General features: G+C 75.4%; 50 protein-coding genes and 3 pseudogenes (2 of these 53 cut by a window edge). 30 read left to right on the top strand and 23 right to left on the bottom strand.

The window, feature by feature from the left end; genetic code table 11:
• Both ACFY61_RS27140 and ACFY61_RS27145 read left to right on the top strand, forming a co-directional pair.
• Window positions 1-211, top strand: the end of a protein-coding gene (locus tag ACFY61_RS27140; RefSeq protein WP_389476056.1) for a hypothetical protein. It extends 782 nt beyond the left edge of the window; 211 of the gene's 993 nt are visible here — the last part of the coding sequence; the start codon falls outside the window, past its left edge; the stop codon is at window positions 209-211.
• Between the two features lie 116 nt (window positions 212-327).
• Window positions 328-726 carry a peptidase inhibitor family I36 protein gene (locus ACFY61_RS27145; protein ID WP_389476058.1) on the top strand — a complete coding sequence of 133 codons (399 nt, stop codon included), beginning with the start codon at window positions 328-330 and terminating at the stop codon, window positions 724-726.
• Between the two features lie 46 nt (window positions 727-772).
• Here ACFY61_RS27145 and ACFY61_RS27150 read toward each other — a convergent pair whose 3' ends face one another.
• Together ACFY61_RS27150 and ACFY61_RS27155 are read right to left on the bottom strand one after the other, a co-directional pair.
• Window positions 773-1,180 (bottom strand): hypothetical protein, encoded by a 408-nt coding sequence (locus ACFY61_RS27150; protein WP_389476060.1) that lies wholly within the window; start codon window positions 1,178-1,180, stop codon window positions 773-775.
• 479 nt (window positions 1,181-1,659) lie between these two features.
• A pseudogene (locus tag ACFY61_RS27155) lies at window positions 1,660-1,821 on the bottom strand (MerR family DNA-binding transcriptional regulator); the annotation flags it as partial.
• 160 nt (window positions 1,822-1,981) lie between these two features.
• On the opposite strand from ACFY61_RS27155, the gene ACFY61_RS27160 reads away from it, so the two are divergent.
• A complete protein-coding gene (locus ACFY61_RS27160) occupies window positions 1,982-2,767 on the top strand; it encodes an alpha/beta fold hydrolase (protein WP_389476062.1) in 786 nt (261 codons plus the stop codon).
• 164 nt (window positions 2,768-2,931) lie between these two features.
• Window positions 2,932-4,788 carry a glycoside hydrolase family 15 protein gene (locus ACFY61_RS27165; RefSeq protein WP_389476064.1) on the top strand — a complete coding sequence of 619 codons (1,857 nt, stop codon included), beginning with the start codon at window positions 2,932-2,934 and terminating at the stop codon, window positions 4,786-4,788.
• 10 nt (window positions 4,789-4,798) lie between these two features.
• Here the strand turns inward: ACFY61_RS27165 and ACFY61_RS27170 are convergent, their stop codons facing one another.
• On the bottom strand, window positions 4,799-5,809 hold the full coding sequence (locus ACFY61_RS27170; RefSeq protein ID WP_389476066.1) for a glutathione S-transferase family protein: 1,011 nt from the start codon (window positions 5,807-5,809) through the stop codon (window positions 4,799-4,801).
• Window positions 5,810-5,921: 112 nt separating this feature from the next.
• Between ACFY61_RS27170 and ACFY61_RS27175 the strand changes: the two genes are divergently transcribed.
• Complete coding sequence (locus ACFY61_RS27175; protein WP_389476068.1) at window positions 5,922-6,830, top strand: S41 family peptidase; 909 nt, start codon at window positions 5,922-5,924, stop codon at window positions 6,828-6,830.
• Between the two features lie 94 nt (window positions 6,831-6,924).
• Window positions 6,925-7,197 (top strand): hypothetical protein, encoded by a 273-nt coding sequence (locus ACFY61_RS27180; protein WP_389476070.1) that lies wholly within the window; start codon window positions 6,925-6,927, stop codon window positions 7,195-7,197.
• A 114-nt stretch (window positions 7,198-7,311) separates the two neighbouring features.
• Here ACFY61_RS27180 and ACFY61_RS27185 read toward each other — a convergent pair whose 3' ends face one another.
• From ACFY61_RS27185 to ACFY61_RS27195, 3 genes are all read right to left on the bottom strand, one after another.
• Window positions 7,312-8,379 carry a hypothetical protein gene (locus tag ACFY61_RS27185; RefSeq protein WP_389476072.1) on the bottom strand — a complete coding sequence of 356 codons (1,068 nt, stop codon included), beginning with the start codon at window positions 8,377-8,379 and terminating at the stop codon, window positions 7,312-7,314.
• 152 nt (window positions 8,380-8,531) lie between these two features.
• Window positions 8,532-9,227: a beta-glucanase gene (locus ACFY61_RS27190; RefSeq protein ID WP_389476074.1), complete on the bottom strand. Its 696-nt coding sequence runs from the start codon at window positions 9,225-9,227 to the stop codon at window positions 8,532-8,534.
• A gap of 80 nt (window positions 9,228-9,307) precedes the next feature.
• Window positions 9,308-10,405: an ArsR/SmtB family transcription factor gene (locus tag ACFY61_RS27195; protein ID WP_389476076.1), complete on the bottom strand. Its 1,098-nt coding sequence runs from the start codon at window positions 10,403-10,405 to the stop codon at window positions 9,308-9,310.
• A gap of 103 nt (window positions 10,406-10,508) precedes the next feature.
• Between ACFY61_RS27195 and ACFY61_RS27200 the strand changes: the two genes are divergently transcribed.
• The 3 genes from ACFY61_RS27200 (at window position 10,509) to ACFY61_RS27210 (ending at window position 14,234) form a co-directional block, all read left to right on the top strand.
• The gene (locus tag ACFY61_RS27200; protein ID WP_389476078.1) at window positions 10,509-11,798 is read left to right on the top strand and encodes an MFS transporter; all 1,290 of its coding nucleotides are present in this window, start codon (window positions 10,509-10,511) and stop codon (window positions 11,796-11,798) included.
• Between the two features lie 40 nt (window positions 11,799-11,838).
• Window positions 11,839-12,321: a hypothetical protein gene (locus ACFY61_RS27205; protein WP_389476080.1), complete on the top strand. Its 483-nt coding sequence runs from the start codon at window positions 11,839-11,841 to the stop codon at window positions 12,319-12,321.
• 257 nt (window positions 12,322-12,578) lie between these two features.
• A complete protein-coding gene (locus ACFY61_RS27210) occupies window positions 12,579-14,234 on the top strand; it encodes an ABC-F family ATP-binding cassette domain-containing protein (RefSeq protein ID WP_389476082.1) in 1,656 nt (551 codons plus the stop codon).
• Window positions 14,235-14,288: 54 nt separating this feature from the next.
• Here the strand turns inward: ACFY61_RS27210 and ACFY61_RS27215 are convergent, their stop codons facing one another.
• Complete coding sequence (locus tag ACFY61_RS27215; protein ID WP_389476084.1) at window positions 14,289-15,254, bottom strand: GlxA family transcriptional regulator; 966 nt, start codon at window positions 15,252-15,254, stop codon at window positions 14,289-14,291.
• Window positions 15,255-15,387: 133 nt separating this feature from the next.
• Between ACFY61_RS27215 and ACFY61_RS27220 the strand changes: the two genes are divergently transcribed.
• The 4 genes from ACFY61_RS27220 to ACFY61_RS27235 all read left to right on the top strand — a co-directional run bounded on the left by ACFY61_RS27220 (window position 15,388) and on the right by ACFY61_RS27235 (window position 21,370).
• Entirely contained in the window at window positions 15,388-15,843 is a 456-nt protein-coding gene (locus tag ACFY61_RS27220) for a hypothetical protein (protein WP_389476086.1), read from the top strand.
• A 162-nt stretch (window positions 15,844-16,005) separates the two neighbouring features.
• The gene (locus tag ACFY61_RS27225) at window positions 16,006-17,808 is read left to right on the top strand and encodes a VanW family protein (protein WP_389476088.1); all 1,803 of its coding nucleotides are present in this window, start codon (window positions 16,006-16,008) and stop codon (window positions 17,806-17,808) included.
• A 103-nt stretch (window positions 17,809-17,911) separates the two neighbouring features.
• Window positions 17,912-20,638 (top strand): SpoIIE family protein phosphatase, encoded by a 2,727-nt coding sequence (locus ACFY61_RS27230; RefSeq protein WP_389476090.1) that lies wholly within the window; start codon window positions 17,912-17,914, stop codon window positions 20,636-20,638.
• Between the two features lie 60 nt (window positions 20,639-20,698).
• Entirely contained in the window at window positions 20,699-21,370 is a 672-nt protein-coding gene (locus ACFY61_RS27235; protein ID WP_389476091.1) for a M15 family metallopeptidase, read from the top strand.
• A gap of 15 nt (window positions 21,371-21,385) precedes the next feature.
• Here ACFY61_RS27235 and ACFY61_RS27240 read toward each other — a convergent pair.
• Window positions 21,386-22,531: pseudogene (locus tag ACFY61_RS27240) on the bottom strand (MFS transporter); the annotation flags it as partial.
• Window positions 22,532-22,707: 176 nt separating this feature from the next.
• Between ACFY61_RS27240 and ACFY61_RS27245 the strand changes: the two are divergent.
• Complete coding sequence (locus ACFY61_RS27245) at window positions 22,708-23,118, top strand: YciI family protein (protein ID WP_389476093.1); 411 nt, start codon at window positions 22,708-22,710, stop codon at window positions 23,116-23,118.
• A 15-nt stretch (window positions 23,119-23,133) separates the two neighbouring features.
• Here ACFY61_RS27245 and ACFY61_RS27250 read toward each other — a convergent pair whose 3' ends face one another.
• Together ACFY61_RS27250 and ACFY61_RS27255 are read right to left on the bottom strand one after the other, a co-directional pair.
• Complete coding sequence (locus ACFY61_RS27250) at window positions 23,134-23,946, bottom strand: ABC transporter permease (RefSeq protein WP_389476095.1); 813 nt, start codon at window positions 23,944-23,946, stop codon at window positions 23,134-23,136.
• Complete coding sequence (locus ACFY61_RS27255) at window positions 23,943-25,013, bottom strand: ATP-binding cassette domain-containing protein (RefSeq protein ID WP_389476097.1); 1,071 nt, start codon at window positions 25,011-25,013, stop codon at window positions 23,943-23,945. Before ACFY61_RS27255 ends, ACFY61_RS27250 begins: the two co-directional genes overlap by 4 nt.
• A 164-nt stretch (window positions 25,014-25,177) precedes the next feature.
• On the opposite strand from ACFY61_RS27255, the gene ACFY61_RS27260 reads away from it, so the two are divergent.
• The 6 genes from ACFY61_RS27260 (at window position 25,178) to ACFY61_RS27285 (ending at window position 31,104) form a co-directional block, all read left to right on the top strand.
• Window positions 25,178-25,597, top strand: a complete 420-nt coding sequence (locus tag ACFY61_RS27260) for a GntR family transcriptional regulator (RefSeq protein WP_389476319.1) — start codon at window positions 25,178-25,180, stop codon at window positions 25,595-25,597.
• Window positions 25,594-26,505, top strand: a complete 912-nt coding sequence (locus tag ACFY61_RS27265; protein WP_389476099.1) for an ATP-binding cassette domain-containing protein — start codon at window positions 25,594-25,596, stop codon at window positions 26,503-26,505. Before ACFY61_RS27260 ends, ACFY61_RS27265 begins: the two co-directional genes overlap by 4 nt.
• On the top strand, window positions 26,502-27,458 hold the full coding sequence (locus tag ACFY61_RS27270; protein ID WP_389476101.1) for a transporter: 957 nt from the start codon (window positions 26,502-26,504) through the stop codon (window positions 27,456-27,458). Before ACFY61_RS27265 ends, ACFY61_RS27270 begins: the two co-directional genes overlap by 4 nt.
• Before the next feature lie 87 nt (window positions 27,459-27,545).
• Window positions 27,546-28,355: a class I SAM-dependent methyltransferase gene (locus tag ACFY61_RS27275; protein ID WP_389476103.1), complete on the top strand. Its 810-nt coding sequence runs from the start codon at window positions 27,546-27,548 to the stop codon at window positions 28,353-28,355.
• Window positions 28,356-28,456: 101 nt separating this feature from the next.
• Complete coding sequence (locus tag ACFY61_RS27280) at window positions 28,457-29,863, top strand: MFS transporter (RefSeq protein ID WP_389476105.1); 1,407 nt, start codon at window positions 28,457-28,459, stop codon at window positions 29,861-29,863.
• On the top strand, window positions 29,860-31,104 hold the full coding sequence (locus ACFY61_RS27285) for an anhydro-N-acetylmuramic acid kinase (protein WP_389476106.1): 1,245 nt from the start codon (window positions 29,860-29,862) through the stop codon (window positions 31,102-31,104). The genes ACFY61_RS27280 and ACFY61_RS27285 overlap by 4 nt, the downstream gene beginning before the upstream one ends.
• A 7-nt stretch (window positions 31,105-31,111) precedes the next feature.
• Here the strand turns inward: ACFY61_RS27285 and ACFY61_RS27290 are convergent, their stop codons facing one another.
• On the bottom strand, window positions 31,112-31,645 hold the full coding sequence (locus ACFY61_RS27290; protein WP_389476107.1) for a tetratricopeptide repeat protein: 534 nt from the start codon (window positions 31,643-31,645) through the stop codon (window positions 31,112-31,114).
• 238 nt (window positions 31,646-31,883) lie between these two features.
• Between ACFY61_RS27290 and ACFY61_RS27295 the strand changes: the two genes are divergently transcribed.
• The gene (locus ACFY61_RS27295) at window positions 31,884-32,657 is read left to right on the top strand and encodes an endonuclease I family protein (protein WP_389476109.1); all 774 of its coding nucleotides are present in this window, start codon (window positions 31,884-31,886) and stop codon (window positions 32,655-32,657) included.
• A 24-nt stretch (window positions 32,658-32,681) separates the two neighbouring features.
• Here the strand turns inward: ACFY61_RS27295 and ACFY61_RS27300 are convergent, their stop codons facing one another.
• The 5 genes from ACFY61_RS27300 to thpR form a co-directional block, all read right to left on the bottom strand.
• On the bottom strand, window positions 32,682-33,410 hold the full coding sequence (locus ACFY61_RS27300; RefSeq protein ID WP_389476111.1) for a DUF4232 domain-containing protein: 729 nt from the start codon (window positions 33,408-33,410) through the stop codon (window positions 32,682-32,684).
• Between the two features lie 223 nt (window positions 33,411-33,633).
• Window positions 33,634-34,095, bottom strand: a complete 462-nt coding sequence (locus ACFY61_RS27305; RefSeq protein ID WP_389476113.1) for a VOC family protein — start codon at window positions 34,093-34,095, stop codon at window positions 33,634-33,636.
• Entirely contained in the window at window positions 34,092-34,676 is a 585-nt protein-coding gene (locus ACFY61_RS27310) for a DinB family protein (RefSeq protein WP_389476115.1), read from the bottom strand. The genes ACFY61_RS27305 and ACFY61_RS27310 overlap by 4 nt, the downstream gene beginning before the upstream one ends.
• Before the next feature lie 231 nt (window positions 34,677-34,907).
• The gene (locus tag ACFY61_RS27315) at window positions 34,908-35,594 is read right to left on the bottom strand and encodes an alpha/beta fold hydrolase (RefSeq protein ID WP_389476117.1); all 687 of its coding nucleotides are present in this window, start codon (window positions 35,592-35,594) and stop codon (window positions 34,908-34,910) included.
• Between the two features lie 122 nt (window positions 35,595-35,716).
• Window positions 35,717-36,304: an RNA 2',3'-cyclic phosphodiesterase gene (gene thpR, locus ACFY61_RS27320; protein WP_389476119.1), complete on the bottom strand. Its 588-nt coding sequence runs from the start codon at window positions 36,302-36,304 to the stop codon at window positions 35,717-35,719.
• A gap of 77 nt (window positions 36,305-36,381) precedes the next feature.
• Here thpR and ACFY61_RS27325 point away from each other — a divergent pair, with 77 nt between their 5' ends.
• A complete protein-coding gene (locus ACFY61_RS27325) occupies window positions 36,382-37,179 on the top strand; it encodes an alpha/beta fold hydrolase (RefSeq protein WP_389476121.1) in 798 nt (265 codons plus the stop codon).
• Window positions 37,180-37,231: 52 nt separating this feature from the next.
• Here ACFY61_RS27325 and ACFY61_RS27330 read toward each other — a convergent pair.
• Window positions 37,232-37,909, bottom strand: a pseudogene (locus ACFY61_RS27330) (DUF817 domain-containing protein); the annotation flags it as partial.
• A 764-nt stretch (window positions 37,910-38,673) separates the two neighbouring features.
• Between ACFY61_RS27330 and ACFY61_RS27335 the strand changes: the two are divergent.
• The gene (locus ACFY61_RS27335) at window positions 38,674-40,827 is read left to right on the top strand and encodes a PIG-L family deacetylase (RefSeq protein WP_389476123.1); all 2,154 of its coding nucleotides are present in this window, start codon (window positions 38,674-38,676) and stop codon (window positions 40,825-40,827) included.
• A gap of 123 nt (window positions 40,828-40,950) precedes the next feature.
• Window positions 40,951-41,439, top strand: a complete 489-nt coding sequence (locus ACFY61_RS27340; protein ID WP_389476125.1) for a hypothetical protein — start codon at window positions 40,951-40,953, stop codon at window positions 41,437-41,439.
• A gap of 62 nt (window positions 41,440-41,501) precedes the next feature.
• Here ACFY61_RS27340 and ACFY61_RS27345 read toward each other — a convergent pair whose 3' ends face one another.
• On the bottom strand, window positions 41,502-42,986 hold the full coding sequence (locus tag ACFY61_RS27345) for a hypothetical protein (protein WP_389476127.1): 1,485 nt from the start codon (window positions 42,984-42,986) through the stop codon (window positions 41,502-41,504).
• Between the two features lie 277 nt (window positions 42,987-43,263).
• Here ACFY61_RS27345 and ACFY61_RS27350 point away from each other — a divergent pair, with 277 nt between their 5' ends.
• Window positions 43,264-44,754: a hypothetical protein gene (locus tag ACFY61_RS27350; RefSeq protein WP_389476129.1), complete on the top strand. Its 1,491-nt coding sequence runs from the start codon at window positions 43,264-43,266 to the stop codon at window positions 44,752-44,754.
• A 56-nt stretch (window positions 44,755-44,810) separates the two neighbouring features.
• Here the strand turns inward: ACFY61_RS27350 and ACFY61_RS27355 are convergent, their stop codons facing one another.
• Window positions 44,811-45,374 carry a TetR/AcrR family transcriptional regulator gene (locus ACFY61_RS27355; RefSeq protein ID WP_389476131.1) on the bottom strand — a complete coding sequence of 188 codons (564 nt, stop codon included), beginning with the start codon at window positions 45,372-45,374 and terminating at the stop codon, window positions 44,811-44,813.
• A 124-nt stretch (window positions 45,375-45,498) separates the two neighbouring features.
• On the opposite strand from ACFY61_RS27355, the gene ACFY61_RS27360 reads away from it, so the two are divergent.
• A complete protein-coding gene (locus ACFY61_RS27360; protein ID WP_389476133.1) occupies window positions 45,499-46,293 on the top strand; it encodes an SDR family NAD(P)-dependent oxidoreductase in 795 nt (264 codons plus the stop codon).
• A gap of 18 nt (window positions 46,294-46,311) precedes the next feature.
• On the opposite strand, the gene ACFY61_RS27365 is transcribed toward ACFY61_RS27360, so the two are convergent.
• Both ACFY61_RS27365 and ACFY61_RS27370 read right to left on the bottom strand, forming a co-directional pair.
• Window positions 46,312-49,683 (bottom strand): CehA/McbA family metallohydrolase, encoded by a 3,372-nt coding sequence (locus tag ACFY61_RS27365; protein ID WP_389476135.1) that lies wholly within the window; start codon window positions 49,681-49,683, stop codon window positions 46,312-46,314.
• Window positions 49,684-49,824: 141 nt separating this feature from the next.
• Entirely contained in the window at window positions 49,825-50,457 is a 633-nt protein-coding gene (locus tag ACFY61_RS27370) for a TetR/AcrR family transcriptional regulator (RefSeq protein ID WP_389476137.1), read from the bottom strand.
• 72 nt (window positions 50,458-50,529) lie between these two features.
• On the opposite strand from ACFY61_RS27370, the gene ACFY61_RS27375 reads away from it, so the two are divergent.
• Entirely contained in the window at window positions 50,530-50,937 is a 408-nt protein-coding gene (locus ACFY61_RS27375) for a RidA family protein (RefSeq protein ID WP_389476138.1), read from the top strand.
• 449 nt (window positions 50,938-51,386) lie between these two features.
• On the opposite strand, the gene ACFY61_RS27380 is transcribed toward ACFY61_RS27375, so the two are convergent.
• Both ACFY61_RS27380 and ACFY61_RS27385 read right to left on the bottom strand, forming a co-directional pair.
• Window positions 51,387-52,097 carry a TOPRIM nucleotidyl transferase/hydrolase domain-containing protein gene (locus ACFY61_RS27380; protein WP_389476140.1) on the bottom strand — a complete coding sequence of 237 codons (711 nt, stop codon included), beginning with the start codon at window positions 52,095-52,097 and terminating at the stop codon, window positions 51,387-51,389.
• Between the two features lie 109 nt (window positions 52,098-52,206).
• Window positions 52,207-52,968, bottom strand: coding sequence for a TioE family transcriptional regulator (locus ACFY61_RS27385; RefSeq protein ID WP_389476321.1), 762 nt, complete (start codon window positions 52,966-52,968; stop codon window positions 52,207-52,209).
• A gap of 70 nt (window positions 52,969-53,038) precedes the next feature.
• On the opposite strand from ACFY61_RS27385, the gene ACFY61_RS27390 reads away from it, so the two are divergent.
• From ACFY61_RS27390 to ACFY61_RS27400, 3 genes are all read left to right on the top strand, one after another.
• Window positions 53,039-54,274, top strand: a complete 1,236-nt coding sequence (locus ACFY61_RS27390) for an erythromycin esterase family protein (protein WP_389476142.1) — start codon at window positions 53,039-53,041, stop codon at window positions 54,272-54,274.
• 41 nt (window positions 54,275-54,315) lie between these two features.
• Window positions 54,316-54,900: a GNAT family N-acetyltransferase gene (locus ACFY61_RS27395; RefSeq protein ID WP_389476143.1), complete on the top strand. Its 585-nt coding sequence runs from the start codon at window positions 54,316-54,318 to the stop codon at window positions 54,898-54,900.
• Window positions 54,901-55,217: 317 nt separating this feature from the next.
• Window positions 55,218-55,873, top strand: partial view of a SigB/SigF/SigG family RNA polymerase sigma factor gene (locus tag ACFY61_RS27400; protein WP_389476145.1) — the 5' portion only. Its footprint extends 277 nt past the window's final position; only the first 656 of its 933 coding nucleotides appear in the window; its start codon is at window positions 55,218-55,220; its stop codon lies beyond the right edge, outside the window.

Below are 55,873 nucleotides of genomic sequence, written 5' to 3' on the forward strand. Positions count from 1 at the left end.
CGGCCCCGCCCGCGCCGAGGAGACCCGCCTCGCGGTCGCCGAGGCGGACTGCGCCCGGAGCAGCGGCCTGGGCGCCACCGCCACCGCCCTCGACCGGGAGTACGGCGCCGGGGTCCGCCACCGCTACCGCGCCGCCATCGTCACCGAGCTGCGGCTGCAACGCGCCGCGCTCCCCACGGCCCGCCGGATCCTTTCCGGCGAACCGGCCTGACCGGCCGGCCACGGCCGCCGAACAGGACCGAACAGGAACCGACGCCGGGCAGTCCTGCCTCCGGCGTCCTCTGCCGCCGCCCGGAGCGGCGTACCACGAAGGGAAAACGACACACCGTGCACAAGCTGAAGACGGCCCTCGCGGCCTCCGCCCTCGCCCTGACCGCGGCCCTCGGGGCCACCGTGCCCGCCACCGCCACCCCCGCCGCCGCCCCCGCCGCCATGGCGGACGGACACGTGTACGTCTGGGAGCACACCGGCGCCGGCGGCGCGAGCTGCAAGTGGTCCGGCGACGACAGCGACTACCGCTACAACACCGGCTGCGGGAACATGAACGACCGGGTCTCCTCCGCCAGCAACAGCGGTTACGCGGGTGCCTACGAGGACGTGCTCTTCTACGAGAACATCGACCGGCGGGGATCCTTCGTCTGCCTTCCCAACGGCGTCTACTGGCAGAGCATGCCGGGCGGCTGGAACGACCGGGTCTCCTCCCACAGCTGGGGCAGCGCCTGCTGAGGGCCGCTGCCGACCCCGCCGGACCGGCCCCCGGTCCGGCGGCCGTTCAGCCCGCGCCGCCACCCCGCGGTGCCGGGCCCGAGGACGCGGCGAGGGCGGCCAGCAGCCAGGCGTGGGAGGCACCGAGCGTCGGGCCGGAGCCGGGACCCGGGCCGGAGCCGGACCCCGAGCCGGACCCCGAGACGGAGCCGGAGCCCGAGTGCGATCCGGGGGTGAACGGTGTGCCGCCGAGCTCGGCCGCCCAGGTCCAGTAGTCGCCCATCCGGGGGTCGCTCGCCGCCGCCAGCCGCCGGTGCAGGGCCTGCCGGAAGCCCGGCGAGTCGTCCAGGCGGTGCGACCGCGCGTACGCCGCCACGAACGTGTCCAGCGCGGCGCCCGGCCCGGGCCGCTTCCGCTCCGCGAGCTCCCCGGCGGCCATCCCGTACGCCTCGCCCAGCGTCTCGTACAGGGCCACGGGTCCGGACAGTCCGAGTCGATTCCCGCCGCCCGCGCCGCCCTCCGTTCACGGCCGCGCACCTCGGCCGCGAACGCCCGGCCGGACACCAGCGCGTGCAGCCGGGCGTGCAGCAGCACCTGGCGGGGCGTCGGGTCGGCGGGCGGGACCGGGGTCGCGGCCAGCGCGACGGCCCCGGCCACCCGGGCCGGCAGCCGAGGCGGCAGCACCCGCCGCCAGAACGCCACGATCCCCTCCGACTGGCCCGGGGGCTCGGGCACCGCCGCCAGCAGCCGCAACGCGGCGTCGTCGTGCCCGCTCCCGCGCAGCGCGAGCAGCGCCGCCCGCCGCCACCGCAGTCGCTCCAGCTCCGACTCCAGCACCCCCAGCCGCCCCTCCACCGCGTCGGCCAGCGGCAGCGCCCCGGCGGCCGCCTCGCCCGCCACCGGCAGCGGCAGACCCAGCGCGCGCAGCGCCCGCAGGGTCCGCAGCCGCTCCAGGGCGGGCTCGCCGTAACGCCGGTGGCCGCCCGCGCTGCGGGTGACCCCGGGCAGCAGCCCCCGTTCGGTGTAGTACCGCACGGTGCGGACCGTCAGTCCCGTGCGGGCGGCCGCCTCCCCGATGCCCCAGGGGCCCCGCGCGCGTCCGGCGTGTTCGTCCATGTCCGCCCCCCGCCGTCGAATCTCCCCCTGCGTCAGTTCCTAAGGTACGTCCGCCGCGAGCAACGCCCTCCGGTCCTCCGCTCCTCCGGTCCTCCGGCACGGACGGTGCCCGAGGCGCGCGCGGCCCACGACGTATCAGGCGCACGGAAGGGAAACCGGCATGGCGGACTTCGTACTGGTGGCGGGCGGTTGGCTGGGCGGCTGGGCCTGGCGGGAGGTCGCGGCGGAGCTGACCGCGCGGGGCCACCGCGCCGTCCCGGTCACCCTCACGGGTCTGGGGGACCGGCGCCACCTCGCCACCCCCGCGACGGGCCTGGCGACGCACGTGGAGGACCTGGTGCAGGTGCTGGACCACGAGGGCTGCACGGACGCGGTCCTCGTCGGGCACAGTTACGCGATCTTCCCCGTGGTGGGCGCCGCGGACCGGCGGCCGGGCGCCGTCGGCCGGATCGTCTACCTCGACACGGGCGTGCCGCAGGACGGGGACACCGTCGAGGGCGCGTTCATGGACGACGCGCGCCGCACCGCCGTCCGCGAGCTGGTCGACGGTGAGGGAGGCGGCCACTCCTTCCCGCTGCCGCCGGCCGACCGGCTGGCGGAGTGGGGGAGCCTGTCGGGTCTTGACGGGCCGGCCCTGGACCGGATGCGCCGGCTGGCCGCGCCGCACCCCTACGCCTGCTTCACCGAACCGCTGCGGCTGACCGGCGCGGTGTGGTCGCTGCCCGGCACCGGCGTCTTCTGCACCGACAACGGCGTCACCCTGGCGACGGTCGAGGCGCTGTACCGGTCCGGGGACCCCCGCCTGGCGGGGATGGCCGACGCCCGCGTCACCTTCTTCGAGCTGGCGACCGGCCACTACCCGATGCTGTCCGAGCCCGGGCGGCTGGCCGGCGTCCTCGCCGAAGCGGCCGCCGGCGGCGGCCGTCGCCTCGCCACCGGCGGCTGAACGAGGGCGGGCCGGGCGTCCGGCGCCGGCGGGCCCGTCGGAGGACGCCCGTACGGAGCAACGCCGATGGACGGCGCGGCCGGCCGGGACGAAGGTACACAGGACGGGCCTCCACCGTCCGGCCGGGCCGGCCGCCGGCCGCCGCACCCCGCCGAGGAGGACCCATGCGCCGCAGCTACCCGCCGATCGCCGAGCACGGTCTGATCGGCGACCTGCAGACCTGCGCGCTGGTCTCCTCCGACGGGGTCCTCGACTGGTTCTGCGCGCCCCGCTTCGACTCGCCCAGCGTCTTCGCCGCCCTCCTGGACGACGAACGGGGCGGCCACTTCTCGGTCACCGCCGACGCCCCCGACGTCACCACCCGCCAGCTCTACCTGGCCGACACCGCCGTCCTCATCACCCGGTTCCTCACCCCCGGCGGCGTGGGGGAGGTCGTCGACTTCATGCCCGTCGACGCCCCCCGCACCCCCACCACCCGGCACCGCATCGTCCGTTTCCTGCGGACCGTGCGCGGCACCGTCCGCTTCACCGCCGAGTGCCGGCCGCGTTTCGACTACGGCCGCGCCGCGCACCGGCTCACCCTCGACGGCGCCACCGCCCGCTTCGACGCACCCGGGACCGGCGCGCACCTGCACGCGCTGGGTCCGCTGCCGCTGGAGGCCGACGGGGAGGACGTACGCGCCACCGTCACCCTGAACGCCGGGGAACACGCCGGCCTGGTCCTGACGTTCGGCGGTATCGGCCCGGACGCCGGGGAAGCGCCGCCGACCATGGCCGGTGCCTGGCAGGAGTTCACCGCCGTGTGCCGGTTCTGGCACGGCTGGCTCGCCCGCTGCACCTACCGCGGTCGCTGGCAGCAGACCGTCAACCGCTCCGCGATCACCCTGAAGCTGCTCACCTACGCGCCCACCGGCGCGCCGATCGCCGCCGCCACCATGGCGCTGCCCGAGCAGGAGGGCGGCGAACGGAACTGGGACTACCGTTACACCTGGGTCCGCGACGCCTCCCTGTCGGTGCGGGCCATGCGCGACATCGGTTTCACCGAGGAGGCGGAGGCCTTCCGCGAGTGGCTCGGGCACCGGGTCCACGCCGGCCGCGCCCCCAACGGGGAGCCCCTGCAGATCATGTACCGCGTCGACGGGGACCCGTACCTCACCGAGGAGGTCCTCGGGCACCTGCGCGGCTGGCGCGGCTCGGCCCCGGTCCGGGCCGGCAACGGCGCCGCGGACCAGCTCCAGCTGGACATCTACGGGGAGGCCGTCCACGGCCTCGCCCAGACGGGCCGGGCCGGCCGGGTCATCGGCCACGACGCGTGGCAGGGCTTCGCCGCGCTGGTGGACTGGCTCTGCGAGAACTGGGACCGTCCCGACGAGGGCATCTGGGAGACCCGCGGCGGACGCCAGGACTTCACCTACAGCCGCCTGATGTGCTGGGTCGCCCTCGACCGCGCCATCCGCCAGGCCACCGCCCTCGGCCGCCCCGCCGACCTCGCCCGCTGGACCGCCGCCCGAGACGCCGTCTACCGGCAGGTCATGGAGCGGGGCTGGAGCCACGACCGCCGCGCGTTCGTCCAGCACTACGGCAGCACCGTCCTCGACGCCTCGCTGCTGCTGATGCCCCTGGTCGGCTTCGTCACGCCCGAGGACCCGCGCTGGCTCGCCACCCTGGACGCCATCGACGCCGAACTCGTCGCCGACAGCCTGGTCCACCGCTACGACCCCGCGGCCTCCCCGGACGGACTGCGCGGTCGTGAAGGCACGTTCTCGTTCTGCAGCTTCCTCTACGTGCACGCCCTCGCCGGGGCCGGACGCGTCGAACAGGCCCGCTACGCCTTCGACAAGATGCTCACCTACGCCAACCACGTCGGCCTGTTCGCCGAGGAGATCGGCCCCACCGGTGAGCAGCTCGGCAACTTCCCGCAGGCCTTCACCCACCTCGCCCTGATCACCGCGGCCCTGGCGCTGGACGAGGCCCTGGACGCGGCGCGCGCCCGCCGGATCCGGGAGGACGGCCCGGCCTGAGCACCGGCGCTCACCCGCCCAGCGGGGTGTGCGCGGCGGGCACGGTCTCGTCCGCCGCCACCGGCCCCGGCGGGGTCCCGTCACCGAACGGCCGCCCGCCCAGCTCCGCGCGGTCGTGCGGTTCGAGCCAGCCCGAGAGGTCCGGGCCGGCCGGGACGATCCCGGTCGGGTTGATGTCGTCGTGGACCGTGTAGTAGTGCCGTTTGATGTGGTCGAAGTCGACGGTGTCGCCGAAGCCGGGCGTCTGGAACAGGTCCCGCGCGTACGCCCACAGCACCGGCGTCTCCGCCAGTTTGCGCCGGTTGCACTTGAAGTGGCCGTGGTAGACGGCGTCGAACCGGACGAGCGTGGTGAACAGCCGCACGTCCGCCTCCGTGATGGTGTCGCCGACGAGGTACCGGGACCGCTCCAGGTGCCGTGCCAGTGCGTCGAGGCGGGCGAAGAGGCTCTCGTAGGCGCGGGCGTACGCCTCCTGGGACCCGGCGAAACCGGCACGGTAGACACCGTTGTTGACGTCCCGGTAGACCTCGGCGTTCACCTCGTCGATGCGGGACCTCAGCGCGGGCGGGTAGAGCTCGGGCGCCCCCTCGCGGTGGTGCGCCCTCCACTCCACGGACAGGTCCAGCGTGATCTGCGCGAAGTCGTTCGTCACGACCCGCCCCGTCGGCACGTCCACCACCGCCGGCACCGTGATGCCCCGGTCGTAGGCGGGGTCCCGGGCCAGGTACGCCTCGCGCAGCCGCTCGATGCCCAGTACCGGGTCGCGCCCGCCCGGGTCGAGGTCGAAGGTCCAGCTGCGGTCGTCGTGCACCGGCCCGGCCACCGCCATCGGCAGCACCCGCTCCAGCCCCAGGAGCCGCCGTACGATCACCGCCCGGCTCGCCCACGGGCAGGCCCGGCTCACCACGAGCCGGTAGCGGCCCGGCTCCACGGGGAAGCCGTCCCGTCCGTCCGCGGTGATCCGGGTGGTCAGGTACCGGTCGTCGCGCGCGTACTCCCGGCCGGCGGAGACATAACTCATGCCGCGCGCCTACCCGGCACCGGCCGACGGCGAACGCCGTACCGGACCGCAGGCCCGTGCCGCCGGAAAACCCCTCGTGAACGGGGGTGGATCCGGCCTACTATCCCGCTTCGTGCTCACCAACGAACAGATCATCGGACAGGCCCTGGACCGCATCCGGGCAGGGTACGTCTTCCCCGAGAAGGCCATGGAGCTCGACGCCGCGATCCGGCGCCGGGCCGCGGCGGGGGAGTACGACGCACTCGACGGCCCGGCCCTCTGCGAGACGGTCACCGCGCACTTCCAGGAGGTGTGCCCGGACAAGCACCTGCGGCTGCTGTGGTCCGACCGGCCGCAGTCACTGGAGCCGCAGGACCAGGACGAGGGCCGCGCCGCCTTCGCCGCGCTCCTCAGGACCGAGAACCAGGGCGTCCGCCGCGTCGAGCGGCTGGACGGCGGCATCGGCCTGATCGACCTGACGCGCATCGCCACCGCCGACGGCGGCGCCGCGGCGATCGGCGCGGCCATGCAGCTGGTCGCCCACAGCCCCGCCCTCGTCCTCGACCTGCGCGATTGCCTCGGCGGATCGCCCGAGGGGGCCGCGATGTGGTGCAGCTACTTCTTCACGGACGACCAGGTCCACCTCAACGACATGCACGAGCGGGCCAACGGCGAGACCCGCCAGTTCTGGACCCTCCCGTACCTCCCCGGCCCGCGCTACCCGGACCGGCCCGTGTACGTGCTCACCAGCGCGACCACCTTCTCCGGCGGCGAGGACGTGGCGTACACCCTCCAGGCCCACGGCCGGGCCGTCGTCGTCGGGGAGACCACGCGCGGCGGGGCGCACCCGACGGCCCGCCACCCGGTCACCGAGCACGTCCTGGTGACCGTGCCGGCCGCCCGGGCCGTCAACGCGGTCACCGGCACCAACTGGGAAGGCGTCGGCGTGCAGCCCGACGTGGCCGTGCCCGGGGACCGGGCGCTGGAGGTGGCGCTCAAGGCGGCGCTGGAGCACCTCGGCGCCGACGCGCGGCCGGCGTAGGGAGGCGGGCGGGGAAGCGGGCGCCCGTTCGGGTGCGGTGCTCCGTGGGGGTGTCGCACCGTCACGCGGCCCGACGTTGATCGTTTGCCCCTGCATGACGGATCTCATGGTGCAGGTACCGGCCGACTGGCTCGCCCGCGTGTTCCTCTCGCTCCGGCGCGGCGGCTCCGACGACGCCCAGGCGCTGGCCGGCGAACTCCGGCCGTTCACGGAGCAGCCCGGCCAGCGCGTGCCGGTGCCCAGAGCGACGCTCCTGCGCACCGGACTCGCGCTGCGGGACGAGTCGGAGCGCGCCGCGGAACAGGAACGCCGCCGCAGGCTGTCCGAGGACGCCGACTACCTGGCGAAGGTGGGCCTGGCGCAGTAGCCGGCGGGCGGTGAGGGCGCGCGAGGACCCCGGGCCGTCGTTGACGGCCCGGGGTCCCGGGTGTCGCGCGCCGTGCACGGGGTCAGCCGGGCAGGGCCCGCCGCCGTGCCCGGCTCACTCGGCGGCGGCCCGCCGCCTCACCGCGAGCCGCGGCGGGGCCGCGGCGAGCACGGCCGCGGCCGCGGCGCACAGCACCACCGTCACGTCCGCTCCGGGGACGGTCTCCCCGAGGCAGCCGGTGAGGGCGTCGAACCGGGCCGCACGCGCCAGCAGGTGGAGCACCACGACCACGGCGGCGCCGAGGGCGGCCTGCCGCCACACCACCGCGGAGTCGCGCACCGCCACCAGCAGGCCGAGCAGCAGGCACACGGCCCCGCCGAGCACCACGACCAGGTGGCCGGGTGCGGCCGAGGCCAGGGCCTGCGGTTCCGCGGGCAGCTGCAGGCCGGCTACGGCGAGCAGCGCCAGGACCAGCGGCCACCGCAACGCCCGCCGCCAGACCGCCGGCGTACGCGCGGCGTCCCGGGGCGCGTCGGTGCGACGCCCCCAATCGGGGGCACCGGCCTCGGCGGCAGCGGCGCGGCCGCCCCGGACCGCCGTACGCGGGTCAGGCCGTCCGGCCCGGTCGGGCGGGGCCGCGGCCGGCGGCTGCGGAGCCCGCACCGCCCAGCCCGGGCGGTTCCCGGTGCCGTCTTCGGGCCCTGCCACGGCCACGGCGTCCGCCGGCGTGGGGGCCGGGGGGCCGGCCGCGGGTTCCGCCGGTGCTCCGGGCTCCGTCCAGGGGTCGGGACCGGGCACCGGTTCCCCGGGTGCCCGGGCCGCGCGGCCGCTGATCAGCAGGGCGACGTCCTCGATGGGGCGCTCGGCGGCGAGCGCCCGCAGGGCGATCTCCACCTCCGCCGTCTGCAAGGGGGAGTTCCCCAGCAGGCCGATCAGTTCCTCGACCTCGTGGACGGGCCTGGCCACGGCGGCGGTCCGCAGGGCCTGGTGGACGAGTTCGGGGTGGTCTTCCGTCTTGTTCAGCAGTGCCACCAGGGTGGTGACCTGCTCCAGCGGGCGGTAGGTGGCCACCTGCGTCAGCAGGGTGTCCATGGGGTCCGTACTCGTCCCGCCGGTGGTGAGGGGGTCGGGGAGCCCGCGGCCGTCGGTTCCTGGGGCCGCGGGCGTGATTGTTTCGTTCATGAGATGCTCCGTTCGCCGACGCCGGGTCTGCCTGGTGCGTCGGTCGCAGTGCGCTACGGGAAGCGCACTGTTTGTAACAATATGGGGCGATTTCGGGCTACGCCATCCGGCGCGGTCCAAAGAGGGCCCCGCCCCTCCCCACCGCCCGCCCCTCAGGGGCGCCGCACCCGCAGATGGGCCACCTCGTACGACATCTCCGTCACCTCCGGCTCCGGGGCCGGGTGGTAACGCCCCGCGCAGACCGAGAGGTTGACGATCAGGTACGCGTGCCAGTGCCGCCCCACGCCGCGCCGGTCGGCGAACACCGCCGCCCCGTTCACCCGCCACGCGACCGAGCGGGCGCCGAACTCCACCTCCAGGTCCACCCACTCGCCCGGCCGGACCGCCGCCGCGTCCCGGTGGTAGTGCGACCCGCCCCGCACGTGGTTCGACAGCTCCAGCAGGTCGGGGTTGTCCGGGTGGTACTCGAAGACGTCGATCTCCTGGTCGCCGTCCCGCCAGGTCCACACCGCGGGCCAGGCGCCCAGCTCCACGGGCAGCCTCACCCGGGTCTCCAGTACGTCGCCGGTGCGCACCATGAACCCCTCCTCGCTGCCCTCGGTGGTCAGCAGGCCGGCGTCCCAGTAGCCGTCGGCGCGGCGGGTCGCCCTGAAGACGCCGCCGCGGCTGTAGGCGGGGTCCGCCACCAGGTGGTCGAGCTTGTTGTCACGCGGGTTGACCGGACCGCCGTCCGGATAGGCCCAGGACCGCCCCGCCACCCACTGGCGGGTCGATGTGAAGTCCGCGGTGAACACCACGGGCGCGGCGGGTCGCCGGCCGCGCAGCCGGGCGAACAGGTCGATCAGCACCTCGGTCGTCCCTCCCTTCGGAAGCCCCCCTTCCGATTCCTGCCCGGGTGCGACCCGAATGCCCCTGGTGTGACGTGGAGTTATGGGATCGTCACTCCCTGTTCGGGTGGCCCGTCGAACGCCTCCCCGCGCCCCACCGCCGCGAGCCGGTCACCGAGGGGGCTGCGGCCGTACAGCACCCGCCGCCCCTGCCTGGCCCGGGTCACCAGCCCCGCCGCGTGCAGCACCCTCAGGTGCTGGGAGACGGCGCTCGGCGTGACCCGCAGACGGCGGGCGAGCTCCACCGTGGCCAGCGGCTCCGCCAGCATGCCCAGCAGCCGCGCCCGGGCCGCCCCCAGGAGCGGCACCAGCGCCGCCCCCGCGTCCGCCCCCGGCCCCGGCCCTGCCCCCGGCCCCGGCCCCGGCCCCGCCGGGCCGGCCCCCGCGCCGGGCTCCCACAGGGTGGCCACCCCGCGACTGGGATAGAGCAGCCAGGGGAGCTCCTCGGGCCCCACCGGAGGCGCGCAACGGTGCGCGAACACGCTGGGCACGAGCAGCAGTCCGCGCCCGCACGCCCGCGTGTGGTAGCCGTCGCCGATGGTCCGGTGGACGCGCAGGACGCCCCGCGCCCCCTCGTCCTCCCACTCCAGCTGCGGGTGCATGTCCGCGAACAGCAGCCGCGCCCCGCCCCGGGCCAACTGCCGCGCGCGGTACGTCATATCGGCCTCGGCCACCAGCCGTATCCGCGGCCAGGCCGGCCTCACCGCCAACTCCCAGTACCGCTGGAGGAGTTCACAGATGCCGTCGCGGAGCGCGAGGACCGGCGCGTCCTCGGGCCCGGCCGCCGCGCGCAACGGCTCCGGCAGCGGGTCCGGGGCGTGCGCGGCCAGCACGTCCCGCCGGACCAGACCGGCCGGGGTGCGTCGGACCCGGTCGAGCTCCTCCTCGAAGGCCGGCTCGAACCCGTCGGGCCGCGGCGTCAGGAAGTCCGGGACCGTCAGCCGTACCGCGACCAGGGACAGCAGCAGCCCGGTGTCCAGACCCCCGAGCCGGCCCAGCACGGACCGGCGCCACGGCAGGTGCAGCGCCGACACCCCGGGGTCGCGCAACACCCTCAGGCTCAGCACCGTCTCGCCCAGCGGCGAGAGCGCGAACCGGGTGTGCGCCAGATCGCCGACGCCGAGCTCGAAGCTGATCATTAAGCCGTACGCTACATCAATTGGCAGGCCCCGCCCGGTGCCGTGGACTGCTCTCCATGACGCCCCACACCCCCGACGCGCCCGCACCCGCCGGCACGGCCCGATGAGCCGCCGACTGGTGCTGCTCCTCGCCGTGACCTGTGCCGTGGCCGTGGGCAACCTCTACTTCCCGCAGGCCGTCCTCCCCCTGATCGCCACCGGCCTCGGCGTGTCCGCCGAGTCCGCCTCCCTGGTCGTGACCGCCACGCAGATCGGCTACACCGCCGGCATGGTGCTGCTGGTTCCCCTCGGCGACCGGTTCCGGCACCGCTCGCTGCTCGTCGCGGTGCTCGGCCTCTCCGGCCTGGCCCTGCTCGGCGCCGGCCTCGCCCCCGCCCTCCCCCCGCTCGTCGCCGCCGGCGCCCTGACGGGGCTGACGACGGTGGCCGCCCAGGTCATCGGCCCCATGGCGGCCGGCCTGGCGGCACCCGACCGCCGCGGGGCCGTCCTCGGCACCCTGCTGAGCGGCTCCACCGGCGGCATGCTGCTGGCCCGCACGTTCGGCGGCACCCTCGGCGAACAGCTCGGCTGGCGCGCCCCCTACCTGGTCGCCTCGGCCGTCACGCTCCTGCTCGCGGTGGTCGTCGCCCTCGCGGCGCCCGTCACCACCCCGACGGCCGCCCGCCGGCCGTACGGCGAACTGCTGGCCGAGCCGGTACGGCTGCTGCGCGCCGAACCGGAACTGCGCCGCTCGTGCCTCTACCAGGCCGCCGTCTTCGCCGGGTTCTCGGCCTTCTGGACCAGCCTCGCCCTCCTGCTGACCGGCCCGGCCTACCGTCTGGGCGCCGAGGCCGTGGGACTGGTCGCCCTCGTCGGCGCGGCCAGCATGCTGTGCACCCCGGCCGCCGGGCGGCTGGTCGACCGCCACGGGCCCGGCCGCGTCAACACCGTCTCCCTGACCGGCGTCCTCCTCGCCGCCGCGGTCATGACGGCGGGCGGAGCCGGCGGTGCGTCGGGCATGGTCGCGCTGGCCGCCGGCGCCCTGCTGCTGGACGTCGCCATGCAGTCCGGCTCGGTGGCCAACCAGGCCCGCGTCTACGCGCTGCGCCCGGACGCCCGCAGCCGCCTCAACACCGCCTACATGACCTGCGCCTACCTGGGCGGCACCGCCGGTTCCTGGCTCGGCGTGCACGCCCTCACCCGGTTCGGCTGGCCGGCGGTCTCTACCGTGGTCGCCCTCCTCGCGGCCACCGCCCTGGTACGCCACCTCACCCCGCGGCGCCACCACGGAACGGCCCCCGGGCACCCGGCGCCCGTCTCCGCCCCGGCCACCGCTACCCCGGCCGCCGCCGGCCCCACCGCCGCGGCGCCGGCCGCGCCCGCTCCGGTCGTGCGATCTCGCCGGGGGGCATAGCGTCGATAGGGAAGCCGACGACGAGAAACGGGAGGGCGCCGTGGAGGACCACGCGGGCCGTACTGCGGAGGGCACGGAACGCGCCGGCGGGCGCCGGCGCCGCATCTCCACCGCGGTGACCCTGGCCGCCGCCCTTCTCGCCGCCGCCCTGGCCCCGGCCTCCGCCACCGTGCGGGCACCCGGCGACGACGTCGTACTCGTCGACTGCGCCTCCGAGCCGCAGGTGCGCCCCGAGGACTTCATCCTCGCCTGCGGGGACGGCAACAACCGCCTGGTGGACCTCCGCTGGACCAGCTGGGGCCCGCAGGGGGCGACCGCCACCGGCACCGACATGGTGAACGACTGCGTGCCCTACTGCGCGGCCGGCACCTTCCGCGCCCACCCGGTCCGGGTCACCGTCAGCGACCCCCGCCCCTGGCCGGGTGACGACGGGCTGCGGCACTTCACCCGGATCCGGATGGTCTTCACCGGCACCCCGCCCGCGCCCCTCCCGCAGGACGTCAGCTACGACCTCTGGGACTGACCTCCCGGGCGCGCGGCGCCCACCCGGCCGTCCCTCCTCCGCCCGGTCCCGCCCGGTCCCGCCGGGCGGGAAATTCCGGACGGCCCGGACCACTCCCGCACTAGCATGAGCGCCATGGCACGAGGCATCTGGTCGCAGAGGACCCGCTCCGCCCGCTGACGGCGGCGCCCCTCCCTGCTGAATCCGCGCTCGCCGTCCCGGTCCGCCGGGCGGCCACCTCCCGCTGCCCGGCTCCACTGCGAGCTGCGGAGCACCCGTTGAACACCACTCCCTCCCACCGTTCCCTTCACCTGCCCACCGCCGGCGCGGGCGGCGCCGGACACGTCCGCGCCGAGGGCGTCACCGTCACCCTCGGGTCCCGGCGCGTCCTGGACGAGGTCTCGGTCACCGTCTCAGCCGGTACGAGGACCGCCGTCGTCGGCGAGAACGGCCGGGGCAAGACCACCCTGCTGCGCGTCCTGGCCGGGCTCCTCACCCCCGACCGCGGCACCGTGCACCGGGCCGGAACCATCGGCCTGGCCCGCCAGGAGCTGCCCGCCCGCACCGGGCAGACCGTCGGCACCCTGACCGCCGAGGCACTCGCCGCCTCCCTCACGGCCCTCGCCGCCCTGGACGCGGCCACCCTCGCCCTGGCCGCCGGCGACCCCGGCGCCGGCGACCGCTACGCCACCGCCCTCGACACCGCCACCCGGCTCGACGCGTGGGACGCCGAACGACGCGTCGACATCGCCCTCGGAGCCCTCGGAGCCTGCACCGACCGCGACCGCCCGCTGGACACGCTCTCCGTGGGACAGCGCTACCGCGTCCGGCTCGCCTGCCTGCTCGGCGCGCGGCACGACGTCCTGCTGCTCGACGAGCCGACCAACCACCTCGACGCCGACGGGCTGGCCTTCCTCACCCGCCGGCTGCGCGAGCACGACGGCGGCCTCGCCGTGGTCAGCCACGACCGGGCGCTGCTGCGCGACGTCGCGGACCGCTTCCTCGACCTCGACCCCACCCGCGACGGGCGGCCGCGCCTGTACGCGGGCGGCTACCCGGCCTGGCAGGACGCCCGGAGCCGGGAACGCGAACGCTGGGAGCAGGACCACGAGGAGCGGCGGGCCGAGCACCGCCGCCTGCAGGACGCCGTCTCCCGGGCCCGCGACCGGCTCAGCACGGGCTGGCGGCCGGCCAAGGGCACCGGCAGGCACCAGCGCCAGTCCCGCGCCCCCGGCGTCGTACGGGCCCTGGGCCGGCAGCAGGAAGCGCTCGACGCGCACCGGCTCGACGTGCCGGAACCGCCGCCCGGGCTGCGGTGGCCCGACCCGGCCCTCCGCCCCGGCACCCCGCAGCTGCGGGCGTACGGCGTCGCCGTGGCCGGCCGGCTGGCCGGCCCGCTCGACCTCAGACTCGACGGCGGCGACAGGCTGCTCGTCACCGGGCCGAACGGAGCCGGGAAGTCCACCCTGCTCGCCGTGCTGGCGGGTGCGCTGGAGCCGACACACGGCGACGTGAGGGCGGCCGAGGGCGCGCGGATCGTCCGGGTCTCCCAGGAGACCGCCGACCACGACCCGGCGCTCACCGCCCGCGAGGCGCACGCCCGCCACCTCGGGCGCCTGGTGGCCCGCGGGGTCCTGGGCGAGCAGGACGCCGTCCCCCTGGCCGCGCTCGGACTGCTGGACCCGGAGGCGGCGGGCACACCGGTCGGCCGGCTGTCCGAGGGCCAGCGGCGGCGCCTCGACCTGGCGCTCGCCCTCGCCGCGCGGCCCGGGCTGGTCCTGCTCGACGAGCCGACCAACCACCTGTCGCCGGCCCTGGTCGACGAACTCACCGAAGCGGTACGCGCCACCAGCGCCGCCGTCGTCGTCGCGACCCACGACCGGGAACTTCTCCGGGACCTGGCGGACTGGCCGCGGCTGACCTGCGGCACGTGAGCGCGGGCCGCTGACCCGGGCCGCCGGCGGGGTGACGTCCGGCGGCGGCCCGCACTACGGGCGGCGCTGCGTCGCGCGGTAGTGGGACGGGGCCACCCCGAACCGCTCGGTGAAGGCCAGCCGCAGGCTCTCGGCGCTGCCGAACCCGCAGCGCGCGGCCACGCCGGCCACCGGCAGCGCGGTCGAGACCAGCAGCTGCGCCGCCGCCTCGGTGCGGGCCCGGCGGACGTACCGGCCCGGCGCCATCCCGAGCTGCTCCGTGAACAACCGGGTGAGGTGACGCGGCGTCACTCCGGCGCGGGCCGCGAGGGCGGCGGTGCCCAGGTCGTGGTCCGGGTGGGCCGAGATGTGGCCGACCAGTTCGCGGACCAGACCGTCGCGCGGCGGCGGCGCCGCAGTGAACAGGCTCATCTGGGCCTGGTTACCGGGCCGTTGGAGGTACGTCACCAGATCCCGGGACACCTGGCGGGCCAGTTCGGGCCCGTGGTCCTCCTCGACGAGGGCGAGGGTCAGGTCCAGCGCGCTGGTGATCCCCGCCGCCGTGTACACGTGCCCGTCCCGGACGTAGATGGGGGAGGCGTCCACCTCGACCCGCGGGTGACGGGCGGCCAGCCGGTCCGCGAACCGCCAGTGCGTGGTGGCCCGCCGGCCGTCCAGCAGCCCGGCCGCGGCGAGCACCCCGGCCCCGGTGCACACCGAGGCCACCCGCCGGCTCTCCCGCGCCAGCCGCCGCACGTGCCCCACGAGCCGCGTGTCCTCCGCCGCCCGCTCGAAGCCGGTCCCGCCCGACACGATCAGCGTGTCGAGGGGGCCGGTGAACCGCTCCAGGGACTCCTGCCCCCCCAGGGCCAGGCCGGTGCCGCAGACGACCGGCCCCCCGCCCGGGGAGACCAGGGCCACCCGGTACGGCACCGCCGGCCGGCCGATGCCGTTCGCCATGGCCAGCGTCGTCGTCACGCACGCGATGTCCAGCAACTCGGCCGCCTCGTAACCGACCACCGCCATCAGCCGCTCCGCCATGCCGCGACCCTATGCCGGAAGGACGCGTACCCCAAGGCCGCGGACATCCGGCCGCCCGTACCCGCCCGGTGGCCGCGACCGCCCCGGACAGTGGAGCCGGACACCCACCACACCGCCGAGACGGGGAGGCACCATGACCACCGGAACCCACCGCCCACCGCCCGCCGGGACGCCGCGCCGCGTCCTCGCGGCCGCCGCCCGCCGCCTGCCCACCCTGCTGGCCCTCGCCCTGGCCGTCGTCACCTTCGCCGACGGGGTCCCGCCGCTGGGCTTCCTGGCCGGCCTGCTCGTGGTCATGCCCCTGTGCTACCTGGCCTTCGGGGTCCTGCGCGGCGAGCTCCGGGACCGGCGCGCCCTGCTCGTGCAGACCGGTGGCCTCCTCGGCTTCACGGGCCTCGCGCTCTGCGCCCTCGCGGCCGGAGGGACCGCAGGCCTGGCCCTGGTGGCCGCGGGCTGGCTGGCCCACGCGGGCTGGGACCTGGCCCACCACCGGTCCGGGAAGGTCGTCCCCCGGGCCTGGTCGGAGTGGTGCGGGGTGGTGGACGCCGCCGGGGCCGTCGCCATGACCGCTCTGATCTGGACGGCCTGACCTCCTGTCCCGCCCCCGCCCGCCCTTCCGGCCGCTGTGAAAACAATTACTTCTCACCCGTATAGTCCGTTTTGGAGCCATCATGGGACCGGAACTGTCGTCAACGGCCGCCCTCCGCGGCCCGCGCCCCCGTCGACCGGTCGGCGCCAGGCAAGGAGAGACGTGCGACCTGCGGGCAGCCGGAAGGGCAACTGGAAGGGCAACTGGAAGGGCAACTGGCGGATAGCCCTGCCGACGGCGGGCGGAGCCCTGGTCCTCGGACTGGGCGGCCTCTACGTGGCCGGGCTCGTGACGGGCGACGACGTCGCCGCGGGCACCCGGGTCCGCGGCGTCGACATCGGCGGGACGAGCCGCGCCGAGGCGGAGCGGGTCCTCACCCGCGAGCTCGGCCCCCGGGCCGCGGCACCCGTCCCCCTGAAGATCGGCGACCGCGTCGAGAACGCCGACCCCGCCGCGCTCGGCCTCTCCCTCGACGCCGGCGCCACCGTCGACCGCGCCGCACGCACCGGGTACGGCCCGGTCACCGTCATCGGCAGGCTCTTCGCCTCCGGTGACCAGGACCTCGAACCGGTGGTCCGCACGGACGAACGGACCGCCCGCACCGGCGCCGAACAGCTGCGCGAGCGCACCGCCCAGCAGGTCCGCGACGGCTCCGTCACCTTCGCCGGCGGCGAGCCGGAGGCCGTCACCGCACAGCCCGGCGTCACCCTCGTCACCGACCGCGTCCTCGACACCGTCCGCGACGCCTACCTCCGCCCGGACACCGGTCCCGTGGTCATGCCCGTCCACCGCACCGAGCCCCGCGTGGGAGCCGGCGAGACCGCACGGGCCCTCCGCGAGTTCGCCGAGCCGGCCATGTCCGGGCCCGTCACCCTCACCGTCGCCGGGAACCCCGTCTCCATCGCCCCCTCCGTCCTCGGCGCGCACCTGAAGATGAACGCCGACGCGAAGGGCCGCCTGGTCCCCGCCCTGGACTCCGCCGGCCTGCTCGCCGACCCCGCCGTGGCCGGCCCCGTGGCCCGCGCCACCGACACCCCGCGCGACGCGGTGCTCGGCACCGACGCCGCCGGCGACGTCGTCGTCGAGCGCCCCAGCCGGCCCGGCACGCAGGTCACCCAGGCCGCGCTCGGCCGCGCCGTCATGCCCCTGCTGACCCGCTCGGGCACCGACCGCAGCGGCGAGGTCGCCACCGAAACGGTCCAGCCGCGGGTCGCCGACACCGAGCTCGCCTCCCTCGGGATCAAGGAGAAGGTCTCCTCCTTCACCGTCGAGTTCCCGGCCGCCCCGTACCGCACCACCAACATCGGCCGCGCCGTCGAGCTCATCAACGGCTCCCTGGTGCTGCCCGGCAAGGAGTGGAGCTTCAACCGGACGGTCGGCGAGCGGACCCCGGAGAACGGCTTCGTCGACGGCATCATGATCAACGACGGGCAGTACGTGAAGTCGCCCGGCGGCGGGGTCTCCGCCGTCGCCACCACCATGTACAACGCCGCCTTCTTCGCCGGCGTCAAGCCCGTCGAGTACGGCGCCCACTCGTTCTACATCGAGCGCTACCCCGAGGGCCGCGAGGCCACCGTCGCCTGGGGCAGCCTCGACCTGCGCTGGCTCAACGACTCCGGCAACGCCCTCTACGTCAAGGCCGAGTCCAGCGACACCTCGCTGACGATCACCCTCCTCGGCACCCGCAAGTACGACGAGATACGCGCCACCAAGGGACCGCGGACCAACGTCACGCAGCCCGCCAAGCGGACGGGCAGCGGCCCGAAGTGCGAGGTCCAGACCCCGCTCGAAGGCTTCGACGTGACCGTCGGCCGCGTCTTCGTCAAGGGCGGCCAGGAGGTGAAGCGCGAGGAGTTCAAGACCCACTACACGCCGCGCGACGAGGTCACCTGCACCCCTCAGACCCCCGGCACCCCCGGGAACCCGGCGGCCGCCGACGCGGCCCCCGTCCCCCCGAGTGGGTGACACCCGGTAACCACCGGCCCGCTCGGCGCACCGCGCGGCGGCCACCGCGGCCCGGAAGTGCTAATACTGAGATCGTGACCCTTCCTCGCCACCCGTGCCGGGCATGTCGGTGCGGTCGTCACCCCTAACCAAGGGCATCCGAAGCGTCGCCGGCCAGGTGTTCGTCCTCCAGGTGGCGATCGTGGTCCTGCTCGCCGCCGGCGCCCTGCTCGCCCTGGTGCTGCAGTCCCGCCACGACAGCGAACGCGAGGCCCGCAACCGGTCGGTCGCCGTCGCGGAGACCTTCGCCCGCGCGCCCGGACTGCAGACCGCACTGGCGCGACCCGATCCCTCCGGTGCGCTGCAACCCCTCGCCGAGACCACGCGCAAGGCCGCCGGGGTGGACTTCATCGTGGTCATGGACACCAAGGGCATCCGCTACACCCACCCGCAGCCGGACCGCATCGGAAAACGCTTCGTCGGAACGATCGAGCCCTCCCTCGCCGGGCGCGTCCACACCGAGAGCGTCGAGGGCCCCCTCGGCCAGGAGATCCAGGCCGTGGTGCCCGTCACCGGCCCCGACGGCCGCGTCGTCGGCCTGGTCTCCGCGGGCATGACCGTGCAGAACGTCACCGGCATCGTCGACCGCCAGCTGCCCCTCATCCTCCTGGCCACCGCCACCGGCCTGGCCCTCACCACGGCCGGCACCGCGCTGATCAGCCGGCGCCTGCGCCGCCAGACCCACGGCCTGGGCCCCCAGGAGATGGCCCGCATGTACGAGCACCACGACGCGGTGCTCCACGCCGTCCGCGAAGGCGTGCTGATCACCGACGGCGACCGGCGGCTGCTGCTCGCCAACGACGAGGCGAAACGGCTCCTCGACCTCCCCGAGGGCGCCGAGGGACGCCACATCGGCGACGTCCCCGGCCTGGACAGCCGGATGGCCGACCTGCTGCTGTCCGGCCGGGTCGCCACCGACGAGGTCGTCGAGACCCCGGACCGGCTCCTCGTGGTCAACCAGCGGCCCACCCACCCCCGCGGCCGGCCGGAGGGCAGCGCCGTCACCATCCGCGACTCCACCGACATGCGCATCCTGACCGGCCGCGCCGAGGCGGCCCGCCGGCGCCTGAAGCTGCTCTACGACGCGGGCGTCGACATCGGCACCAGCCTCGACGTCGTCCGTACCGCGCAGGAACTCGCCGACGTCGCCGTCCCCCGCTTCGCCGACTTCGTCACCGTCGACCTGGCCGAGCAGGTGCTCGACGGCGACGAACCAGGCCCGGGCGACGACATGCGCCGCACCGCGGTCAGCGGCATCCGCACCGACCACCCCCTCTACCCCCTCGGCCGGCTGATCGACTTCCTGCCCTCCACCCCCCAGGCACGCGGCTTCGGCACCGGCGAGGCGGAACTCGTGCCCGACCTGGCCGACGCCCCCGGCTGGCAGGCCCAGGACCCGGAACGCACCCGGGCGATCGTCGAGTACGGCATCCACTCGCTGATCGCGGCCCCGCTCAAGGCCAGGGGAGTGGTCCTCGGCATCGTCAACTTCTGGCGGTCCCGCAAACCGGAACCCTTCGACGAGGAGGACCTCTCGCTGGCCGAGGAACTGGTCGCCCGCGCCGCCGTCGCCATGGACAACGCCCGCCGCTACACCCGCGAGCACAACCTCGCCGTCACCCTCCAGCGCAGTCTGCTCCCGCGGGCACTCCCCGAGCAGAGCGCCGTGGACGCGGCCCACTCCTACCTGCCCGCCCAGTCCGGCGTCGGCGGGGACTGGTTCGACGTGATCCCGCTGCCGGGCAGCAGGGTGGCCCTGGTCGTCGGCGACGTCGTCGGCCACGGCCTGCACGCCGCCGCCACCATGGGCCGGCTGCGCACCGCGGTGCACAACTTCACCTCCCTCGACCTGCCGCCCGACGAGATCCTCGCCCGCCTCGACGACCTCGTACAGCGCATCGACCACGACGACGACGGGGCCGACACCGGCTCCGGTGTGCTGGGCGCGACCTGCCTGTACGCCGTCTACGACCCGGTGTCCCGGGCCTGCACCCTGGCCCGCGCCGGGCACATGCCGCCCCTCGTCGTCGCCCCCGACGGCACCACCGAGATCGTCGAACTGCCGGCCGGACCCCCGCTGGGCCTGGGCGGCATGCCGTTCGAGACCGCCGAGCTGCAGCTCGCCGAGGGCAGCCTGCTCGTCCTCTACACCGACGGGCTGGTCGAGCAGCGCACCCGGGACATCGGCGAGGGCCTGGAGATGCTCCGTTCCGCGCTCAGCCACCCCGGCCGGGACCCCCGCGAGAGCTGCCGGGTCGTGCTCGACGCCATGCTCCCGGCCCGGCCCACCGACGACGTGGCCCTGCTGGTCGCCCGCACCCTCGCGCTGGGCCCCGACCGGGTCGCCGAATGGGACGTACCGTTCCACCCCAGCGAGGTCGCCGCGCTGCGGAACGCCGCGTCCCGCAAGCTCGACGAGTGGGGCCTGGCGGAGCTCGCCTTCACCACGGAGCTCATCCTCAGCGAGCTGATCACCAACGCCATCCGGCACGGCACCGCCCCCGTGCGGGTACGGCTGCTGCACGACCACGCCCTGACCTGCGAGGTGTGGGACGGCAGCAGTACCGCCCCGCACCTGCGGTACGCCGCCACCACCGACGAGGGCGGCCGCGGCCTGTTCCTGGTGGCCCAGCTCAGCGAGCACTGGGGCACCCGCTACACGCCCTCCGGCAAGGTCATCTGGGCCGAGCAGGCCCTGGCCCCGCCGGACGGCGGCGACGGAGCGGACGGCCCGCACGCCAAGGGCTCCGGCGACCCCGCCCTCTTCCTGGACTTCCCACCGCTGGCCTGACGTCCCCCGGGCGGCCTACATCACCGCGTCCGCGCGACACACCGCCAGTAGCGTGAAACCGTGCGACCCACGTCCGCCTCCCTGGCCGCGATGGCCCTCCTCTGCACGAGCACGCTCTCCTGCCGGGCGCAGCCGGCGGAGCCGCGGGCCGCGGTCATCGCCGCCCCGGTGCTCGCCGCGGAGGTCACCGCGGTCCCCGGGGCGAAGCTGGGCGGGAGCACGGGACCGGGCTGCCCGGTCGGCGCCGCGTCCCTGCGGCTGATACGCATGAACCACTGGGGGTTCGACGGCAAGGTGCACCGCGGCGAGCTGATAGCGCACCGGGACGCCGTCGAACCGCTGCTCCAGGTCTTCGGCCGTGCCTTCGACAGCCGCTTCCCCATCCGCCGTATGCGGGTGATGGCCGAGTACGGCGGCGACGACCTCAAGGCCATGGCCGACGACAACACCTCGGCGTTCAACTGCCGGCCGGTGACCGGCGACGGCCGCCGGCTGTCCCGGCACGCCTGGGGGGACGCCGTCGACATCAACCCGGTCGAGAACCCGTACGTGGACCGGCACGGGGTGGTGCACCCGCCCGCGGGCCGGGAGTTCCTGCGCAGGGACAGCGCCCGGCCCGGGATGATCGAGGACGGCGGGGTGGTGGTCACCGCCTTCCGCCGCGTCGGCTGGTACTGGGGCGGCCGCTGGAGCAACCCCGACTACCAGCACTTCTCCGCCAGCGGGGGCTGAGCGGAGGCCGGGTGCTCAGGCGGTCGCGGGTGCGGTGTCCGGATCGGGGTCGCCCGCCCGCTCGGCGCGCCGGCGGCGGGCGTCCGGATCGGTCCGGGAGTCGTACGCCGCCAGGGCGGGCAGCAGGGCCGCCAGCACCGCCACTGAGGCCACGCACGCCACACCGCCGCTCCAGACCGCCGTGCGGGTGCCGGTCCAGCCCGCCGCCCAGCCGGCCCTGACCTGACCCAGCTGCGGACCCACGCTGTACGAGAGCACCTCGATGCCGGCCAGCCGGCCCCGCAGCCCGTCCGGGATGGTCTGGTTCCAGATCGTGGAACGGCCCAGGCCGCTCAGCATGTCGCCGGCCCCGGCCAGCGCCAGGCACAGCAGCACCAGCCGGACGTCCGAGAACCAGCCGGCGGCGGCGATCGACACCCCCCACGCGGTCGCCCCACCCAGCACCAGCAGCCCGTGCCGCCGGACCCTGGACGTCCAGCCGCTGGTCAGGCCGAGCACCAGCGAACCGACCGAACCGGCCGCGTACATCAGGCCGAGCGCCCACGGGGCGTCGAGCTCGTCCGCGAGGAAGGGGAAGACTGCGTTCGGGAAGGCGAAGAACATCGCGGCCAGGTCCACCGCGTAGGTGCCCAGCAGGACGGGCCGGCTCCACGCGTAGCGCGCGCCCTCCGCGATCCCGCGCAGGGAGGGTCGGTCGGCGTCCCGGGCCGGCGGTGCCGGGCTCAGCCGCGTGCACAGCAGCACGGAGACGGCGAAGCCGGCCACGGTGACCCCGTACGCGGGGGCGTGGCCCGCGTAGGCCACCACCAGGCCGGCCAGCGAAGGTCCGGCGATCGCGCCGATCTGGTGGCGCAGCGCGCTCAGGGCGGCCGCGGCGGTGAGCTGGTCGTGCGGCACGATGCGGGCGGTCAGCGAGTCCAGGGCGGGCCGCTGGAGGCCGGTCAGCGCCGACACCCCGGCCGCCACCACGTAGAGCGGCCACAGCAGCGGCTCCGGCAGCAGCGCGTTCACCAGCAGCACCAGGGCGAGCAGGCCCAGCCCCAGCTCGGTCCACATGATCATCCGTCGCCGGTCCACGGCGTCGGCGAGGGCCCCGCCGTACAGTCCGAACACCACCAGCGGAACCAGCTCCACCGCGCCCATCGCACCGACGGCCAGCGGCGGAGGACCGAGGCCAGTCGGGTTCGGGTCTTGCGCACAACGGACGATCGTTGGTGAAGGTGCTCCGGGAATCAACCGGTTTTCCGGCCTCCCACCGGCCGCCGCACGGGGGAATTCGCGCGGGCGGGCCGGGCCGCCGCCCGCCCCGCCCGGCCGGCGTGGTGTGGGCTGGGGCGATGAAGTACTTCGTGACGGTGCAGGCGAGCCAGGCCGACTACGACGCGATGTCCGGGAGCGCGGGTTCGGGGTCCCCGCGGTGGAGCCCCGAGGACATCAGGGCGATGCTCGCGTTCATGAACGAGCTGAACGCCGAGCTCGCCGACTCCGGAGAGCTGCTCGACGGGCAGGGCTTCACCGCCCCCGCCGAGGCCCGCTTCGTCACCGGCTCCCCGGGCCGCAGCGCGGTGGTCACCGACCGGCCGTACGCCGAGGACGACGTCCAGCCGGCCGGCTACTGGCTGCTGGAGTGCTCCGGGCTCGACCGGGTGACGGAGATCGCGGCCAGGATCACCCAGTGCCCGGCTCCGGAGGGCTCCCCCGAGCGGCCGGTCGTCATCCGTCCCGTGGGCGAGGCCCCGACCCCCTGACCCCGGCCGCCGGGTTCACTGGTCCCGGGACCGGTAGGCGCGCATCGCGAGCGGCATGAAGACCGCCGCGATGCCCGCCGCCCAGATCAGGGACCACATCACCGAGTCCTCCACGGGCGTCCCGAGCAGCAGGCCGCGGAACGCGTCCGACAGGTGGGTGACCGGGTTGATCTCCACCCAGGCCTGGAGCCAGCCGGGCATGGTGTCCACCCGGGCGAACGCGCTGCTGGTGAAGGTGAGCGGGAAGATGAAGGTGAAGGCGAAGACCTGCACCTTCTCGGCGTCCCCGGCGAGCATCCCGGTGAGTACCGCCGTCCACGACACGGCCGCGGCGAACACCAGCAGGAGCAGTGTCGCGCCGAGGAAGCCCGCGAGGCTGCCGGTGATCCGGAAGCCGAGCACGGTGCCGAGCCCGATCATCAGCAGCATGGCCCACAACTGCTTGGCCAGGTCGGCCGTGATGCGGCCGAACAGCGGCGCCGAGCGGGCGATGGGCAGGCTGCGCAGCCGGTCGAAGACCCCCTTGGTGAGGTCGCTGTTCAGCGACATCGCCGTGTACACGCTCATGAAGAGGGTGTTCTGCACGATGATGCCCGCCAGCGCGTACTGCAGGTACTCCTGCGGCGAGCCCGCCATCTGCCCGCCGAACACGTACGTGAACAGGAACACGAACATGATCGGCGTGATGCTGTAGTCGACCAGTTCCATCGGGTTGTGCTTGACGGAGACCAGGCTGCGCCAGGCCATGGTCGCGGTCTGCCGCAGTGCCGCCGCGGGGCGCACGCGGCCGCGGCCGCCCAGGGTGTCGGTGAGCGTCGCGGTGGTCATGACGGCCTCCCCGCCTTCTCGTAGGCCCCGTCGGCGTCCTCGCCCCCGCCGTCCCCGCCGTCCCCGGTGGCCCCGGCGTGCTCGGAGTCCTCGGCGTCCCCGTCGTCCCCGCCGGCCTCCGGCGCGGCCGGCGCCGGCTCGGCGTGGTGCCCGGTGAGCGCCATGAACACCTCGTCCAGCGAGGAGCGGCGCAGGGTCAGCTCGCCCACCGCGATGCCCGCCTGGTCCAGCCGGCGCACCACGTTGGGCATCAGCGCGGGGTCGTTGACCGGTGCGGTGACGCCCTCGCCCTCGATCTTGACCAGCGGACCGGCCTCCTCGGCGATCACCTTGTGGGCCGCGGCGAGGTCGGCGGCGCGCAGCGGCCGCAGCTCCAGCACCTGCCCGCCGACCTGGGCCTTCAGCGCGTCGGGGGTGCCGTCGGCGATCACCCGGCCCTTGTCGATCACCACGATGTCGTCGGCCAGCCGGTCCGCCTCGTCCAGGTACTGGGTGGTCAGCAGCGCGGTCATCCCTTCGGCGACCAGGCCGCGCACCATCTCCCAGACCTCGCCGCGGCTGTACGGGTCGAGTCCGGTGGTGGGCTCGTCCAGGAACAGGATCCGCGGCCGTCCCACCAGGCTGGCGGCCAGGTCCAGGCGCCTGCGCATGCCGCCCGAGTACGTCTTGGCGGCCCGGCCGGCGGCGTCCGTCAGCTGGAACCGCTCCAGGAGTTCGGCCGCCCGGGCCCTGGCCTCCGCGCGCGGCATGCCGAGCAGCCGCCCGATCATCAGGAGGTTCTCGGTGCCGGTCAGGTTCTCGTCCACGGCGGCGTACTGGCCGGTGAGGCCGATCAGCGAGCGGACCCGGCCCGCCTCGCGCACCACGTCGAACCCGCCGACCTCGGCCCGCCCGCCGTCGGGCCGCAGCAGGGTCGCGAAGATCCGCACCGCGGTCGTCTTCCCCGCGCCGTTCGGCCCGAGCAACCCGAGCACGGTCCCCGCCGGGACCTGGAGGTCCACGCCCGCCAGCGCGTGGGTCTCCTTGAACCGCTTGGCCAGGCCCTCGGCCTGGATCGCATACGTCATGAGCTCACTCCGGTTCCGCAGGACTGGACGCCGCCACTGTTCTCAACTGTGACCCACGCCACTGACAATCCCCTCCCGGCGGCCCGGGAGGGGGTCGTTTGACAGGGGAGGGGTACAAGATCCATGCTTTCACTACTTGACTAGTGAAAGCATGGAAGGTGGACGTGGTCGAGTACCGGATCGACCGGACGAGCGGGGTCGCCGCCTACGTGCAGATCGTGCAGCAGACCGAACTGGCGCTGCGCATGGGCACGTTGCAGGTCGGCGACAAGCTGCCGACGGCCAGGGAGGTCGTCGAGGCCACCGCAATCAACCCCAACACCGTGCTCAAGGCGTACCGCGAGCTGGAACGCGCGGGGCTCGTGGAAGGACGCCGGGGACTCGGCACCTTCGTACGGCGCTCCCTCGCGCGCTCCGGCGCGGAGGACACCTCCGCGCTGCGCGCGGACATCGCCGGGTGGACGGCACGGGCGCGGGCGGCGGGACTGGAGAGGGCGGACATCCTCGCCCTGGTCACCGCGGCCCTCGACGAACAGGAAACACCCCCGGGAGACCGGGAACACACGACACAGGAGGACGCATGACCGGGCCCACCGCGCCGGACGCACTGCGCGCCACGGGACTCGGATTCCGGTTCCGCGCGCGGGGCGACTGGGCACTGCGGGACTGCGGGATGACCGTACCCACCGGCCGCATAGCGGCCCTCGTCGGCCACAACGGCGCCGGCAAGAGCACCCTGCTGCACCTCGCGGCCGGGCTGCTCCGCCCCGGGACCGGCGAGCTGCGGGTGCTCGGCGCCGTACCGGGCACGCCCGAGGCCCGCGACCGGGTCGCGCTGCTCACCCAGGACAAGCCGCTCTACCCGCGCCTGACCGTGGCGGACACCCTCCGCCTGGGCGCCCGGCTGAACCGCACGTGGGAGCAGCGGACCGCCGAGCGGATCGTCGGCGAAGGCGGAGTGCCGCTCACCGCCCGCGTGGGGGAGCTGTCGCCGGGCCGCCGCACCCGGGTGGCCCTCGCCCTGGCCCTCGGCAAACGCCCCGACCTGCTGCTCCTCGACGAGCCGCTGGCCGACCTCGACCCGCTGGCCCGCGAGCAGATCATGGCCACGCTGATGGCCGAGGCCGCCGAGCGCCCGGTCACCATCGTCCTGTCCTCGCACGTCCTGCCCGAGCTGGAGCAGACCTGCGACTGGGTGGTCCTGCTCCGCTCGGGCCGGGTCGAACTCTGCGAGGACGCCGACGAACTGCGCACCAGCCACTCCCTGCTCATGGGCCACCGCGACGGCGCCGCCGCCCTGACCGGGCACACCGTGGTCCACAGCCGTACGAACGGCCGCCAGATCACCGCCCTGGTACGGCACCGCAGCCCGGTCGACGGCGACTGGCACGTCCGCCGGCCCAGCCTCGAGGACGTCCTGCTCGGCCACCTCAGGGCCACGGCCGCGCCCGGGGCCGACGGCGGCGCCGGAGCGGCGGAGGTGGCGGCATGAGGGGCTCCCTGTGGCTGGCCTGGCGCCAGCAGCGAGCACTCCTCGCCGCCGCCCTGCTCCTGGTCGCCGTGACCGCGGCGGTCGCCGCGACCTCCCGCGCCGGGATGGTGCGCAGCATCACCGGAGGCATGTTCGACCACTGTGAACCGGGCCCGCTGTACTGCACCCCGCAGGACGGCTTCCTCCCCCTGCAGCTGGAGGTCCTGCCGCTCCATGTCCTCGGCGTCGTCAACGTCGCCCTGCCCGTGCTGATCGGCATGTTCTGGGGCGCGCCCCTGCTCGGCCGCGACCGCGAACTGGGCACCTCCCGCATGGTCCTGGCCCAGGGCATCAGCCGCGCCCAGTGGTTCGCCGGGCGGTTCGCCCTGGCCGCCGCCGGCACGCTCGTGCTCTCGGGCCTGCTCGCCCTGCTGTTCACCTGGTGGTGGCGCCCGGCCGCCGACCGCAGCTACGGCATCTTCTGGTACGACACCGTGGTGTTGAGCGGCTCGGGTCCGCGCACGGTCGCCGGCGCCCTCTTCGGCCTGGCCGCGGGCACGTTCACCGGCCTCCTGGTACGCCGGGTCCTCTCCGGGATGGCCCTCACCCTGCTGGCCACCGCGGTGGTGACGCTGGCACTCGAATGGGCTCACAAGGCCCGCCTGCTGGTACCCCCGCTCAGCTACACCAGCCCCGGAGCACAGCCCAAGCCCCCGATGGGCGACAAGTGGTCGACCGGCCACTACGGCATGATCACCGCCTCCGGCGGCCGCGAGTCCGCCGCGAGCTGCCCCTTCCCCTCCGGCACCGAACTGCGGCAGTGCATGGACCACCACGGCTACGTCGCCCGTTTCTACGAAGCCAACCCCGCGAGCGACTACTGGACCTTCCAGTGGGTCGACACCGCCCTCCTCGGCGCCCTCGCCCTCGCCCTGACCGCCGCCACGGCCCTGCTGCTGCGCCGCCGGGTCTGAGCCCACGCGCCGGCGCCCACCACCGCCGACGCGCGCCACCGCCTCCCCTTCCGTAATCTGCCCCTCGAGCAAGGAGGTCGCTTCGGCATGCCCAAAGACGCCAAGTCCCCGCAGAAGCTGAACAGCAACCGCTCCACGGTCACCCACAAGATCGGCTACGCGCTGCGCAACCCCGGCCGCGTCGCCCCCTACCTCCGCCGCGCCACCCGCGACGCCTGGCTGCGCCACCGTCACCCCGACCACGTCGCCTACTACCGCGCCGTCATGGCCTCGGACACCCGCCGCAACCCGGAGGCCGCCGTCGGCAGCCAGACCCACGACCGGTGGCTGGCACTCGGCCGGATGCAGTTCGACTACCTCGTGGAACACGGCCTGCGCCCCGGGCACCGGATGCTCGACATCGGCTGCGGCAACCTGCGCGGCGGATGGCGCTTCATCGACCACCTGGACGCCGGCGGCTACTACGGCATCGACATCTCCCCGGACATACTGATCGAGGCCAAGAAGACGCTCACCGAGCGCTCCCTGCAGGACAAGAAGCCGCACCTCACCATCACCGAGGACCTCACCCTGGACTTCCTGCCCGCCGACCACTTCGACGTGGTGCACGCGCACAGCGTCTTCTCCCACTCCCCGCTGCCGGTGATCGAGGAGTGCCTCGCGCACGTCGGCCGCGTGCTGACCGAGACCGGCTTCTTCGACTTCACCTTCGACCGCACCGAGGGCGCCGAGCACCAGGTGCTCGGCGAGGACTTCTACTACCGCACCGAGACGCTCCTCGCCCTCGCCCGCGAGCACGGACTGCACGCCCGGTTCATGGAGGACTGGGAGCAGCGCCCGCACGGCCAGTCGAAGATCCGGGTCAGTCGTTCCCCGCTGCCGGCGGAACCGGCCTGAGACGACCGCGGCCGGGACGCACCCCCCGTGGGGTGCGTCCGATCCGCTGAAGGGCGGCCGGGCCGCGCATCGCGCCGGGCCCGCCCGGGCAGCCAGTCGGTGTGTCCCGCCCAGCCGCCCGCCCGCCCGACGGCGGCCCCGCCCTGCCCCCGCCACCCGGTACGGCGACGCCGGTACGGCCGGCCCGGTCCGCGCTGCTCGCCGCCTCGGTCGGCAACTTCGCGGAGTGGTACGAGTTCGGCGTCTACGGCGCCTTCGCCACCGTCATCGCCGACCGCTTCCAGGCCCCCGGCACCGACCGGGCCCAGGCCCTCGTCGCCACCTACGCCACCTTCGCCGTCGCCTTCTTCTGCCGGCCGCTGGGCGCACTGCTCTTCGGCCGGCTCGCGGACCGGGCCGGCCGCCGGCCCGCACTCGTCCTCGCCGTCTGCCTGATGACCGGCGCGACCGCCGCCATCGGCATGCTGCCCGACCACGCCACCGCGGGCGCCGCCGCCCCGTGGCTCCTCACGCTCCTGCGCGCGCTTCAGGGCCTGTCCGCCGGGGGCGAGTTCGGCAGCGCCGTCAGCCTCATGACCGAGACCGCGCCCCCGGGCCGCCGGGGCGCGCACGGCGCCTGGCAGTCCTTCACCGTCGCCCTGGGCCTGCTCGCCGGGGCCGGGGCCGCCGCGGGCCTCGCCGCCCTGCTCACCGAACCGGCCCTCCACGCCTGGGGCTGGCGGATCCCCTTCCTGTCCGCGCTGCCGCTGGGCGCCGTCGCGCTGTGGCTGAGGCTGCGACTCCCGGAGTCCCCGCCGCCCGGCCCGGGTCCCCGTACGTCCGGGCCGGAGGCGGCCGCGGCCGGGTCCGCGGCGGGGTCCGGCAGCCGTTCCGCGGCGGGGTCGGGCAGCCGTTCCGCGGCGGGGTCCGGCAGCCGTTCCGCCTGCCGGTCCGTGGTCCTCGCCGTGGGCCGGATCATGGGCTGGTCCGCCGCCGGTTACACCTTCCTCGTCGTCCTGCCCTCCTACCTCCAGCTCACCCTGGGCGCCTCCTTCCAGCACGCCCTCACCGCGACCTTCCTGGCCAACCTGGGGTTCGCCGCCGCCGTCCTGCCCGCGGGCGCGCTCAGCGACCGGACCGGCCGCCGCCCCGTCATGCTGGCCGGCTGCGTCCTCGTCGTCCTGCTCTCCCTGCCGTTCCTGCACCTGCTCCGCGACCCGTCCGTCCCGCCCGCGGCGAAGGCCGCCCTGCTCCTCGCGGCAGGTGCGACCATCGGCCTGCTCGCCGGACCCGGCCCCGCCATGCTCGCCGAGTCCTTCCCCCGCTACGTCCGCAGCACCGGCCTCGGCCTCGCCTACGCCCTGTCCAACGCCGTCTTCTCCGGCTGCGCCGGGCTGATCGTCACCGCCCTGGTCCGCCACACCGGCAACCCCGACGTCCCCGCCCTCTACGCGGCCACGGCCTGCGCGTTCGCCGTACCCGCCCTGCTGACCCTGCGCCCCGACGACCACACGAGGCCCCTGCGATGAACGTCATCGGCCTGATGTCCGGAACCTCCTGCGACGCCGTCGACGCCGCCGCCGCCCGCATCGGCCACGAGGGCACCGCCCTGCACCTCACCCCGCTCGGCATGGTCGGCGAGCCGTACGACGAGGATCTGGCCCGGGCCCTGGCCGCCGCACTCCCGCCCGGCCGCACCACGCTCGCCGAGGTGTGCCGGCTCGACACCCTCATCGGCCGGACCTTCGCCCGCCTCGCCGCGCGCGCCGACCGCGAACTCTGCGGCGGGCGCGGCGAGCTGGTCGCCTCACACGGCCAGACCGTCTTCCACTGGGCCGACTCCGGCCGCGTCCACGGCACCCTGCAGATCGGCGAGCCCGCCTGGATCGCGGAGGAAACCGGCCTGCCCGTGGTGTCCGGCTTCCGCACCCGCGACATCGCCGCCGGCGGGCAGGGCGCACCCCTGGTCGCCCTGATCGACACCATGCTGCTGCGGGGGCGCGCGGGCGTACCGGCGGCGCTCAACCTCGGCGGCATCGCCAACGCCACCGTGCCGGCCGCCGGGAACGGCTCGAACGGCGGGAAGGGGCCGAACGGCGGGAACGGGCCGAACGGCGCGCCGGCGGCCTTCGACACCGGCCCGGGGAACGCCCTCCTCGACGCCGCCGCCCGCCGGCTCACCGGGGGCCGCCTCGACCGCGACACCGACGGCCGGCTCGCCGCACGCGGAACCGTCCACCAGCCCCTGCTCGACCACCTGCTGGCCGAGCCCTACTACGCACTGCCCGCGCCCAAGACGACCGGCCGGGAACTGTTCCACTCCGGCTACCTGGACGCCGCCCTCGCCAAGGTCGAACCCCTGCCGGTGCCCGACGTCCTGGCCACCCTCACCGCCCTGACCGCCCGTACCGTCGCCGCGGCGCTCCGGCCGCTGGGCGTCACCGAGGTCATCGCCTCCGGCGGCGGCACCCGCAACCCCGCCCTGATGGCCGCGCTGGGCCGGGAACTCGGCCCCGGCGTGCCGCTGCTGACCTCCGACGCCCTGGGCCTGCCGGCCGCCGCCAAGGAGGCCTACGCCTTCGCCGTACTGGGCTACCTCACGCTGCACGGAGCCCCCGGCACGGTACCCGGGTGCACGGGGGCGTCCGGCCCCCGTGTCCTCGGCTCCGTCACGCCGGGCCGCACCCCGCTCAGGCTGCCGGCCCCGCTGCCGTCGGCCCCGCTCGCGCTGACCGTGCGCCCCGGCGGAGCCGCGGCCGCGGGGGGCTGACCTGCGGTCAGGCCCGGGCGCCCTCGTCCGGTGCCGGCTCGATCAGCAGCCGGGCGTAGTTCCGCATCGAGCGCTGGTAGCGCGGCAGGTGGGCGGAGAGCGCCCCGAGGACCAGCGAAAGGCCCTCCCGCTCCCGGCCCAGGCCGGCCAGGCAGAGCGCGAGCGTCGCGCGTACGGCGTCGTCCAGCTCGTCTGACGGCGCGTGGAGTTCCGGTTCGAGGAGGGCCAGCCCCTCGCCGGGCCGGCCGAGGTTGCGCAGGGAACTGGCCAGCTGGATCTTGGTACGCCGGGCGCGGTAGCCGTCCAGGCCGAGGTCCAGGGCTTCCCGGTAGAGCGTGACCGCCCGGTCGGGGTGGCCCGTCGAGTCGAAGGCGCAGGCGCGTTCGAAAGGGGCGACCGGGCTGTTTCCGGGCAGTTCGTTCACCAGCCGGTCGACCTCGGCCCTGAACTCGGCCTCCCGCGCCTGCCCGGCGTACTCGTCGATCCGGGCCCAGAGGGCCGCCAGACGCTCTTCCCAGTCGGGGTCGGTGTCCTGATGCATGGGCAGCACCCTGCCGTACGGCGGCCCATGTGTGTCAAACGGTTTGCCGTCCGCGGTGTCCGGTGCCCCCCGGGTTACGCGGCGGTACGGACGCATGTACCTTCACCGTGCGACTTCGTCATGTGCATGCCTTCCGGACGTCACCTGAACGGCACGCCGCGATGTCAGCATCCCCACCACACCGACACCCGCAGCCGCATCCGGCCGCGGGGTCGTGCACGCCGAAAGGTTCCCCCACATGAACGTTTCTCCGCGCCGCTCCAGATGGGCCGCCGCAGGCGCCGCCGTGGCCGCCCTCGCCCTCCTCCAGCTGCCCACCACCCCCGCCGCGGCCACCGACTACTACGCCGCCGCCCAGGGCAAGACGGGCACGCAGCTCAAGTCCGCGCTGCACGGAATCATCAAGAACCAGTCCCGGATCTCGTACAGCGCCGTGTGGGAGGCGCTGAGGGTCACCGACCAGGACCCCGCCAACTCCGCCAACGTGATCCTGCTGTACTCGGGCCGCTCGCAGTCGAAGTGGACGAACGGCGGCGACCCCGACGACTGGAACCGTGAGCACGTGTGGGCCCAGAGCCACGGCGACTTCGGCACCGTCGCCGGCCCCGGCACCGACCTGCACCACATACGCCCCGAGGACGTCACGGTCAACAGCACCCGCGGCAACAAGGACTTCGACCACGGCGGCGGCCCGGTCAGCGAGGCCCCGGGCAGCCTCACCGACTCCAACTCCTTCGAGCCGCGCGACGCCGTCAAGGGCGACGTGGCGCGCATGATCCTCTACATGGCCGTCCGCTACGAGGGCGGCGACGGCTTCGCCAACCTGGAGGTCAACGACTCCACGAACGGCTCCGTCCCCTGGCACGGGCGCATCAGCGTGCTGAAGCAGTGGAACGAGATCGACCCGCCGGACGCCTTCGAACAGCGCCGCAACCAGATCATCTTCGACAGCTACCAGCACAACCGGAACCCGTTCATCGACCACCCGGAGTGGGTCGAGGCGATCTGGTAGCAGCCGTCGGCCGGCCGGCGTGCCCTAGCGGTCGCCCGACCGGAAGAGGACGTCCTCGACGGCGCGCAGGTCCTCGTGCCAGTACGTGGTCCGGGGCCCGGCCCCGATGTTGAGGAAGCCGTTCCGGTCGGGCAGCCCGATGTCGAGGGAGGCGACGTCCCGGTTGCTGCCCGGCGCTCGGTCCTGGTAGCCGACGGACAGGTTCCGCACGGCGGTCGTCGGCTCGCCCCCGCGGAACAGGTACAGGCCCGCGTAGGCCTTCTCCTTCGGCCCGATCGTGGCGACCGCCTGCGGGCGGGCGCCGATCGGGCCGATCGGGCCGTCCATCGGCTCGCCGAACCCGATGTACGGGTAGTGGTAGAGGGTGCAGGGCCGGTCGGTGAGGTTCGTGGCGGTGATGAGGAGGTTCTGCCCCGAGTCCATCCGCCAGAACGACGTGGCGAGCGAGAGGTCGTTGTCGTTGCAGGCCGTGGTGGCGGCCCCGGCACCGCCGGTGGGGCTCTTCGAACCGCCGCCGGGCCCCTGCGGGGTGCCGGCCGTGGCGCTCGGCGTGCCGGGCGCGGTGGCGGAGGCGGTGGCGGTGGCCGTGGGTGCCGGGGTGCCGGCCGCACCGGTCGTGGCGGTCGTGGCGGACGGGGTGGGGCTCTTGGCGTCGTCCTCGCCACCGGCCTGACAGGCGGTGGACGCGAGGAGCGCGGCGACGGCCGCGGCTGTGGCGGCGCGGGTCTTCCATCTGTTGCGAGCGATACGCATGGTTGCCCCCGTGTGCGCCTCGGACGGCGCGGATGGTGTGGTCGGACCGTTCGGTTCTGCCCGCGGCACCCCGCGCCGATACCGCTCCGGGAACGGCGTTACGGACTCAGGACACGAAGGAGACCGTTCCGTTCGCGGCCGCCGCGACCGCGCCACCAGCGGCGCGCGGGGCGCACGCCGGCGGCGTGCGCGGCACCACCGCGGCGGCGTGCGGCGACGCGGGTCAGTCCAGGCAGAACTCGTTGCCCTCCGGGTCGGTCATCACGATCCAGCCGGTGCTCATCGGAGGATCGGGTTCGAAGCGCCGCACCCGCGCCGCCCCCAGCGCGACCAGCCGCGCGCACTCGGCTTCCAGCGCCGCCATCCGCTCCTCGCCGGCCGCCCCGGGGGCCACGCGTACGTCCAGGTGGACCCGGTTCTTGGCCGCCTTGTCCTCCGGCACCCGCTGGAAGAGCAGCCGCGGACCGGACCCCGCCGGGTCCTCCAGCGCCGACCTGGAGTTCCACTCCTCCTCCGGTACGCCGGCCCGGGCGAGGAACTCCTCCCACGCGGCCACCGGGTCGGCGTCCGGCGCCAGACCGCCCCCCGGCGGCCCCGGAACGACGTAACCCAGCGCCTCGGCCCAGAAGGCGGACAGCGCCCGCGGGTCACGGGCGTCGAAGGTGACCTGGAATGCGCGGCTCATCGGCTCGCTCCGTTCTCGTACGACGTGTGCAGGTGGAGGTCGCGCAGCAGGCACACCTCCGAGAGGTGGTGGATCAGCTCACGGTGGATGTGCAACACCAGGTCGGCCATCGGCGCCTCCGGGTACGGCTCCTTCGGTCCGACGGGAACCGTCAGCCCGTCCTCGCCGAGCCCCCGCACCCCCGCCAGCCAGACCTCCAGCTGGTCCTCCAGCTGACGGAGGGCCTCCGTCGCGCTCCCCGCGTACTCCCAGGTGTCGTACGAGGCCGGCGGCGCGCCGAAGTGCGAGGCGTTCCGCATCGCCAGCACGCCGACGACGACGTGCCCGAGCCGCCAGGCGATCGTGGTGAACGGCGGGGGCACCGGCTCCGGGTAGGCGTAGTCGATGGTGAAGTCCCCGCCACCGGCCGGCCACGGCGCGGTGGAGGTGCCCCGCGGCCGCACGCTCCAGGCGCCCGGCACCGGTTCCCAGAAGTACTCGGCATCGGTGAGCCCGGCGAGCCGGGCCCTGAGCTGGTGGTCCCAGTGGAACTCCCACTGCTCGCGCAGGGTGCGGTTCCAGTCGGTTCGCTCCGCGTCCATGAGCCCACCCTGACACCGGTTGCGGACGGAATCGGTCCGCGACCGCGCCCGGCACGGCCGCCGGGGCGCCGGAAGGGTGAGGCACCCAGCCGCCCGGCACCCAGCCGCCCGGCACCCAGCCGCCCGGCACCCGGCCGCCGCCGCGCATCCGGCACGACGGCGTCCCGTACTGGCCGAAGGTCCGTCCCGACCGGACGCGCAAGCCGGGGGCCTGCCCCGCCTCGTGACGTTCTACGACACGGCCCGGGCCGCGCTGCGGATCACGTCCAGGACGGCCTCGGGCCGGGACAGCATCGGCACGTGCGAGGAGTCCACCTCGACCGTGGTGGCCCCCATCCGCTCGGCTTCGAACCGCTGGAGATCGGGGTTCACCGCGTGGTCCTGCCCGGCGACGACGAACCAGCTCGGCTTGGAGCGCCACGCCGGCTCGGCGGTGGTGGCGCCCAGCACCTCGGCGCGCGCGGACCCCTGGGTCGCCCAGACCAGCCGCTGCTCGGCCTCGGGCAGGTCACCGCAGAAGTGCGCGATGCCGTCCCGGGCGATCCACAGCCGCCCGTCCTCCTCGTCCAGGTGGTCGAAGAGCGGGGGCGGGTCGAACTTGCCGATCAGGTCCTGCGGGGTCTCCCCGGCGTCCGGGGCCAGGGCGGCGATGTACACCAGCCCGGCGACCCGCTCGTCGGTCCCGGCGGCGGTGATCACGAAGCCGCCCCAGGAGTGGCCGACGAGCACCGCCGGGGAGCTCACCCGGGCGAGGGCGCGGTGGACGGCGTCGACGTCGCCCTCCAGCGAGTCCAGGCCGTTCTGCGCGGACACCACCTCGTAGCCCTCGCCTTGCAGGACCGGGATCAGCTTCCCGTAGCAGGAGCCGTCGGCCCACAGGCCGTGCGCGAACACGACACTCGGTTTGCTCGGAGACATCGGCAGACTCCTCCACTCCGCGCGGACCCGTGCCCGCGCGCCTCGCCCGACAGCCAGCAGTCCACACCCGCACCCGCCACCGCACACCCCGGGTGACCCGATCGGGCACCGGGCCCGGCCCCTCAGCGGCCGTCCGCGAACTCCCACGACTCGATGTCCCGGTAGCGGATCGGGCCCGGCCCGCGGCCGAAGTTGCTGCCCACCAGGTGCAGCCGCCCGGCCGGCCAGCCCCGGCCGCTGAACGCGGCCAGTCCGGCCGCCGCGCGCAGCACGCTGGACGGGTCGTCGCGGCGGGCCCGGGCCAGCGTGAGGTGGGGCCGCAGCGGGCGGTCCTCGAAGGCGATACCGCACTCCCGGACCACCTCGCGCACCTCGCCGGCCAGCCCGTGCAGTGCCTCCAGGTCCCCGTCGATCCCGCTCCACAGGACCCGCTCGTCGAAGTGCCCGCTGCCGCGCAGCGCCAGCCGGACCGGCCGGCGCGCCGCGGCGAGCTCCGCCAGCGGCGGCCGCAGCAGCGGCACCGTCGCCGCCGGCAGCTCCCCGAGGAACGCCAGGGTGATGTGCCAGTCCTCGATCCGGTTCCACCGCATCCGCGGGTACGCCTCGTAGGCGGGGCGCAGCGCCCGCGCCAGCTCGTCCTTCGCGGCGTCGGGCGGGGCGAGGGCTATGAACACGCGGACGGTGGAGGAGGACTGGTTCTGTTCGGTCACACCGACTTCGTACACCACCGGCCGCCGGGCACGGCAAACCGGTGGGCGCCGCCCGCGCCGCCTGCCAGGATGACCTGATGATCGTTTCTCATGACACCGAGGGCGCGGCCGACGCGCCGGCCGTGGTCCTGCTGCACTCCGGGGTGTGCGACCGCCGTATGTGGGACCCGCAGTGGCGGCCGCTTGCCGAGGCCGGGTACCGGCTGGTCCGCCCCGACTTCCGCGGCTGCGGTGACTCCCCGGCCGCCACCGGGCCGTACTCGGACCACGGCGACGTCCTCGCGCTGCTCGACCGGCTGGGCATCGGCCGGGCCACGCTGGTCGGCTCCTCCTACGGGGGCCGGGTCGCGCTGACGGTCGCCGCCCGGCACCCCGAGCGCGTCACCGCGCTGGCGCTGCTCTGTCCGGACCGGCCCGGCCACCGGGCCGGGCCCGAGCTGCGGGCCTTCGGCAAGGCGGAGGACGCGCTGCTGGAGGCCGGCGACCTGGACGGCGCGGCCGAACTCAACGCCCGTACCTGGCTCGGCCCGGAAGCCGCGCCGCACACCCGGGCGCTCGTCGCCGGCATGCAGCGCCGCATCTTCGAGACGGCCCTCGCCGCGGAGGCCGCGGGCGACGGCGGCCACGAACTGCCGGAGCCCGCCCTGGACCTGCGCGCGGTCACGGCTCCGACGCTCGCGGTGGGCGGAGCCCACGACGTGGCGGACTTCCGGGGGATCGCCGCCTCGCTGCCGGGACTCCTCCCGCACGCTCGTCACCTGGAACTTCCCTGGGCCGGTCACCTGCCCTCGCTGGAGCGGCCGGAGGAGACCACCGCCCTGCTGCGGGAGTTCCTCGACACGCACGGGCGGTCCGGGCCACGAGCACGAACGTGACGGTGATGAGCAGCGCCCAGGCGCCGAACTTGGCGAGCGGCACGGGTTCCCAGCCGTCCAGCTGAGCGGGGTAGCTCCAGGCCCCGGCGTACGTCGCCGCGTTCTCGGCGATCCAGAGGAAGAAGCCGATCAGGACGAAGGCCAGCGCCAGCGGCATCCGGTACCGCGCGGCCCCGACGGCGTACTGCACCCAGGTCCCCCACAGGGCGGCCGTCAGCAGCACGGCCAGCACCCAGCGGGCGTCGGGCAACCAGTGGTGGGTGAAGAAGTTGACGTAGACGGCGGCGGCCAGGGCGGCCGTGACGCGGGGCCGGAACCCTGTGAGCGAGAGGTCGAGCAGCCGCCAGGCCCGGCACACGTAGCTGCCGACGGCGGCGTAGAGGAAACCGCCGTAGAGCGGGACGCCGGCGACCTTGGTGAGGGCGTCCTCGGGATAGCTCCACGACCCGAGCCGCACCTTCACCAGCTCGAAGAGCAGGCCGACGGCGTGGCAGGCGGCGATCGCCACGGTGTCCCGGGCGCTGTCCCAGCCCACCTTCCGGGCGAGCACCGTCAGCCCCACTCCGTACAGCAGGATCAGGTCGTAGCGGGCGACGGGGAGTTCGGGGAGCAGCGCGGAGGCGCCGATCCCGGCCACCAGGACGATCGCGAACGCGCAGCAGCGGGCCTGGAGCAGGCCGAAGCGCAGGAACTGGCCGGCGGCGTATTTGAGCGCGTTCAAACTCGGCATGCCCCAGCAGACGCCGGCGGCCGGCCCGTGGTTCCCTCCGCGACCGGCCGACCGGCCGACCGGAGCCTGCCTGGACGGGAGCGGCGCCGCGCCCCCGGGCCCGTTCCCGCGAGGGTCGGCCCAGCGGCGCTGGGCGGTCACCGGCCGAGGTGACGGCTCGGTCCGGCTCCGCGGCCCCGCCACCGCCGCCTGTCCGGTCGGCAGCACCGCCGGGCCGGCCGCCCGGCCCTGCGACGGCTCCGACCGGCAGCGATGGACGTGACCCGGGTCACGCGGGACCGGCCGGCCGCTCCGGCGGCCGGACCGGGATGCCGAGGACGGTGGCCTCCATCCGGAACCGGGTGGTCGGCCCCGGGCCGGTCAGGTCGGTGACCTTCGTCACCCGCAACCCCGTCCCGTGGGCGGTCTTCCAGCCCGGGGGAGCGGGAAGCGGGGCCGCGGCGGCGGCCGCCCCGAGGAACGTCGACCGGCCAAGTACCGGCCCTTGCGGATCCGTCACGCCCCCGCAACGCCACCGTCGGGGGCCGCGCCACGTCCGTGGAGCCACGCCATCCCAAAGTCGGCAAACGGGACATAACCGCTCTATCCGGCATCCAACTCCTTTCCCGGCATTTGCCGTTTGAGGGTGTGTCAGCCACAAACCGGGGAGGCATAATCGCCGCGGTCGTCTCCGGAAGCGGTCGAGCCATCGGGGCACCGACTGACCCTCCGGGCGGGAGACCCCGCACCGGACCGACCCGACCCCGACCCCCGAGGCGCCCCCCATGTCCCTGGCCAGCCGCACCCGCCTCACGGCACTGCTCGCCGCGTTGTCCGTGGCCACCGCCGGAGTGACCACCTGGGCCTTCGGGCAGGGCACGGAGCAGCAGCGGACCGCCCCCGCGGCCGGCCTGCGCGCCAGCGTGACCGAGGGATCCGTCGTGCAGGTCGTCGCCCACCCCGACGACGACCTCTTCTTCATGAACCCCGACCTGAGCCGCTCCATAGCCGCGGGCATGAAGGTCGCCACCGTCTACCTGACCTCGGGCGAGTCCGACGGCAGGAACGAGGCCCACGGCGCGCACCTGGACGACCCGGTCCGCCCCGCCGACCACGCCGCCTACGCCGAGGCCCGGCAGAACGGCATCCGCGGCGCCTACGCGCAGATGGCCACCGGCGACCGCACCAGCGCTTGGCAGCGCAGGTCGGTGCGCACCGCCGGCGGGGGCAGCGCCGAGGTGGACGTCCTGGTGGCCCGGCCCGAGGTCAACCTGGTGTGGATGCAGCTGCGCGAGGCCCGCAGCATCTCCGACGACGCCCCGGACAGCCTCCGCGGACTGTGGGACGGCCGGGTCCCCGCCCTCGGAGCCCAGCTGACCTCGCAGACCCCGGTCGGGGAGTGGTTCTCGTACACCAAGGACGAGGCGATACGCGCCATAGCCAAGGTGTTCGAGATGTACCGGCCGACGACGATACGGACGCAGGACCCGACCCCGGGCATGTGGGAGGACGGCAGCGTCCTCGCCGACCACCAGGACCACGTGTACGGCGCGCGCTTCGTGCAGGCCGCCGCCGAACGCTACGCCGCGTCCACCGGCCGCCCCCACTTCTCCGTCCAGAACTACGTGAGCTACCCCAACAGCTCCCTGCCCCCGACCCTCGACCGCGAGACCGGCGAGGAGAAGCTCGGCTACCTCGAGACCTACGCCTGGACGGACCACGAGGACTGGTGCGGCAGCCCGGCCGGCTGCGGCGACCGCAAGGCCGCCACCCGGCCCGCCGGCAAGGGGTGGACCCGGACCCTCCGTTACAGCCGCGGCGAGGGCACCTCCTGGATGGCCGAAGGCGTTTCCGGCCGGCTGTGGGCCTTCACCGTCCTGGACGGCCGGATGGCGTACTGGTCGCGCGGCGCCGGGCAGACCGCCTGGCAGGGCCCCCGGTTCCTGGCCGGCACCGGCTTCGACGCGGGTGCCACGGCCGCCCGCCTCCCCGACGGCCGGATCGCCGTCCTCGGCACACGCACCACCCTCGGCGCCACCCCACAGGACTACCGCCGCGACGTCGTGTACGCCGTCCACGACGCCGCCGGCGGCCGGTTCGGCCCCTGGCGCCCGCTCGGCACCCCCGAAGCCGCGGACAGCGCGGGCAACTCCGCGATCAGCGGCCCGGCCGTCAGCGTGGACGCGGCGGGCCGGATGACCGTCCTCGTGCGCGACTCCGCCCGCACCCTGCGCGCCCGGACGCAGGCCGCCCCCGGCGGCGCCTTCGGAGGATGGCAGCGGCTCGGCGGCACCGCCCTCCAGGGCGACCCGGTCACCGCGACCGACGCGTCGGGGCGGCGCCACGTCTACGCCACCACGCTCGACGGCGTCCTCGCCTGGATCCAGCCGGCCCCCGGCGCCCCGTTCCGCGGCCCCTTCCCCACCGGCCTGCCGCAGACCACCGGCCCCCTCTCGGCGACCCCCGAGGGCGACGGCGTCCGCCTCTACTTCCGGCAGCCCGGCACCGGCACCGTCGCCACCACCCTCGCCGACGCGCACGGCACCGAGCCGCGCTTCTCGCCGGTCACCGAGGCCGGCGGGCAGGCCGGTTACGGCGCGGTGGGCGCGGCGGGCGGCCTCCTCGCCGGCCGCGCCGCCACGGGAACCGCCGCCGTCTTTGACGGCAGCGGCGACAGCGGCAGCGGCGACGGCGGCGGCAGCGGCCGCCCCGACGCGGCCGCCACCCGGCCCTGGCACGAGTCAGCGATGCTGTACGCCGGCGCCCCGGCGTTCGTCACCGGCCCGGCCGGCACCCCCGTCGGGGCCGCCCTCGGCCTCGACGCCGGCCTCCACGTCACCGCGCCCCCGCCGGCCGGACCGGACCCGGGCGACGGCGGCCCGGCCGCCGCCCTGTGGCACCGTGCCGTCCAGCCGTGGAAGACCGGCCGGGACCGCTGACGGAGCGCACCCCGCCGCGCCCTCCGGTGGCAGCGCGGACCCGCCCGGGTGAGGATGGCGGACAGACCGCGCGGCGCAGCCGCCGGCGGTCGGCTCCCTGACCCACGGGTGATCGGGGCTCACATGACCCCCTGTTCCATAGCTCGCGGGCGCGTACGGAGGGGAACGGTCCGCGCCCTGGCCTGCGTCGCCACTCTCGCGGCCGTCGCCACCGGATGCCGCGACGACCGCGCCCCGGACTGGGGTTACCCCGACCTGAGGGCGACCCTCCGGACGTACTCCGCCGCCCTCGCCGAACCCTGCGACGACCACGCCCCGGCCCACTGCGCGGCCGGCCTCGACCGGCTCGGCGTCCTCGCCGAACGCGCCTTCGGCGAAGTCCTCGACCACCGCCTCCTCGACGACGCGTACGTGGCGGCCCGCAGCGCCGCGACCCGCGCCCGCGAGGCCCGCCTCGCCGCGGCGGCCGAGGCCCGCGCCCGGCACGACCCGCACCACCCGTCGTTCCGCCGGGCCGTGGCGGCGGAACGGCTCGCCCACGCCCGGCTCCTCGCCGAACTCGAACGCATCCGCACCGCCCCGCCTCCCGGGGACGGCACCGAACCGGTCTGACGCCGCCCCGCCCGCACGCCCCCGCGGCAGACACCGCCGCCACGGCGCCGCCGCGCCGGCCGCTACGGTCTCCGCGGTGGCGCCGGGACGGGCGGACCGTCCAGCGCCGCCAGCGACAGGACGACGATCGAGCCCGTCCAGGCGAGCGGGGCGACCGAAGCGGGCCGGCCCGTCCCGTCCACCTTCTCCGGGAACTCGCCGAGCGCGTTCCGCTTCGACAGCACCCAGTCCAGCACCCGCCCCGCCTTCGCCCGGTGCCCCGTACCGGCCCAGGCCAGCGCGAAGAACGACGTGCTCGGCGTCCACGCGTTCCGGCCCCACGGCGCCGTCGCGTCGTTCCCGGGGGTGAGGCCGCCGTTCGGCAGCGACAGCGCCCGGTACGCCGCGTCGAGGGCCCGGCCCAGGCCCGGCGGCGCCGTGTTGAAGGGCGGCGCCATGAACGCCACGGCGCTGTCGAGCCCGTGCCGGCCGTCCGTGGTGCGCTGGTAGCCGAGCGGCGCGAACCGCGCGGCGATCGCCGACGACAGCCGGGCGGCCGCGCGCGCCCAGCGCTCCGCCTCCCAGGGCCGGTCCAGCCGCCGGGCGAGGTCCGCCGAGGCGTTCAGACCGGCGAGCAGGGGCGCGGCCGTCCCGATGTTGGCCGTGGTCGTGGCCAGTTCCCAGTAGTCGGGGGAGACCGGCGGCAGCCCGTCGGCGCCCAGCAGGGCCGCCGCCCGGTCGGCCGCCCGGCGGACCATCGGGTAGAGGGCGAGCAGCCGGTCCCGGCGGCCGGCCTCCGGCGCCGTCCGGTACCACTGCCAGGTGGCCCACGGCACCCAGCCGTTGGCGTCCAGCTGCCACCGCCTGCCGTCCGGGGGACCGGAACCGTCGAGCTCGGTCCGTGCCTCCCAGGTGCCGTCCCGCCGCTGCGTCGCGGCGGCGTGGCGGAGGATCCGGTACGCCTCGGCGTCATGGCCGGTGTGGGCGAACGCGGCCGCGACGAAACTGGAGTCGCGCGGCCAGGAGTACTTCCAGCCCTGCGTCCAGGCCGCGGCCACGGCCCCGTTGGGCCGGAGCAGGGCCCGCATGGACAGCAGGGCCCGCGCCGACGCGGCGCGCTCCGCCGCCGTCCGGCCCGGGACCCGGCCGGAGGCCAGCCAGGCCCGGCTCTCCGCGATCTGCCGCCGGGCGGCCGGGTCGCCGGACGGCACCACGGCGGACCTCGACCGCCCGGCGGGCAGGTACCTCCACCGGCCGGACGGCAGCACCAGCACGTTGCTGCGGTCGACGTACCGGGCGCCCGCCGCAGACGCGGCCAGGACGCCCTCCACCGCGGTCGAGTTGGCGAGCAGGCCGACGGTGGGGGCGGCGAGCACCGACAGCGGCGCGTAGCTGCCCTCGGCGACCCCGTGCCCCTGGTGGCCCGTGGGCCCGACGAGGAACGCCGGCCGCTGCACCGTCCCGGGCCGCTCCCCGCCGGGCCGGCGCTCCGCGGCGTACAGCGGCGAGGCGACGAGCGCGACGGCCGCCGTGACGACCGCCCATCGGACGAACCTGGCAGCAGGCATCACCACTCCCTCCACCGGGCTCCGGGTACGCGCGCATCCGGACTCCCATCCTGGGAGCGCCGGGCGGAGCCCGCCACGACACGCCCCCCGCCCGGGTGAGCGGCACCACCGGCGGCGGGGGAGACGGCCCCCGGCCCCACAGCCCCCGGCCCCCCACCCCCGGCCCCGCCACCCAGGGCCCGTCCCGGCCGCCTCCCGGATGCCGGTGCCGGCGAACCGTGCACATCATGGGTCCTGTCGACCCGGCCGGACCCGCCGCGACGGAGGTGAACCAACGGTGCTCCGCTCCTCCTTCCTCCGTGGACTCCTCCCGGCGGCGGGCGGGATCCTCGTGGCGGCGGCCGGGGCCCTGGTCGCGGTCGGCTGCTTCCTCGGCCTGTACGTACGGCCCACCTCCGACGACTGGTGCGCCGCCTACAAGGCCCGGGACCTCGGAGTCACCGGCATCACCGCCGACTTCTACCTGACGCAGAACGGCCGGGTCACCAACGCCTTCCTCAGCGGACTCGTCTACTCCGGCGGCCCGGCCGGCACGAAGGTCCTGCCGGCGCTCATCGCCGTCGCCCTCACGGCGGGCCTCGTCCTGCTCGGCCGCGAAGGCGTCCGCCGCCTCGGCGGAACCCCCCGCCTGTTGCCGCTCACGGCCGCCGCCCTGGTCGTCCAGGCGCTCCTCTACTACGGCGGCCCCCGCCCCTACCAGGTGCTGCTGTGGGCCCCCGCCACCATCTCCCACACCGTCCCCGCCGTCATCGGGGTCTGGGCGCTCCTGCTGGCCGTACGGACCGTCGGCCATCCCCGGCCCGCCGTGCGCCGCGGTGGGCTCGCCGCCGCGTTCCTCCTCGCCGCCGCGATAGGAACCCTCAGCGAGCCGTTCGCCTTCGTCAGCGGTCTCCTCGCGGCCGGCGCCGGACTGCTGGCCCTGCCCCGCCTCGGACTCGCCCGCACCTGGCGCCCGTTCACCTGGTGCCTGCTCTGGTGCGCCGGGCTCCTCGGCGGACTGCTCCTCCTCCACACCTCGCCCGGCGCCCGCTGGCGGCGCGCCCAGCAGCCCCCGGCGGAACCCCTGCTCTCCGCGAGCGGGCTCCGCGGCACCTTCGAGGACTGGCTGCACATGTGGGGCTCGACCACCGGACAGTGGGCCTACCTGGGCGCCGCCGCCGCCGGAGTCCTGCTCGGCCTCGGGACCCGTCTGGGGACACGGCCGCCGTGGCGGCCGCGGCGGCCGCCCGTGCCCCGCCGCCTGTGGGTGCTCCTGCTGCTGCTCCCCGTTCCGGTGGTGGTGCTGGGCTCGTTCGCGGTGGTGCTGGGCCTGCGCAGCGGGTACGGGCCGACCGGGTGGACGTACGCGCGCACCTGGACCAGCCACCTGGCCGTGACCCTGGTCGCGCTCTGCCTCTACGGGGCGCTGCTCGGGGAGCGGCTCGCCCGGACGGCGGCGGGCCGGCCCGGCGCCCGCCCCGGGCCGAGGCCGGCCGTCCTCGTGGCCGGCGTCCTCGTGGCGGGCGGCATGGCGCTGGCCTCGGCGGCCGCGCTCGTGCCGCACGTCCAGCAGCTCACCACCGCCACCGTCACCCGCGCGGTGGCCTGGGACGGCCAGGACGCCCGCATCCGCGCGGAGATCGCCCGGGGCGCGACGGACGTCGGCTACCGTCCCCTGTACGTCGGAGGCCTGGCCGAACCCTTCTTCACGGCCGCGTACGACCGCGACTGGGTCGCCGCCTGCGTGGCGGAGTGGTACGGCGTGGACCGGATCCACCGGCGCCGATGACCGGGCCCGCGGAGCCGCCGGACCGCCGGCCGGCCGGACGCGCGCCGGTCAGCCCGTCAGCCGGACGCGCGCCGGGTCAGCATCAGCAGGGCGTCGACGAGGTCCTCCACGGGCGCCCCCGTGGCCAGCCGCCGCAGCTGCTGCCCGAAGACCACGGCGACGACCGCCCCGGCCAGGCGCTCGGCGTCCGGGAGGCCGAGGCGGGTCAGGATCCGGGCCGCCAGCCGGTCGTACGCCGCGAAGCAGTCGGCGGCCGCGGCGCGCAGCCGTTCGTCCCGCCCGGCCTGGACGTACAGCTCGAAGGGGGCTATGTGACGGCTGTCGAAGGCGTCGCCGCCCGCGACCTGCGCCACCACCTCGGCGGCCTGCCCGATGTCCAGCCACTCGTCCGTGCACTCGTCGGCGAGCGCCGTGAAGTGCCGGGTCTCCTCCGCCACGAACAGCAGCAGGCTCTCGCGCAGCAGTTCGTGCTGGGTGGCGAAGTGGTAGGTGATGGAGCCGAGCGAGACCCCGGCCTCCTTCGCGATCCGCCGGTTGGTCACCGCGGCGATCCCGTCCTGCCCGATGATCCGCAGCACGGCGTCGATGATGTTCTGGCGGGTGTCGGCGGCAGTGGACATGACGGCATTCTGCCCCAGCGCGCCGGACGGCCACCCCGGCGCCCCCCGCTGGGCCCGCTATGGACAGGCCGCCCGGTGATCCCTACTGTTCGTTCGAACGAACGCATACGGAAGGGGAGTTGCCGTGGAAATACGCGGATCGAGGGTTCTGCTCACCGGTGCCACCGGCGGGATCGGTGAGGCCCTGGCCTCCGCCCTGACCGCGAGGGGCGCCCGCCTCGCCGTCAGCGGGCGCCGGGAGGAGGCCCTGCGTGCCACGGCGCGGACGCACGGCGCGGACACCGTGCTCGCCGACCTCGCCGACCGGGCCGACGTCGCCCGCCTCGCCCGCGAGTGCGCCGACACGGACGTGCTGGTCGCGAACGCCGCGCTGCCGGCCAGCGGCGAACTGCTCGACTACACCGAGGACCAGATCGACCGCGCCCTCGACGTCAACCTGCGCGCCCCGGTGTTGCTGTCGCGCCTGCTCGCCGAGCGGATGGCCGCCCGCGGACGCGGCCACATCGTGCTGGTCGGCTCCATCTCCGGCAAGGCGGCGACCCGCTCCTCCTCCCTGTACAACGCGACGAAGTTCGGGCTGCGCGGTTTCGCCCTGGCCCTGCGCCAGGACCTCGCCGGCACCGGCGTGGGGGTGTCCCTGGTCCAGCCCGGGTTCGTCCGCGACGCCGGGATGTTCGCCCGGACCGGCGCCGCCACGCCCAACCGGATCAGGACGGTCACCCCCGAGCAGGTGGCCGAGGGCGTCGTACGCGCCGTCCGGCGCGACCTGTGCGAGGTCAACGTCGCTCCGCTGGAACTGCGCCTGCTCAGCGCGGTGGCCGGCCAGTTCCCCCGCTTCGCGGAACGGGTCCAGGCGCGCGCCGCGGGCCTCGACGCCCCGGTGCGGCAGATCGTCGAGGCCCAGCGGCCGCTCCGCTGACCGCTGCGCGGCGGAACGTCAGCGCAGCCGCCAGAGCGGGCCGTCGTCGCCGTCACCGTCACCGTCACCGTCGCCGGTGCCGGTGCCGCTGACGCCGAGCGCCTCGCCGGTCCGTGCGCTGACCAGGCGGAAGGAGCCGGCGCCCGCGTGGACCAGGCGCCACCGGTGGTCGCCGGTGCCGTCGTCGGGGGACATCCCGCCGGCCCCGAGCACCTCGCCCGAACGCGCGTCCCGGATGCCGAACCAGCCGTCGGCGTCCGCCAGCAAGGTCCACCGGTGCGCGGCGGCGTCCTCGTCCGCGTACCGGGCGAGCCGGGCGCCGCGGGCGCCGCGGGCTGCGGACCTCCGGTCGACGCCGAGGACCTCCCCGGAGCGGTGGTCCTCGATCCGGACCTCGCCGTCGGGATGGAGCAGCCACGACTGGTCGCCGGCCCCGGTGTCCGTGCGCTGCACGACCCCGGAGCCGTCCGCGGCGGACGCCCGGTCCGCGGCGAGCACCTTCCCGGAGTGCTTGTTGCGCAGCCGGTACCAGCCGTCCTCGCCGCCGACGGGCCGCCACAACCGTCCCGCGGAGCCGTCGTCGGCGTACTGCACCACCCGCGCGCCGTCCGCCGTGGACATGCCCTCGACGCCCAGCACCCGCCCCGAGTGCGCGTTGCGCAGCACGTACCAGCCGTCGGCCCGGTCGACGAGCTCCCACCGGTGGTCACCCGCGCCGTCGTCGGCGGCCTGCACGATCCGGGCACGGTCGGCCCGCGCCCCCTCGTGCACGCCGAGGACCTTGCCCGACCGGCGGTTGCGCAGCCGGAACACCGGGGCGGCGGCGTCCGGCGCCGCGGCCGCCACCTGGGCGCCGGAGGAGGCGGAGATGCCGACGACCCGGGCCGAGCCGTCGGGAAGGGCGGCGACACGGACCTGGCCGGCGGGGAACGGGTCCGTCCCGTTGGGCCCCTTGACCTGGGTCCACCCGGTCCAGGAGCCGTCCTGGCGGCGGATGCGGTGCCAGGCGTTCCGGTCGAGACCCACCGCCACCACGTGCGCGCTGCCGTCCGGCATCCCGGCGATGTCGACCGAACTCGCCCCCATGGTGGCCGTGGTGACCCCGGTCGGTGCCCGGAACCCGCTCCACGTGCCGTCGGGGCGGCGCACCTGGTGGTACACCACCCCGTCGAGCCCGACGGCGACGACCTGCGAGGAGCCGTCGGGCAGGCCGGTGACGGCGAGCGCCGGCCCGGAGAAGGACGCCGCGCCGTGCGCTCCGCCGAGCCTGCCCCACGGCGTCCACCCGCCGCGGGCGTCGCGGACGCAGTGGTGGGCGGCGCCGTCCGTGCCGTAACTCACCAGCTGGGTGCTGCCGTCCGGCATCGCGGCGATCGCGGCCCTGGTGGCACCCCAGCGGAGGGCCCCGCCGTTGCCGGGCACCGGCCGGAACCCGGTCAGGGTGCCGTCGGCGCGCCGCACCTGGTGGTGGAGGGTGCCGTCCGTGGCGACGGCCACGATCTGGCTGGTGCCGTCGCGCAGGCCGGCCACCGAGGCGTCCCGCACGGTGAAGGGGCCCGCGCCGTCGGAACGGTCGGGTCCGCCGGGCCCGTCGGGCCCGTTCAGGCGTTTCCAGGGCCGCAGGGTCGCTCCCGAACGGGCCGCGGTCATGCTCCACAGGCCGCCGTCGGGTGTGATGCCGAGGATCTCCGTGCTGCCGTCCGGCATGCCGGTCACGGCGGCCTGCACCGCGTCGAAGTCCGGGCCCCCGTCCGCGCCGGGCAGCGGACGCATGCTGCTCCAGCCGCCGTCGGCCGCGCGGCCGGTCAGGAACAACGTGCGCTGGTCGATCGGGTACGGGGGCAGCTGACGGCCGTAGAACCAGATCGGGTTGGCGACCGCGACCATCTGGTTCGGCACCGTCCACGCGGGTTCCGGCCGGCGCACCTCGGCCCGCGCGAACAGCGAGGCCTTGCCCCAGCCGCGCCAGTGCAGGTGGGCGCTGCCGCCGGCGCCGACCGGGGCGGACGCCATGACCCCCCACTCCGTGCAGAGCACGACGACGGTGCCGGGGGCGCCGGTGACGCGTACGTCGACGTCGACGGCGTCGAAGAAGCCGAGCGGCAGCTCCTCGCCCGGGCCGACCCGCGTCCCGTTCGCGGAGGCGGTGAAGTCCAGCGTCACGGCGGAGGACTCCACCGCGTACGAGCGGCCCGCGCGCAGCGAGTCGAGCACCGCGGTGGTGGACAGGGCGCCGGCCCGCACCACGTTGTGGGGCCGCCCTACCGCGTCCCCGGGGGCGTGCGCGTCGCTGTTGCCCAGGCCCGCGAGGCGCTTGCCGAGGCAGAGCCGGGTGTGCCAGGCGATGACGTTGAGCTCGTCGTCCAGGGTCCAGGGGCCGTTCCAGATCTCCATCGCGTCGACCTCGTCGAGGCCGAACTCCCATAACGAGCCGACGGCCGGGGTCATCGGGTGCGCCGCCACGACGAGGCCGCCGAGGCTGTGCACGCGCCGGACACGCGTGTCGAACGTCCCGTCGGCGGGCGCGTGGCGCCAGTCCACCCACTCGCCCTGGGGGAGTCCCACGGCCAGCCAGTGTCCGTGCCGGGTGGTGACCTCCTCGCCGTTCATGACGAGCAGGTCACCCGGGACGTTGCCGTGCCAGGTGAGGCCGGTGGCGCTGGTGTTGTGGTCGGAGGTGCCGATGAAGTGCAGCCCGGCGGCCCGGGCGTCGGCGACGAGCCCGTCCAGGGTGCGCCGGCCGTCGGAGTGCTCGGTGTGCAGGTGCAGGTCGCCCCGGTACCACCCGCTGCCCCGGCCGGGCACGGCGGTGGGGAGCACGTCGTGGAGGGCGGCGGGCGGCAGCGCCTCACCGTACTCCAGGGTGACGTGGACCTGCCAAGTCATGCCACCGGGCTCGCTGACCATCGGTCCCAGCGCCACCGACCACCTGCCCGGCTGTACCGGTCCGGCCAGGTATCCGGGGGTCGCGTCCGCCGCGGACACGGTGAACTCCCGCCGCGCGCTGCCGGACCAGCCGCGGAAGCCGGTCGGCCCGAAGACGCCGATGTCCAGCACGTTGGACCAGGTGCCGGGGAGGGAGGGCGACTTCGCCGGCTCGAAGGAGTAGGCGACGGATATGCGGCGCACACCGGGAGGTACGTCGAACGCGACGGCGTCCCACTGGTCGAAGCCGAAGGGCGAGCGCCCGTGGTAGGTGGTGGTGACGGTCCGGCCGTCCGTGGCGCGGGTCTCCGCCCGCGCGACGCCGGCCGGCACGAGGGCGGCGAGCCCGCCGGCGGCGAGCAGGGTGCCGAGCCGGAGCACGTCACGGCGCCCGGGGCCTTCCTCGCCGGGGGAGCCGGGGTCGGGGCGGCGGAGCGGATGACCGGTGCGGGGAGCCTCGTTCACGTCGTGGTCCTCTCGGGTTGGGGTGGCCCGGGCCTCGTTCGTTCGACCGAACAGTAGGACAGGCGGCGAACCAAGGGAACGACCCGAACGCGCCGACCGCAGGGCCGGGGCGCGGCCGCCGGCGCGACGGCGGAGCCCCGCCTACCGGCTGCCCGGTCCGCCCGGGGACACGGGCTCCCAGCCGCGCTCGACCGACCGGCGGCAACTGCGGGGATCGTCACCGGCGCTGACGAACTGCGCGGTCAGCATGGGCACGGCGTGGGCGAGTGCCTCCCGCGGCAGGGGACCGGTGGCGACGAGCGAGGCGAGCCCGTGGCCGATGGTCCAGCTCCGGGTGGCCAGTTCCAGGGGGTCGACGTCCTCGCGGAAGCGGCCGGCCGCCTTGGCCCGTTCCACGGCCCGGACGAGGTGGTGCAGGGCCCCGTCCGCGGCCCCGGCGTCCTCGAGTTCGAAGGCCGCGTCGAACATGACGCGGTACAGGTCGGGGCCGGCCAGGGCGTTGCGCAGGTAGGCGGCTCCCAGGGCGGCGAGGTCGCGCACCGGGTCCGTGGTGACCGGGACGGTCGCGAGCTCCGCGGCGAGGCGGGTGAAGCCCTCCTGGCGGAGCGCCCGCCACAGGCCCTCCATGCCGCCGAAGTAGGTGTACACGGCCATCGTCGAGACGCCCGTCCCGGCGACCAGCGCGCGGAGCGTGACCGGCTCCCGGGTCCGGAGCATGTGTGCGGCCCGCTCGAGCAGTCGTGAGCGGACCGCCGGATCCTTCGTCCTCGCCATGGCGGCATATTACATAGCGGTGTTATGTTCTCGTGGAACTGATCTTGTGGACCCAGACGCCAAGGAGGGGCCGTGGCCGTGACGTTGGTCAATCCCGAGGGGCTGCCGAAGCCCGATGCATACCGCCAGTTGTCCATCGCCAGCGGATCGAAGCTGGTGTTCCTCGCGGGGCAGGTCGCCCGCGATGCCGCGGGCCGGCCGGTCGGCGGAGGGGACCTCGCCGCGCAGGTCGAGCAGTGCTACCTCAACATCGGCACGGCGCTGGCCGCGGTCGGCGGATCGTTCGACGACGTGGCGAAGCTGACCGTCTACGTCGTCGACTGGAGCCCCGAGAAGATGCCGCTGCTGGGCGAGGGAGTGGGCCGCGCGGCGGCGAAGTTGGGCGTCGACCCGGTCAAACCGATCACCCTGCTGGGCGTCGCGGCGCTGGGAGAACCGGACCTCCTGGTCGAGGTGGAGGCCACCGCCGTCCTGGCCTGACCGGCAACACCCCTGGCCGAGCGCCGCCCGGGCTTGGGCCCGCGGGCCGGCGGCTGGCTGCGCGGCCCGGCTGCGACGGGCGCCCCGGGGCTGCGCCCGGGCCCGCTCAAGCGCCGCTCGGGCTGGGTTGCCCGGCGGGGTGTGGCCGTGCGGGCCGGTTCCGGGTGGGGAACTCCAGCCCCTCCGGCGTTTGAGGAGCGGGGTGCGGGGCGGAGCGCCGCGTGCCCGAGCGGAGCGTCGCCCGCGCGGCCTTGGCTTCGCCGGGGCCCGCTCCAGCGCCGCTCGGGCTGGGTGGTGCGGCCCGGCTGCGACGGGTGCCCCGGGGGCTCCGCCGGGCCCGCTCATGCGTCGGGCCGGGGCCGGGGCCGGGTGCTCGAGGGGCACCACGTCCGGGCCCGCACGCCGCTGCCCGGCGCCGAACGCGAGCACCCGCGTCCCGCCCGGCGCGGTCAGACGTGTGCGAGGAGGCGTTCCAGTGGGCGCGGGACCCGGCCCGGGTCCAGGTGGGCCACCAGGGCGCGCGCGTACAGCGCCTTGCGGCCGCTGTGCGTGCCCATGAACCGCCGCAGCTGGTGCTCCACGGGCCGGCCGCGCTGCGCCGGCTGGCCCTGGAACGTCAGGAACGGCCGCGACTCGCCCTGTGCCCCGATCACTTGGAGCACGCCGTCGGCGCCCAGCGCGCGGATCAGTTCGTCCTCCAGGTCGGCGACGCACACATGGAACCCGAGTGCCTCCAGCCCCGGGCCCGTGCCCGGGCCCCGTCCCGGGCCGCCTCCCGCGACGGCTGCCGCGACGGCTCCCCCGGCGCCTCCCGCGCCGAGCCCGACGCGCTCCAGGTGCCGCCTGAAGTGCCGCTCCTCGCCGGCGTCGCACAGCCCGGCCAGCGGCAGCCCGAGCCCGCCGGGGCCGCACACGTCGAGGAAACGGCCGATGTTGGTCGCCCCGCCGAGGGGGACGACGGCGACGCCCTCCGCGCCGAGGTCCCGGCCGTGCCGCCCGGCCAGCGTGTCGAGGGCCACCCGGTCGCTGTCGCCCTCGACCAGCACGACCGTCCGCACGCCGCCGGCCGCCTCCCGGGCGGCCGCGGCTGCCGCCGGCGCACCCGCCCCACCGGCCGCCCACGCCGCCACCGCCGTCCCGAACTTCTCCAACTCGTCCACAAGGCCTCGCTTTCCGGGCGCATCGTGGCACGTCCCCGGCCCCGCACGCACGCGCGTTTCCACGCGGCGGCCCAGCGGCCCGAGGCCGGCGATCGTCCCGCCCCGCGCCTCAGGCCCCGCGGGCTCGCAGGTACGCGTCCAGCTGCGTGGCCCCGACCAGCAGGGCCCGGCCGCGGGTGGACAGCCGGCCGCGCCAGTCGTCGAGCGCGGCCTCCAGCGGTTCCAGCCCGCCGGCCGCCCGTACCCGGTCGAGCAGCGGCGCGATCTGCTCCAGCAGGTAGCCGCCGCGCCTCAGTTGGTGGACCGTCCTGGCGTCCCGTACGTCGGCCCCGTCGTAGACGCGGTACCCGGTCCGCGGGTCGCGGCGCGGGCGGACCAGTCCGGCACGTTCCCACTTCCGCAGCGTGGCCGGCCGCACGCCGAGCTCGCGGGCCAGCACCCCGATGAACGCACCCCCCGACCCCGACCCGGACCCTGGCGCCGCCCCCGCCCCCGCCCCCGCCGCCCCCGCCGCGTCGGCGGGGCCCAGACCGCGGAGGGCTCCCTCCACCGCCGCGAGGGTCCGCCGGTCCTCCAGGAGCTGGGCGTGGCTCTCGTCGACGAGCCGGAACGCCTCCTCGGCCGCGCCCCGGTTCACGGCTCGCATGATCTCCGCCGCCACCTTGTGGCCGTGGCCCGGCAACAGGGCCAGGAACGCGCCCAGGGCCGCCGCGTGCAACGGCGTGTAGGCGCGGTAGCCGCCGGCCGTACGACCGGCGGCCGGAAGGATGCCGGCGGCCTCGTAGTTCCTGACCGCCTGCGTCGACAGACCGTGCGCACGCGCCAGATCCACCGGTCGCAGCCTCCCCCCGCTTTGAGGGTTCTCCACCACCCCGCCCACACCGACCGCCCTCTCGACCACCCCAAGTCTCAACCGAAAGTTCAACGATAGCGTTGAAGGCATGGCGACCGACATCGAAGACATCGAAGGCATCGAAGGCATCGGAGACACCGCCCGTCCCGTCCACGCCGCGGCGCTCATGCGGCTGCTCCCGCTCCGGCCCCGGCTGCTCGCCCTGGGCGAGCCCACCCACGGCGAGGAAACCCTCCTCCACCTCCGCAACGAACTCTTCCGCCGGCTCGTCGAGGAACACGGCTACCGGACGATCGCGATCGAGAGCGACTGCATGCGGGGCCTGTCCGTGGACGACCACGTCACCTCCGGCACCGGCACCCTCGACGAGGCCGTCGAGCACGGCATCAGCCACGGCTGGGGGGCCTTCCCGGCCAACCGCGAACTCGTCCGCTGGATGCGCCAGTTCAACCACGGCCGGCCGGCGTCCGACCGGCTCCGCTTCGCCGGCTTCGACGGTCCGCTGGAGATCACCGCCGCCGCCAGTCCCCGCGAGGCCCTCAGGGCGCTCCACGACCACCTCTCCCCCCGGGTGGAGACGGACCTGCTCCCCTGCACCGCGGAAACCCTCGACCGCCTGCTCGGCGCCGACGACCGGTGGACGGAACCCGCCGCCATGCTGGACCCGTCGCGGTCCGTCGGACGGTCGGCCGACGCCGGGCGGCTGCGGCTGATCGCCGACGACCTGGCCGCGCTGCTCGACGCGCAGGCGCCGCACCTGATCGCCTCCACCTCCCGGGAGGAGTGGGACCGGGCGCGCCTCTACGCCCGCACCGCCACCGGTCTGCTGCGCTACCACGACGCGATGGCGGACACCTCCCCGGCGCGCCTGACCCGGCTGGTATCCGTGCGCGACCAGATGATGGCCGACAACCTCCTCGCCCTCGCCGCTCGCGGCCCGGTACTCGTCCACGCCCACAACGCGCACCTCCAGCGGGCGAAGAGCTCCATGACGATGGGCGGGCGACCGCTCGGATGGTGGAGCGCGGGAGCGCTGGCCGGCGTCCGGCTCGGCGCCGACTACGCCTTCGTGGCCACCGCCCTCGGTACCCTCCGGCACCACGGAGTCGACGCCCCGCCGCCGGACACCCTCGAAGGACTCCTGTACCGGCTCCCCGGACCCCACCGGCTCGTCGACCCCCGCCGGCTGGCCGCGGCCCTCGGCGACACCCCGCCCGCGATCCGCACCTCCCCGTGGTTCGGATACGCCCCCTTCGACCCGGCGCACCTCGCGGACAGCGACGGCCTCGTGTTCGTCCGGGACGTCCCCGGCGACGGGAGGTAATCCGCTGGCGCGACGGCGGCCGCGGCGGGGACGATGGCCCCATGCCGATCTTCCTGCGGACGGAGCGTCTGGCGCTGCGTCCCTTCACCGGCGCGGACCTGGACCACCTCGTGGCACTCGACGGCGATCCCGAGGTCATGCGCCACATCAACGGCGGCCGCCCGACCCCGCCCGACACCCTCCGGACCCGGCACCTGCCCCGGCTCCTCCACCGCGACCCCCGCACCGGCCGGCCCGGTTACTGGGCCGCGGAGGAGGCGGCCACGGGCCGGTTCCTGGGCTGGTTCGAGTTCCGGCCGCTGGACGGCCCCGGCCCCCGGACCGTCGAACTCGGCTACCGCCTGCGGCGCGACGCCTGGGGCCACGGCTACGCGACCGAGGGCGCCCGGGCCCTGATCGACAAGGGCTTCACCGAACTCGGCGTCGACCGCGTCACCGCCAACACGATGGCCGTGAACACCCGCTCCCGCGGCGTCATGGAGAAGGCGGGACTCACTCTCGTCCGCACCTACTTCGAGGACTGGCCCGAGGTCATCGACGGCTCCGAACACGGAGAGGTCGAGTACGCCCTGACCCGAAGGGAATGGGAACGCCGCCGGTCGCCCGCCTCGCCGGGCCCCGCTTGACCCTGCCGCAGGCGACAGGGCCGCACATGCCCCGCATGGCCCCCGACCACCCCGGCCCCGTGGCTCTGCCCCACACCCCGCGCCTCAATCGCCGGCGGGGCTGGTCCTCCCCGCCCGGCAGGCCGAGCGGAGCCCCGCCGTATATAGGGGAGCGGGGCGGCACTTGAAGCCCGAGCGGCGATCGAGCGGGCTCGGACGGGCCCGCCGGCGGGGGGCGGTGGCGGATCCGGAGGAAGAATTCAGCGCTCGGCCGAGTAAAGCCGCGGATGCGGGGCAGAGGAGCCGAAAGCCGTCCGCCGTCGTCAGAAAGGTTCACCATGCCTCGCCCCGCAACAGTTGCCGAGTCCGCACGCGCGGCCGACGTCGAGGCGGTGCCGGGAGCGGCCCCCCTGACCGGGGCGCCCGTCGGTACGTCCGACCTGCCGCCCGTGGCCCAGGCACGGGAGATCGCACCCGCGGACGCCCGGGAACTGTCCAAGCTCTTCCTCGTGCGGCTGCGCTCGCTGGAAGAGGGGACCCGCGAGTACCAGTACGTACGCGGCACGCTCATCGAGATGAACATCTCCCTGGTCAACTACGCCGCCCGGCGCTTCCGCAACCGGTCCGCGCAGGCGCGCGTGGAGCTGGACGACATCGTCCAGGTCGGCACCATAGGGCTGATCAAGGCCATCGACCGGTTCGACCCCGACCGGGGCGTCGAGTTCACCACCCTCGCCCTGCCCTTCATCATCGGCGAGATCAAGCGGTACTTCCGCGACGCCACCTGGGCGGTGCACGTGCCGCGACGGCTCCAGGAACTGCGCACCGACATCGCCAAGAGCCAGGAGGCCCTGTCCGACCTGCTCGGCCGGTCCCCGACGGTCGCCGAAGTCGCCGCCGACCTCGGGATCGGGGAGGAGGACGTGCTCGAAGGCATGGTCGCCGCGAACGCCTACGCCTCCGAGTCCCTCGACGCGGCCGCTGACGCCGACAG

This window comes from Streptomyces sp. NPDC012888 (genome assembly GCF_042900645.1).
GTDB lineage: Bacteria > Actinomycetota > Actinomycetes > Streptomycetales > Streptomycetaceae > Streptomyces.

Bases quoted from the DNA above. Each gene is read 5' to 3' on its own strand.
- ACFY61_RS27160 (WP_389476062.1), top strand. From the start codon at position 1,982: ATGGCGGACTTCGTACTGGTGGCGGGCGGTTGGCTGGGCGGCTGGGCC.
- ACFY61_RS27165 (WP_389476064.1), top strand. From the start codon at position 2,932: ATGCGCCGCAGCTACCCGCCGATCGCCGAGCACGGTCTGATCGGCGAC.
- ACFY61_RS27170 (WP_389476066.1), bottom strand. From the start codon at position 5,809: ATGAGTTATGTCTCCGCCGGCCGGGAGTACGCGCGCGACGACCGGTAC.
- ACFY61_RS27180 (WP_389476070.1), top strand. From the start codon at position 6,925: ATGACGGATCTCATGGTGCAGGTACCGGCCGACTGGCTCGCCCGCGTG.
- ACFY61_RS27185 (WP_389476072.1), bottom strand. From the start codon at position 8,379: ATGAACGAAACAATCACGCCCGCGGCCCCAGGAACCGACGGCCGCGGG.
- ACFY61_RS27195 (WP_389476076.1), bottom strand. From the start codon at position 10,405: ATGATCAGCTTCGAGCTCGGCGTCGGCGATCTGGCGCACACCCGGTTC.
- ACFY61_RS27200 (WP_389476078.1), top strand. From the start codon at position 10,509: ATGAGCCGCCGACTGGTGCTGCTCCTCGCCGTGACCTGTGCCGTGGCC.
- ACFY61_RS27215 (WP_389476084.1), bottom strand. From the start codon at position 15,254: ATGGCGGAGCGGCTGATGGCGGTGGTCGGTTACGAGGCGGCCGAGTTG.
- ACFY61_RS27220 (WP_389476086.1), top strand. From the start codon at position 15,388: ATGACCACCGGAACCCACCGCCCACCGCCCGCCGGGACGCCGCGCCGC.
- ACFY61_RS27230 (WP_389476090.1), top strand. From the start codon at position 17,912: ATGTCGGTGCGGTCGTCACCCCTAACCAAGGGCATCCGAAGCGTCGCC.
- ACFY61_RS27245 (WP_389476093.1), top strand. From the start codon at position 22,708: ATGAAGTACTTCGTGACGGTGCAGGCGAGCCAGGCCGACTACGACGCG.
- ACFY61_RS27250 (WP_389476095.1), bottom strand. From the start codon at position 23,946: ATGACCACCGCGACGCTCACCGACACCCTGGGCGGCCGCGGCCGCGTG.
- ACFY61_RS27255 (WP_389476097.1), bottom strand. From the start codon at position 25,013: ATGACGTATGCGATCCAGGCCGAGGGCCTGGCCAAGCGGTTCAAGGAG.
- ACFY61_RS27265 (WP_389476099.1), top strand. From the start codon at position 25,594: ATGACCGGGCCCACCGCGCCGGACGCACTGCGCGCCACGGGACTCGGA.
- ACFY61_RS27270 (WP_389476101.1), top strand. From the start codon at position 26,502: ATGAGGGGCTCCCTGTGGCTGGCCTGGCGCCAGCAGCGAGCACTCCTC.
- ACFY61_RS27275 (WP_389476103.1), top strand. From the start codon at position 27,546: ATGCCCAAAGACGCCAAGTCCCCGCAGAAGCTGAACAGCAACCGCTCC.
- ACFY61_RS27285 (WP_389476106.1), top strand. From the start codon at position 29,860: ATGAACGTCATCGGCCTGATGTCCGGAACCTCCTGCGACGCCGTCGAC.
- ACFY61_RS27290 (WP_389476107.1), bottom strand. From the start codon at position 31,645: ATGCATCAGGACACCGACCCCGACTGGGAAGAGCGTCTGGCGGCCCTC.
- ACFY61_RS27295 (WP_389476109.1), top strand. From the start codon at position 31,884: ATGAACGTTTCTCCGCGCCGCTCCAGATGGGCCGCCGCAGGCGCCGCC.
- ACFY61_RS27300 (WP_389476111.1), bottom strand. From the start codon at position 33,410: ATGCGTATCGCTCGCAACAGATGGAAGACCCGCGCCGCCACAGCCGCG.
- ACFY61_RS27305 (WP_389476113.1), bottom strand. From the start codon at position 34,095: ATGAGCCGCGCATTCCAGGTCACCTTCGACGCCCGTGACCCGCGGGCG.
- ACFY61_RS27310 (WP_389476115.1), bottom strand. From the start codon at position 34,676: ATGGACGCGGAGCGAACCGACTGGAACCGCACCCTGCGCGAGCAGTGG.
- ACFY61_RS27315 (WP_389476117.1), bottom strand. From the start codon at position 35,594: ATGTCTCCGAGCAAACCGAGTGTCGTGTTCGCGCACGGCCTGTGGGCC.
- ACFY61_RS27325 (WP_389476121.1), top strand. From the start codon at position 36,382: ATGATCGTTTCTCATGACACCGAGGGCGCGGCCGACGCGCCGGCCGTG.
- ACFY61_RS27335 (WP_389476123.1), top strand. From the start codon at position 38,674: ATGTCCCTGGCCAGCCGCACCCGCCTCACGGCACTGCTCGCCGCGTTG.
- ACFY61_RS27340 (WP_389476125.1), top strand. From the start codon at position 40,951: ATGACCCCCTGTTCCATAGCTCGCGGGCGCGTACGGAGGGGAACGGTC.
- ACFY61_RS27345 (WP_389476127.1), bottom strand. From the start codon at position 42,986: ATGCCTGCTGCCAGGTTCGTCCGATGGGCGGTCGTCACGGCGGCCGTC.
- ACFY61_RS27355 (WP_389476131.1), bottom strand. From the start codon at position 45,374: ATGTCCACTGCCGCCGACACCCGCCAGAACATCATCGACGCCGTGCTG.
- ACFY61_RS27370 (WP_389476137.1), bottom strand. From the start codon at position 50,457: ATGGCGAGGACGAAGGATCCGGCGGTCCGCTCACGACTGCTCGAGCGG.
- ACFY61_RS27390 (WP_389476142.1), top strand. From the start codon at position 53,039: ATGGCGACCGACATCGAAGACATCGAAGGCATCGAAGGCATCGGAGAC.
- ACFY61_RS27395 (WP_389476143.1), top strand. From the start codon at position 54,316: ATGCCGATCTTCCTGCGGACGGAGCGTCTGGCGCTGCGTCCCTTCACC.